The sequence below is a fragment of the Spiroplasma endosymbiont of Cleonymus obscurus genome (genome assembly GCF_964273375.1).
Taxonomy (GTDB): domain Bacteria; phylum Bacillota_I; class Bacilli_A; order Mycoplasmatales; family VBWQ01; genus Spiroplasma_E.
In genome coordinates, this window is the sequence record NZ_CAXWWA010000001.1 from 1 (window position 1) to 57,671 (window position 57,671).

General features: G+C 24.0%; 75 protein-coding genes and 5 pseudogenes (1 of these 80 running past the window's edge). 60 read left to right on the plus strand and 20 right to left on the minus strand.

Annotation, left to right across the window (positions count from 1 at the left end; genetic code table 4):
* Both ACI2WJ_RS00005 and ACI2WJ_RS00010 read right to left on the minus strand, forming a co-directional pair.
* A partial coding sequence (locus tag ACI2WJ_RS00005; protein WP_400254438.1) for a TraM recognition domain-containing protein occupies positions 1–251 on the minus strand: 251 nt, incomplete at its 3' end.
* Entirely contained in the window at positions 173–400 is a 228-nt protein-coding gene (locus ACI2WJ_RS00010; RefSeq protein ID WP_400254439.1) for a hypothetical protein, read from the minus strand. The genes ACI2WJ_RS00010 and ACI2WJ_RS00005, both read right to left, overlap by 79 nt.
* A 327-nt stretch (positions 401–727) precedes the next feature.
* Between ACI2WJ_RS00010 and ACI2WJ_RS00015 the strand changes: the two are divergent.
* From ACI2WJ_RS00015 to ACI2WJ_RS00035, 5 genes and pseudogenes are all read left to right on the plus strand, one after another.
* A pseudogene (locus tag ACI2WJ_RS00015) lies at positions 728–1,852 on the plus strand (IS3 family transposase).
* A gap of 12 nt (positions 1,853–1,864) precedes the next feature.
* Positions 1,865–2,278 carry a TraM recognition domain-containing protein gene (locus ACI2WJ_RS00020; RefSeq protein ID WP_400254440.1) on the plus strand — a complete coding sequence of 138 codons (414 nt, stop codon included), beginning with the start codon at positions 1,865–1,867 and terminating at the stop codon, positions 2,276–2,278.
* 366 nt (positions 2,279–2,644) lie between these two features.
* Complete coding sequence (locus ACI2WJ_RS00025; protein WP_400254441.1) at positions 2,645–3,268, plus strand: hypothetical protein; 624 nt, start codon at positions 2,645–2,647, stop codon at positions 3,266–3,268.
* 119 nt (positions 3,269–3,387) lie between these two features.
* Positions 3,388–4,710 carry a hypothetical protein gene (locus ACI2WJ_RS00030; RefSeq protein ID WP_400254442.1) on the plus strand — a complete coding sequence of 441 codons (1,323 nt, stop codon included), beginning with the start codon at positions 3,388–3,390 and terminating at the stop codon, positions 4,708–4,710.
* 149 nt (positions 4,711–4,859) lie between these two features.
* On the plus strand, positions 4,860–5,162 hold the full coding sequence (locus tag ACI2WJ_RS00035) for a hypothetical protein (RefSeq protein WP_400254443.1): 303 nt from the start codon (positions 4,860–4,862) through the stop codon (positions 5,160–5,162).
* Between the two features lie 251 nt (positions 5,163–5,413).
* Here ACI2WJ_RS00035 and ACI2WJ_RS00040 read toward each other — a convergent pair.
* Positions 5,414–6,082, minus strand: a pseudogene (locus ACI2WJ_RS00040) (IS256 family transposase); the annotation flags it as partial.
* 52 nt (positions 6,083–6,134) lie between these two features.
* Here ACI2WJ_RS00040 and ACI2WJ_RS00045 point away from each other — a divergent pair.
* The 3 genes from ACI2WJ_RS00045 to ACI2WJ_RS00055 are packed head-to-tail and all read left to right on the plus strand — an operon-like array spanning position 6,135 to position 7,553.
* Positions 6,135–6,518 carry a lipoate protein ligase C-terminal domain-containing protein gene (locus ACI2WJ_RS00045; protein ID WP_400254445.1) on the plus strand — a complete coding sequence of 128 codons (384 nt, stop codon included), beginning with the start codon at positions 6,135–6,137 and terminating at the stop codon, positions 6,516–6,518.
* 1 nt (position 6,519) lies between these two features.
* Positions 6,520–7,380: an oxidoreductase gene (locus ACI2WJ_RS00050; RefSeq protein ID WP_400254446.1), complete on the plus strand. Its 861-nt coding sequence runs from the start codon at positions 6,520–6,522 to the stop codon at positions 7,378–7,380.
* Between the two features lie 47 nt (positions 7,381–7,427).
* Positions 7,428–7,553 carry a hypothetical protein gene (locus tag ACI2WJ_RS00055; protein ID WP_400254447.1) on the plus strand — a complete coding sequence of 42 codons (126 nt, stop codon included), beginning with the start codon at positions 7,428–7,430 and terminating at the stop codon, positions 7,551–7,553.
* On the opposite strand, the gene ACI2WJ_RS00060 is transcribed toward ACI2WJ_RS00055, so the two are convergent.
* A protein-coding gene (locus ACI2WJ_RS00060) for an IS5 family transposase (RefSeq protein WP_400254448.1) occupies positions 7,539–8,328 on the minus strand; the annotation gives its coding sequence in 2 pieces (ribosomal slippage) (positions 7,539–8,066 and positions 8,068–8,328; 789 coding nt in all). The two genes, ACI2WJ_RS00055 and ACI2WJ_RS00060, sit on opposite strands and share 15 nt — an antisense overlap.
* 80 nt (positions 8,329–8,408) lie before the next feature.
* Here ACI2WJ_RS00060 and ACI2WJ_RS00065 point away from each other — a divergent pair.
* The 6 genes and pseudogenes from ACI2WJ_RS00065 to lpdA form a co-directional block, all read left to right on the plus strand.
* Positions 8,409–8,585 (plus strand): annotated as a pseudogene (locus ACI2WJ_RS00065) (NADH-dependent flavin oxidoreductase); the annotation flags it as partial.
* 29 nt (positions 8,586–8,614) lie between these two features.
* A complete protein-coding gene (msrB, locus tag ACI2WJ_RS00070) occupies positions 8,615–9,088 on the plus strand; it encodes a peptide-methionine (R)-S-oxide reductase MsrB (RefSeq protein WP_400254450.1) in 474 nt (157 codons plus the stop codon).
* A gap of 329 nt (positions 9,089–9,417) precedes the next feature.
* Positions 9,418–10,575, plus strand: a complete 1,158-nt coding sequence (locus ACI2WJ_RS00075; RefSeq protein ID WP_400254451.1) for a thiamine pyrophosphate-dependent enzyme — start codon at positions 9,418–9,420, stop codon at positions 10,573–10,575.
* 2 nt (positions 10,576–10,577) lie between these two features.
* The gene (locus tag ACI2WJ_RS00080) at positions 10,578–11,618 is read left to right on the plus strand and encodes an alpha-ketoacid dehydrogenase subunit beta (protein WP_286642632.1); all 1,041 of its coding nucleotides are present in this window, start codon (positions 10,578–10,580) and stop codon (positions 11,616–11,618) included.
* 30 nt (positions 11,619–11,648) lie between these two features.
* Positions 11,649–12,950: a dihydrolipoamide acetyltransferase family protein gene (locus ACI2WJ_RS00085; RefSeq protein WP_400254452.1), complete on the plus strand. Its 1,302-nt coding sequence runs from the start codon at positions 11,649–11,651 to the stop codon at positions 12,948–12,950.
* Positions 12,951–12,966: 16 nt separating this feature from the next.
* Positions 12,967–14,463, plus strand: a complete 1,497-nt coding sequence (gene lpdA, locus ACI2WJ_RS00090) for a dihydrolipoyl dehydrogenase (protein WP_400254453.1) — start codon at positions 12,967–12,969, stop codon at positions 14,461–14,463.
* A gap of 66 nt (positions 14,464–14,529) precedes the next feature.
* Here the strand turns inward: lpdA and ACI2WJ_RS00095 are convergent, their stop codons facing one another.
* Together ACI2WJ_RS00095 and ACI2WJ_RS00100 are read right to left on the minus strand one after the other, a co-directional pair.
* Complete coding sequence (locus ACI2WJ_RS00095) at positions 14,530–14,874, minus strand: hypothetical protein (RefSeq protein ID WP_400254454.1); 345 nt, start codon at positions 14,872–14,874, stop codon at positions 14,530–14,532.
* 181 nt (positions 14,875–15,055) lie between these two features.
* On the minus strand, positions 15,056–16,033 hold the full coding sequence (locus ACI2WJ_RS00100) for a hypothetical protein (protein WP_252320580.1): 978 nt from the start codon (positions 16,031–16,033) through the stop codon (positions 15,056–15,058).
* A 1,102-nt stretch (positions 16,034–17,135) separates the two neighbouring features.
* Here ACI2WJ_RS00100 and ACI2WJ_RS00105 point away from each other — a divergent pair.
* The 29 genes from ACI2WJ_RS00105 to ACI2WJ_RS00245 all read left to right on the plus strand — a co-directional run bounded on the left by ACI2WJ_RS00105 (position 17,136) and on the right by ACI2WJ_RS00245 (position 30,229).
* On the plus strand, positions 17,136–17,408 hold the full coding sequence (locus ACI2WJ_RS00105) for a hypothetical protein (protein WP_400254455.1): 273 nt from the start codon (positions 17,136–17,138) through the stop codon (positions 17,406–17,408).
* 32 nt (positions 17,409–17,440) lie between these two features.
* Positions 17,441–18,230 (plus strand): IS5 family transposase gene (locus ACI2WJ_RS00110; protein WP_400254448.1). Its coding sequence is split into 2 segments (ribosomal slippage): positions 17,441–17,701 and positions 17,703–18,230, totalling 789 coding nucleotides; the frame shifts between segments, so codons are not numbered across the junction.
* Between the two features lie 267 nt (positions 18,231–18,497).
* A complete protein-coding gene (locus tag ACI2WJ_RS00115; protein ID WP_400254456.1) occupies positions 18,498–18,797 on the plus strand; it encodes a hypothetical protein in 300 nt (99 codons plus the stop codon).
* 337 nt (positions 18,798–19,134) lie between these two features.
* Positions 19,135–19,509 carry a 30S ribosomal protein S16 gene (rpsP, locus tag ACI2WJ_RS00120; protein ID WP_308699597.1) on the plus strand — a complete coding sequence of 125 codons (375 nt, stop codon included), beginning with the start codon at positions 19,135–19,137 and terminating at the stop codon, positions 19,507–19,509.
* Between the two features lie 31 nt (positions 19,510–19,540).
* Positions 19,541–19,780, plus strand: coding sequence for a hypothetical protein (locus ACI2WJ_RS00125; RefSeq protein ID WP_400254457.1), 240 nt, complete (start codon positions 19,541–19,543; stop codon positions 19,778–19,780).
* A 1-nt stretch (position 19,781) separates the two neighbouring features.
* Positions 19,782–20,297 (plus strand): ribosome maturation factor RimM, encoded by a 516-nt coding sequence (gene rimM, locus ACI2WJ_RS00130; RefSeq protein ID WP_400254458.1) that lies wholly within the window; start codon positions 19,782–19,784, stop codon positions 20,295–20,297.
* Positions 20,290–21,051 carry a tRNA (guanosine(37)-N1)-methyltransferase TrmD gene (trmD, locus tag ACI2WJ_RS00135; RefSeq protein WP_342266252.1) on the plus strand — a complete coding sequence of 254 codons (762 nt, stop codon included), beginning with the start codon at positions 20,290–20,292 and terminating at the stop codon, positions 21,049–21,051. The genes rimM and trmD overlap by 8 nt, the downstream gene beginning before the upstream one ends.
* A gap of 3 nt (positions 21,052–21,054) precedes the next feature.
* A complete protein-coding gene (gene rplS / locus ACI2WJ_RS00140; RefSeq protein ID WP_400254459.1) occupies positions 21,055–21,420 on the plus strand; it encodes a 50S ribosomal protein L19 in 366 nt (121 codons plus the stop codon).
* 85 nt (positions 21,421–21,505) lie between these two features.
* Positions 21,506–22,408 carry a ribosome biogenesis GTPase YlqF gene (gene ylqF / locus ACI2WJ_RS00145; RefSeq protein ID WP_252319417.1) on the plus strand — a complete coding sequence of 301 codons (903 nt, stop codon included), beginning with the start codon at positions 21,506–21,508 and terminating at the stop codon, positions 22,406–22,408.
* Entirely contained in the window at positions 22,398–22,808 is a 411-nt protein-coding gene (locus ACI2WJ_RS00150; RefSeq protein ID WP_400254460.1) for a hypothetical protein, read from the plus strand. The genes ylqF and ACI2WJ_RS00150 overlap by 11 nt, the downstream gene beginning before the upstream one ends.
* Positions 22,809–22,851: 43 nt before the next feature.
* Positions 22,852–23,040, plus strand: a complete 189-nt coding sequence (locus ACI2WJ_RS00155; protein WP_338960158.1) for a hypothetical protein — start codon at positions 22,852–22,854, stop codon at positions 23,038–23,040.
* Position 23,041: 1 nt separating this feature from the next.
* Positions 23,042–23,242 carry a hypothetical protein gene (locus ACI2WJ_RS00160; RefSeq protein WP_338956925.1) on the plus strand — a complete coding sequence of 67 codons (201 nt, stop codon included), beginning with the start codon at positions 23,042–23,044 and terminating at the stop codon, positions 23,240–23,242.
* Between the two features lie 34 nt (positions 23,243–23,276).
* Positions 23,277–23,537, plus strand: a complete 261-nt coding sequence (locus tag ACI2WJ_RS00165; RefSeq protein ID WP_338956747.1) for a hypothetical protein — start codon at positions 23,277–23,279, stop codon at positions 23,535–23,537.
* 12 nt (positions 23,538–23,549) lie between these two features.
* Entirely contained in the window at positions 23,550–23,918 is a 369-nt protein-coding gene (locus ACI2WJ_RS00170; protein ID WP_338956929.1) for a hypothetical protein, read from the plus strand.
* A gap of 209 nt (positions 23,919–24,127) precedes the next feature.
* Entirely contained in the window at positions 24,128–24,319 is a 192-nt protein-coding gene (locus tag ACI2WJ_RS00175) for a hypothetical protein (RefSeq protein WP_338956933.1), read from the plus strand.
* Between the two features lie 2 nt (positions 24,320–24,321).
* A complete protein-coding gene (locus tag ACI2WJ_RS00180) occupies positions 24,322–24,618 on the plus strand; it encodes a hypothetical protein (protein ID WP_400254461.1) in 297 nt (98 codons plus the stop codon).
* A 2-nt stretch (positions 24,619–24,620) separates the two neighbouring features.
* Positions 24,621–25,376: a hypothetical protein gene (locus tag ACI2WJ_RS00185; RefSeq protein WP_400254462.1), complete on the plus strand. Its 756-nt coding sequence runs from the start codon at positions 24,621–24,623 to the stop codon at positions 25,374–25,376.
* 9 nt (positions 25,377–25,385) lie between these two features.
* Positions 25,386–25,595, plus strand: a complete 210-nt coding sequence (locus ACI2WJ_RS00190) for a hypothetical protein (RefSeq protein WP_400254463.1) — start codon at positions 25,386–25,388, stop codon at positions 25,593–25,595.
* Positions 25,596–26,010: 415 nt separating this feature from the next.
* Positions 26,011–26,439: a hypothetical protein gene (locus tag ACI2WJ_RS00195; protein WP_400254464.1), complete on the plus strand. Its 429-nt coding sequence runs from the start codon at positions 26,011–26,013 to the stop codon at positions 26,437–26,439.
* A gap of 133 nt (positions 26,440–26,572) precedes the next feature.
* A complete protein-coding gene (locus tag ACI2WJ_RS00200; protein WP_400254465.1) occupies positions 26,573–26,695 on the plus strand; it encodes a hypothetical protein in 123 nt (40 codons plus the stop codon).
* Positions 26,682–26,867 (plus strand): hypothetical protein, encoded by a 186-nt coding sequence (locus ACI2WJ_RS00205; RefSeq protein WP_400254466.1) that lies wholly within the window; start codon positions 26,682–26,684, stop codon positions 26,865–26,867. Before ACI2WJ_RS00200 ends, ACI2WJ_RS00205 begins: the two co-directional genes overlap by 14 nt.
* A 5-nt stretch (positions 26,868–26,872) precedes the next feature.
* Complete coding sequence (locus tag ACI2WJ_RS00210) at positions 26,873–27,079, plus strand: hypothetical protein (protein ID WP_400254467.1); 207 nt, start codon at positions 26,873–26,875, stop codon at positions 27,077–27,079.
* Between the two features lie 15 nt (positions 27,080–27,094).
* A complete protein-coding gene (locus tag ACI2WJ_RS00215; RefSeq protein WP_400254468.1) occupies positions 27,095–27,277 on the plus strand; it encodes a hypothetical protein in 183 nt (60 codons plus the stop codon).
* Positions 27,270–27,632, plus strand: a complete 363-nt coding sequence (locus ACI2WJ_RS00220) for an ERF family protein (RefSeq protein WP_400254469.1) — start codon at positions 27,270–27,272, stop codon at positions 27,630–27,632. Before ACI2WJ_RS00215 ends, ACI2WJ_RS00220 begins: the two co-directional genes overlap by 8 nt.
* A complete protein-coding gene (locus ACI2WJ_RS00225) occupies positions 27,632–27,991 on the plus strand; it encodes a hypothetical protein (protein ID WP_400254470.1) in 360 nt (119 codons plus the stop codon). Before ACI2WJ_RS00220 ends, ACI2WJ_RS00225 begins: the two co-directional genes overlap by 1 nt.
* Before the next feature lie 102 nt (positions 27,992–28,093).
* Positions 28,094–28,225 (plus strand): hypothetical protein, encoded by a 132-nt coding sequence (locus ACI2WJ_RS00230; RefSeq protein ID WP_400254471.1) that lies wholly within the window; start codon positions 28,094–28,096, stop codon positions 28,223–28,225.
* Positions 28,225–28,554: a hypothetical protein gene (locus ACI2WJ_RS00235; RefSeq protein ID WP_400254472.1), complete on the plus strand. Its 330-nt coding sequence runs from the start codon at positions 28,225–28,227 to the stop codon at positions 28,552–28,554. The genes ACI2WJ_RS00230 and ACI2WJ_RS00235 overlap by 1 nt, the downstream gene beginning before the upstream one ends.
* Positions 28,547–28,792, plus strand: coding sequence for a hypothetical protein (locus ACI2WJ_RS00240; protein ID WP_400254473.1), 246 nt, complete (start codon positions 28,547–28,549; stop codon positions 28,790–28,792). Before ACI2WJ_RS00235 ends, ACI2WJ_RS00240 begins: the two co-directional genes overlap by 8 nt.
* 198 nt (positions 28,793–28,990) lie before the next feature.
* Positions 28,991–30,229 (plus strand): IS256 family transposase, encoded by a 1,239-nt coding sequence (locus ACI2WJ_RS00245; protein WP_400254505.1) that lies wholly within the window; start codon positions 28,991–28,993, stop codon positions 30,227–30,229.
* Between the two features lie 180 nt (positions 30,230–30,409).
* Here the strand turns inward: ACI2WJ_RS00245 and ACI2WJ_RS00250 are convergent, their stop codons facing one another.
* On the minus strand, positions 30,410–31,573 hold the full coding sequence (locus ACI2WJ_RS00250) for an Mbov_0401 family ICE element transposase-like protein (RefSeq protein ID WP_400254474.1): 1,164 nt from the start codon (positions 31,571–31,573) through the stop codon (positions 30,410–30,412).
* 123 nt (positions 31,574–31,696) lie between these two features.
* On the opposite strand from ACI2WJ_RS00250, the gene ACI2WJ_RS00255 reads away from it, so the two are divergent.
* The 17 genes and pseudogenes from ACI2WJ_RS00255 to ACI2WJ_RS00335 all read left to right on the plus strand — a co-directional run bounded on the left by ACI2WJ_RS00255 (position 31,697) and on the right by ACI2WJ_RS00335 (position 46,379).
* Positions 31,697–32,062 carry a hypothetical protein gene (locus ACI2WJ_RS00255; RefSeq protein ID WP_400254475.1) on the plus strand — a complete coding sequence of 122 codons (366 nt, stop codon included), beginning with the start codon at positions 31,697–31,699 and terminating at the stop codon, positions 32,060–32,062.
* Positions 32,063–32,164: 102 nt separating this feature from the next.
* Positions 32,165–32,680 (plus strand): hypothetical protein, encoded by a 516-nt coding sequence (locus ACI2WJ_RS00260; RefSeq protein ID WP_400254476.1) that lies wholly within the window; start codon positions 32,165–32,167, stop codon positions 32,678–32,680.
* A gap of 28 nt (positions 32,681–32,708) precedes the next feature.
* On the plus strand, positions 32,709–34,043 hold the full coding sequence (locus tag ACI2WJ_RS00265) for a hypothetical protein (protein ID WP_400254477.1): 1,335 nt from the start codon (positions 32,709–32,711) through the stop codon (positions 34,041–34,043).
* Between the two features lie 2 nt (positions 34,044–34,045).
* Complete coding sequence (locus ACI2WJ_RS00270; RefSeq protein ID WP_400254478.1) at positions 34,046–34,255, plus strand: hypothetical protein; 210 nt, start codon at positions 34,046–34,048, stop codon at positions 34,253–34,255.
* A gap of 122 nt (positions 34,256–34,377) precedes the next feature.
* A complete protein-coding gene (locus ACI2WJ_RS00275) occupies positions 34,378–35,043 on the plus strand; it encodes a hypothetical protein (protein ID WP_400254479.1) in 666 nt (221 codons plus the stop codon).
* A complete protein-coding gene (locus ACI2WJ_RS00280) occupies positions 35,043–35,954 on the plus strand; it encodes a hypothetical protein (protein WP_400254480.1) in 912 nt (303 codons plus the stop codon). Before ACI2WJ_RS00275 ends, ACI2WJ_RS00280 begins: the two co-directional genes overlap by 1 nt.
* Positions 35,955–36,473, plus strand: coding sequence for a hypothetical protein (locus ACI2WJ_RS00285; protein ID WP_400254481.1), 519 nt, complete (start codon positions 35,955–35,957; stop codon positions 36,471–36,473).
* A 3-nt stretch (positions 36,474–36,476) separates the two neighbouring features.
* Positions 36,477–36,818 (plus strand): hypothetical protein, encoded by a 342-nt coding sequence (locus tag ACI2WJ_RS00290; RefSeq protein ID WP_174480417.1) that lies wholly within the window; start codon positions 36,477–36,479, stop codon positions 36,816–36,818.
* 43 nt (positions 36,819–36,861) lie between these two features.
* The gene (locus tag ACI2WJ_RS00295; protein ID WP_400254482.1) at positions 36,862–38,952 is read left to right on the plus strand and encodes a hypothetical protein; all 2,091 of its coding nucleotides are present in this window, start codon (positions 36,862–36,864) and stop codon (positions 38,950–38,952) included.
* A gap of 4 nt (positions 38,953–38,956) precedes the next feature.
* Entirely contained in the window at positions 38,957–39,310 is a 354-nt protein-coding gene (locus ACI2WJ_RS00300) for a hypothetical protein (protein ID WP_400254483.1), read from the plus strand.
* A gap of 210 nt (positions 39,311–39,520) precedes the next feature.
* On the plus strand, positions 39,521–40,483 hold the full coding sequence (locus tag ACI2WJ_RS00305) for a hypothetical protein (protein WP_400254484.1): 963 nt from the start codon (positions 39,521–39,523) through the stop codon (positions 40,481–40,483).
* A gap of 1 nt (position 40,484) precedes the next feature.
* The gene (locus ACI2WJ_RS00310; RefSeq protein WP_400254485.1) at positions 40,485–41,870 is read left to right on the plus strand and encodes a hypothetical protein; all 1,386 of its coding nucleotides are present in this window, start codon (positions 40,485–40,487) and stop codon (positions 41,868–41,870) included.
* On the plus strand, positions 41,782–42,528 hold the full coding sequence (locus ACI2WJ_RS00315) for a hypothetical protein (protein ID WP_400254486.1): 747 nt from the start codon (positions 41,782–41,784) through the stop codon (positions 42,526–42,528). Before ACI2WJ_RS00310 ends, ACI2WJ_RS00315 begins: the two co-directional genes overlap by 89 nt.
* A gap of 17 nt (positions 42,529–42,545) precedes the next feature.
* On the plus strand, positions 42,546–43,382 hold the full coding sequence (locus ACI2WJ_RS00320) for a hypothetical protein (protein WP_400254487.1): 837 nt from the start codon (positions 42,546–42,548) through the stop codon (positions 43,380–43,382).
* Positions 43,334–44,773: a hypothetical protein gene (locus ACI2WJ_RS00325; protein WP_400254488.1), complete on the plus strand. Its 1,440-nt coding sequence runs from the start codon at positions 43,334–43,336 to the stop codon at positions 44,771–44,773. The genes ACI2WJ_RS00320 and ACI2WJ_RS00325 overlap by 49 nt, the downstream gene beginning before the upstream one ends.
* 39 nt (positions 44,774–44,812) lie before the next feature.
* Entirely contained in the window at positions 44,813–45,040 is a 228-nt protein-coding gene (locus tag ACI2WJ_RS00330) for a hypothetical protein (RefSeq protein WP_400254489.1), read from the plus strand.
* Positions 45,041–45,140: 100 nt separating this feature from the next.
* A pseudogene (locus tag ACI2WJ_RS00335) lies at positions 45,141–46,379 on the plus strand (IS256 family transposase).
* 306 nt (positions 46,380–46,685) lie between these two features.
* Here ACI2WJ_RS00335 and ACI2WJ_RS00340 read toward each other — a convergent pair.
* From ACI2WJ_RS00340 to ACI2WJ_RS00400, 13 genes and pseudogenes are all read right to left on the minus strand, one after another.
* Positions 46,686–47,799 (minus strand): annotated as a pseudogene (locus ACI2WJ_RS00340) (IS3 family transposase).
* Positions 47,800–48,068: 269 nt separating this feature from the next.
* Entirely contained in the window at positions 48,069–48,791 is a 723-nt protein-coding gene (locus ACI2WJ_RS00345; protein ID WP_338957462.1) for a YebC/PmpR family DNA-binding transcriptional regulator, read from the minus strand.
* A gap of 12 nt (positions 48,792–48,803) precedes the next feature.
* Positions 48,804–49,550 (minus strand): NAD(+) synthase, encoded by a 747-nt coding sequence (gene nadE / locus ACI2WJ_RS00350; protein ID WP_338957464.1) that lies wholly within the window; start codon positions 49,548–49,550, stop codon positions 48,804–48,806.
* 2 nt (positions 49,551–49,552) lie between these two features.
* Positions 49,553–50,644 carry a DNA recombination protein RmuC gene (locus tag ACI2WJ_RS00355; RefSeq protein WP_252319141.1) on the minus strand — a complete coding sequence of 364 codons (1,092 nt, stop codon included), beginning with the start codon at positions 50,642–50,644 and terminating at the stop codon, positions 49,553–49,555.
* Between the two features lie 25 nt (positions 50,645–50,669).
* Positions 50,670–51,956, minus strand: a complete 1,287-nt coding sequence (obgE, locus tag ACI2WJ_RS00360; protein WP_400254490.1) for a GTPase ObgE — start codon at positions 51,954–51,956, stop codon at positions 50,670–50,672.
* 210 nt (positions 51,957–52,166) lie between these two features.
* A protein-coding gene (locus ACI2WJ_RS00365) for an IS3 family transposase (protein ID WP_400254491.1) occupies positions 52,167–53,287 on the minus strand; the annotation gives its coding sequence in 2 pieces (ribosomal slippage) (positions 52,167–53,044 and positions 53,044–53,287; 1,122 coding nt in all).
* Positions 53,288–53,377: 90 nt separating this feature from the next.
* The gene (locus ACI2WJ_RS00370) at positions 53,378–54,349 is read right to left on the minus strand and encodes a hypothetical protein (RefSeq protein ID WP_400254492.1); all 972 of its coding nucleotides are present in this window, start codon (positions 54,347–54,349) and stop codon (positions 53,378–53,380) included.
* A gap of 180 nt (positions 54,350–54,529) precedes the next feature.
* Positions 54,530–55,319 (minus strand): IS5 family transposase gene (locus ACI2WJ_RS00375; protein ID WP_400254448.1). Its coding sequence is split into 2 segments (ribosomal slippage): positions 54,530–55,057 and positions 55,059–55,319, totalling 789 coding nucleotides; the frame shifts between segments, so codons are not numbered across the junction.
* Between the two features lie 32 nt (positions 55,320–55,351).
* On the minus strand, positions 55,352–55,966 hold the full coding sequence (locus tag ACI2WJ_RS00380) for a hypothetical protein (RefSeq protein WP_400254493.1): 615 nt from the start codon (positions 55,964–55,966) through the stop codon (positions 55,352–55,354).
* A gap of 14 nt (positions 55,967–55,980) precedes the next feature.
* Complete coding sequence (locus ACI2WJ_RS00385; protein ID WP_400254494.1) at positions 55,981–56,289, minus strand: hypothetical protein; 309 nt, start codon at positions 56,287–56,289, stop codon at positions 55,981–55,983.
* A complete protein-coding gene (locus ACI2WJ_RS00390) occupies positions 56,249–57,166 on the minus strand; it encodes a hypothetical protein (protein WP_400254495.1) in 918 nt (305 codons plus the stop codon). The genes ACI2WJ_RS00385 and ACI2WJ_RS00390 overlap by 41 nt, the downstream gene beginning before the upstream one ends.
* A gap of 86 nt (positions 57,167–57,252) precedes the next feature.
* Complete coding sequence (locus ACI2WJ_RS00395) at positions 57,253–57,558, minus strand: hypothetical protein (RefSeq protein ID WP_400254496.1); 306 nt, start codon at positions 57,556–57,558, stop codon at positions 57,253–57,255.
* A 17-nt stretch (positions 57,559–57,575) separates the two neighbouring features.
* A protein-coding gene (locus ACI2WJ_RS00400; protein WP_338959402.1) for a hypothetical protein crosses the window boundary here: on the minus strand, positions 57,576–57,671 show its 3' portion. Its footprint extends 90 nt past the window's final position; only the last 96 of its 186 coding nucleotides appear in the window; the start codon falls outside the window, past its right edge — the gene reads right to left on this strand; it ends in the stop codon at positions 57,576–57,578.

A 57,671-nucleotide genomic window follows, 5' to 3' on the forward strand; every position in this document is an offset into this window, starting at 1 on the left:
AAACGTTTTAAATCGTTTGGATGAACAATATATTCTTCAACTTCGCGAATAGAACCCTTTGAACTTTTTTTATTTTTGGTATCATATTGCTTAGTAATTTTTTCAACTGTTCTTGTTCCAAAAACTTTTGCTATATATTCAGGACTTTCAACATCACTTACTTTATGAGCAATTATATTACCAACATTTCCAAAATAGTATTTAAAAGTTTTTTCTTGTCTGTCGATAAATCATCAGTTACTTGAAAACATAAAAAACATTGATAATTAAAACTTCTCGTTTTATTAATTAAATTGATAATGTTATTACTTGCAAAAACATTAAATTCATCAAGAATAATATTAATTTGTTGATTTTTTGGTTTTATAGAAGCAAACTCTTTTAAATCTTGGATAAGCAATTTACCTATATTACTTGCAAGTTCGGGGTATGATAATGAATTTAAAGAAAACAAAATAACTTTATGATTTTTAACAATTTCTGTTAAGTCATTTTCTATACCAATGCTTTTTTTTAATTGTTCATTATAAATACTTAATCGATAGTAAAGGCCTTTAATATCATTTAATTTAAAACTTGAAAATAACTCTAAATCTTCTTGATTATTGATATCAATAATCGTTCCAAGTTTTGATAATGAAAAATAATAATTGGATGGGTTACACTTTATTGGACACTAATTACGTAGACAAGTGAACAAATTAGTTAAAAGAAAGGAAATATAATTATGGCCAATATTAACTCATATAATGATGAATTTAAAAAACAAATAGTATCTTTATATCAAAATGGCAAATCAGTATCTTGCCTTGCTAAAGAATACAACGTTACAAGAGCAGCTACTTATAAATGAATTAAGCAATTTACAAATTCAGGCAGTTTTAAAACTAAAGATAATCTTTCGGATTTAGAAAAACAATTAATTCAAGCAAATAAAGAATTAAAACAATTAAGAATGGAGAATGATATTTTAAAGCAAGCAGCACTAATAATAGGCAGAAAGTAGAGATTATTACAAATAATAAATCTAAATATAAAATTCGTCCAATTTGTCGTTTTTTAAAACTTTCTAAATCAACATATTATTTTAATTTAAAGAAAAAAGAAGATAAAATCAAAAATAATATGTATGATGAAGCTGTTATTAGTGCTTTTAAACAAAATAAAGAAGTTTATGGAACAAGAAGATTAAAAGTCAGTCTAGAAAATAAAGAAATTTATTTATCACGCAAAAAAATTAAAGAAATTATGAATCAGCATAATTTAATATCAAAATACACTAAATTATCATTTAAAAATCATCATAACAAAGTCAATGATAGCCAAATAAGCAATCTTGTGAATAGAAACTTTAATAATAGGCTTAAAAATGAAGTTATTGTTAGTGATTTAACTTATGTTCAAGTTAATGGTAAGTAAAACTATATTTGCTTATTAATCGACCTATTTAACCGCGAAATTATTGGACATAGTGTTTGTAGGTACTAAAAAAGATGCATCATTAGTATATCAAGCATTTATGCAATCAAATCGCTGTTTAAAAGATATTCAAATATTTCATAGTGATCGCGGTAATGAATTCAATAATAAAACTATTGATAAACTTTTATTAGCATTCAATATTACCCGTTCTTTAAGCAAAAAAGGTTGTCCTTATGATAATGCTGTTGCTGAAGCAACTTTCAAAACTTTCAAAACTGAATTTATTAATGATAAAAATTTTACATCATTAATCCAATTAAAATTAGAATTATTTGATTATATCAATTGATACAACAACATACGAATCCACAGCACTTTAAACTACCTAACTCCAGTTAAATATCATGAAAAAATGTCTACCAAAAAATAGTCCTAAAAAGGGTTGCCATTCCAATATTTAGCGTATGTACCCTGCGTTAAAGCTGTTAACTTAGATTTTAAATTATCTAACTTTAAAATATTTGCTGATGATTTATCGACAGACAAGAAAAAACTTTTAAATACTATTTTTGGAAATGTTGGTAATATAATTGCTCATAAAGTAAGTGATGTTGAAAGTCCTGAATATATAGCAAAAGTTTTTGGAACAAGAACAGTTGAAAAAATTACTAAGCAATATGATACCAAAAATAAAAAAAGTTCAAAGGGTTCTATTCGCGAAGTTGAAGAATATATTGTTCATCCAAACGATTTAAAACGTTTAAAAACTGGTCAAGCATATTGCAAAATATTACTAACAAATGCAAATCAATTTATCAAGAAAATTGATATTAAAAATTATGAAAGAGAAAAATAAAATCAAAAATATTTTTAATTTTTAACTTATTTATATTAACTAAAAATAAGCCAAAAGTAGGCCAAAACTAAGCCAACTAGTTGGCTTATGAAATTATTGATTTTCTCCCACCCTTTAAAGGATTTATCAACCTTTAAAACATCTGACCACTCTCTCCCACCCTTTAAAGGATTTATCAACCTTTAAAACATCTGACCACTCTCTCCCAACGTAACCTTATGAAAGAGAGTGGTCAGATGTTACGGGTGGGAGAGAGAAAAAAAGACTTTTTCTTTTTAAAAAGAAAAAGTCCGCGTTTGAAAAACGCTCCCAAAAAGAAAACTTTTACAAAAAGTTATCACATTAGCCACTAGGAGGTGACATAATATGGAACAAATAAAAATCCTTAATATTATAAATCGTTGAGGATATTTAAACAAAGAAGAACTTTCGCTACTTCTGAATAAAGAAGCGGAAGCAATTAATAGTTTATTAAAATATTTAGTTTCTAAAAAATTAATTCGAATTGATAAGTTAACAAGAAAGAATTATTATATGCTTTCAAGTTTAGGAAATCAAAAACTAGGACAAGGAAATAAAATAATTAAAATTAATTACAACGAACTAACTCATCAAAATTTACTTATAAAATGACTTTGTCAAGAAACTGATATCATTTCATATCAAACTGAAAAAGAACTAAAAGCAGAGGGTCATTTGATAAAAGATGTTTGAGGAAATACTAAAAGTAAACAAGGATATCCCGACTTACTAGTTCATTATGAAAACAAAGATATGATTATTGAACTTGAAAGAACACGCAAATCAAAAGACAAATTCAAATTGAAATTAAATAACTTACGCAGTTATTTACTACAAAACATTCACATACTTTGATTAGTTCCAAATGAAAACATGAGAAAATTCGTTGATGAACAAATCAAAGCATATAACTGAAAACTAGAACAACATCACATTGAAATATTTAATAATTTTTGGTTAAAACTTTAACTAATTGTAAAATACACAAAATTTGATAACATATAGTTATTATCCAATATATAAGTTTTAACCCATTACTTTATTTTAAAAGTAACTGGGTTTTAATGTTTTAAACAGGAGATATTAAAATGGCAACAATAGATAAGACTAAATCACAAACATATAATTTTCTATCAAAAAATAAATCCATAGAAGAAATTAAAAAACAAACAAACATTGAAGTTATAGAAAAAAGTAGACATGGTGGTTCAGCATATAAAATAATTGAAAAAGATGATGCTAATAATCAGCTAGTTAATAATGACCTATCAGAAATAAATCAAGAAAATTTAGAACCAATTGCAACTAGTTTAACAAATAACGAAAAAGAGCAAGAAACAAATAATGATATATGAACAAAATTAACTAATTACTTAAATTTACCAAAACCAAATGCAGAAGAACTAATACAAGTTCAAAGAAAAATTCAAGAACTAAAAAAGGAAATTCAACAACTTAAAAAAGAAAATGAAGAATTAAAACTAAAGCAAGGCAATGTAAATTTGGCTAAATTTAAATATAATGCCATAACAATTTATGATGAAAAGCAAAGAAAAGATACAGGGATTGAAAAAATTCACGAAGAAATTTTACCTATTAATAATGAACTATATTTTATTACAACTTTTGTTAATGCAAATAAATCTATAACTGAAGAAATATTAACTTTTCATAATATTAATGATGATAGTTTAAAAATAATAAAACAAACCAAATACTACAAAAATATAAATGAATATAAAAGTAATATTTTTTTAATTGATGAACAAAATCAAAATTTAAAAAAAATAACAGCAAAAGATTTTTTAAAACAACAACAAGATTTTAAACTAAAACCAAGTAAAAAAGAATGAAAAACATGAGGTATTATTATTGGAATTACTTTATTTCTTGTAGTTGTAGTTCCTATTTGTACTTTTGTTATTCCTGCGCTTATACCTGCAACAGCAACAGCATTACTACTTGAAATAAAAGTTATAATTGCCGTTTCTGTTGCTGTTGCAGGTCTCATTTTCAAAGAAGTTTCATCGATATTTGAAAATGCAACACAAAAAGTTAAATCATGATTTAGAAATAAATATTTTAAAAGTACAAACCAAAAAGTTAAAGAAAAAAATGAGCGTGAAGCAATAATTAAAAATCTTACTAGTGATAAAAAAGAAATAAAATTAGAAACACAATATAAGATTTTAAAACAAGAACTAGATAACAGAAAAGAAAAAAATACCAACGAACTAAGTAACAACATAATAAATCATAATTTAAACAATATTTCTGAAAATCTAGATATTAAATCAGAAAATAATCAAAATTTTGATTCATCTATACGAAATACAGTAAACCAACAAGAACAACTACTAGCAACAACTTCAAATCATAACTGAAATAAAGTAAAATGCTTATTAACATAATTAATAAAGTTTTAATCACTATTTTTTCAAAATAGTGATTTTTTTATTATTTTTTACACATTTTTAGTTTTAAAAATATATAATTTTTTGTGAGTATTTTAAGGATAGAAAAAAATATTCAAAAATAATAAAGAGAGGAAAAATAAATTATGCCATGAGAACCATATGACAAATGAAGTCAAGCGGAAAAAGATTCATGAAAAAAAAGAGCTGAAGAAACAAACAAAGCATGAGGAGAAAGTAAGGAAAAAGAAAGAAGAGAAAGAGTTGCCAATGCTCTTGGATTTGAAAAAGAAGACACTATAAAAAAAGAACAAGAACAGTTGAAAGAAGTATGAACAGAAAAACAAAAAGTTGGTAATTCTTTGGGATTCAAAGAAATTAAAAAAATAAATAATAAAGCTTCAACAAGTAAAGGTCAAAGTTCCAGTAGTAAATCACAAAAAATGTAAATCTTAAATACTTTAAAACTGCACAATTGTGCAGTTTATTTAGCAATTTTATTTGTATAATTTTAATGAAAATATTTAACTTAAATAAGTGTTAAATATAAAATAAAAGTGTTATAATTAAATTGTTCTTATTTTTTATAGAACAAAATAATTATAAAAAATGAATATAAAATTTAAACATAAACACCAAGTTCAAATAACCTTTAAAACGAGGCTTTTATGTAATCTGTGTATCTTTGTTTTACAAAGTACTAGTTTAGATTAATTCTATCTTCAAATTTTATCATAAAATGAGCAATTGCTGTATTTCAATTTTGAATGGGCATTGTTCATTTTTTTGTTATATTTTCAATTGCTAAATAAAATATTTTAAAAACTGCCATATCATTAGGAAAAACTTTTTTATTTCTGATAATTTTTCGTAATTGACTATTTACAGATTCAATAGCATTTGTTGTATAAATCACTCTTTTAATTTCTGCAGGATAACTAATAAAAACCATTAAATTATCTCAATTTTTATATCAAGATTTAGCAATTTGAGGATAGTGTTTATTTCACTTATTTTCAAAGGATTCTAAAGCCTGCATTGCTTGTTCTTCACTACATGCAGTATAAATTGGTTTTAAATCTGCAACTAGAGATTTTCTATGCTTATATGAGACATATTTCAAACTATTTCTAATTTGATGAACTATGCATAATTGATGTTCTGTTTTAAGATAAACTGATTGTATTGCTTCTGACATGCCTGTTAAATTATCACTGCAGGCAATAAGAATATCATTTAAGCCACGATTTTTCATTTCTGTTAAATTTGCTAATCAAAATTTAGCACCTTCATTTTCACTAATTCATAAACCTAAAACATCTTTTTTACCTTCTAAATCAACTCCTAAAGCTATATAAACTGATTTGTTATTCAAAAAATTAACTATTTTTGAGTTTAAAGATGAAATTATTAAACGATTGATGAATGTAGAAAAAATAGCAGATGTTGAACGATACGTTTTATCAAATGAGCAATGACTAGAAATTGACAAGTTAGTTGATCAAAAGTATAAGAATTGAGAATGGGTTTATGGTTTAAGTCCTCGCTATCAATATAATCGTGAAGCACGTTTAGAAATTGGAACAATGAATATTTCATTAATAATTGATAATGGTAAAATTAAAAGTTGCAAAATTAGTGGTGATTTTTTTGCTACAAAAGATTTAACTATTTTTGAGAAAGGTCTTGAAGGTACTAAAATGATTAAACAAGATTTAAAAATAAAATTACAAGAATTGGATATTTCTTCATATTTTTTAAAGAAAATAGATAATGACCAATTTTTAGAATTAATTTTGAGTTAACATGAATAAAAAATATTCTAAGTTATTTTCACCAATCAAAATTAAAAATTTTGTTTTTGATAATCGGTTTGTGCTTTCACCAATTACCTTAAATGTTTCTAGTTATGATGGTTTTGCTAGTAAAGAAGATATTGATTATGCTCTTAAAAGAGCTCATAGTGCATACTTAGCGATATCTAGTGCTGCTTATATTAATTTAGAGGGACAAATTTTTGAATTTGGTTTTTCTGCTGCTAATGATGAACATATTGATTCATTAAAACAAGTTGCTAATGCTATGAAATCAAAAGGTGCAAAAGCTATTTTACAGTTAGCACATTCAGGTCGTTTTTCTATAATTAGTTTAAATCGTTTAGGTTATGTAGTTGGACCTTCTAAGCAATCTTTTATGTATCCTTTTCCACATGAAGTTCAAGAACTGAGTATTAAGCAAATCAAAGAATTAATTAAAGATTATCAAAAAGATACCTTAAGGGCTATTGAAGCTGGTTTTGATGGTGTCGAAATTTCTTCAGCACAAAAACTTTTAATTCAAGCTTTTTTTTCAGTAATTAGTAATCAAAGAAATGACATTTATGGTAATCAAAATTTAGAAAATCGTTCACGTTTGGGATTAGAAATTTTACAAGCAGTAAGAGAAACAATTGATAAGCATGCTAGTGAAAATTTTATTTTAGGATATCGAGCTACAGCTGAAGAAACTAGAGGTCAAGAAATAGGTTATCCAATTGAAGATTTTTTACAATTCATGGATCAAGTATTAATAAACATTAAAATTGATTATTTAGCACTAGCTAGTTGGGGAAGAAATATATATATAAATATAAAGTTCAATCTCAGGGGGAATATTTTAATCAATTAGTGAATAAAGTTGTTTATCAACACATTAATCAACGTATTTCTGTTATTGTGAGTGGTGGTATAAATAGTCCTGATAAATGTTTAGAAGCCTTAGAATATGGAGATATGATAGGATTATCTTCTGTTTTTGTAGCCGAACCTGATTTTGTTAGAACCTGTTTAGAATCTTTTTAATAAAACTGAAATAAATGAAAGAACAACCATTTGTAAACTAGTATTTAGTTTTCTTTCACAATTTTTTCATAATCTTCTGTATTTTTCTAATCAAGCAAAGCTTCGTTCTACAATTCATCTTTTTGGTAATACTACAAAAGTATGTAATTCATTGCGTTTTATCACTTCAACATTTGCATTTATGATTGTTTTGATTTCAGAAGCAAATTTTTCACCAGTATAACCAGCATCTACTATTATTTTTTGAACTGCAGAAAGATTTTCTTTTTCATTTTCAATCATTATTATAGCGCTATTACGATCTGTTTTTTCTGCCGTGGTTATGTAAATTGCATGTGGTAAACCTTGAGAATCAACAACAATATGACGTTTTATGCCTGAAATCTTTTTACCAGCATCATAACCTTTATTTTCAGTAGTATCTGTATTTTTAACACTTTGCGAATCAATTATACAAAAACTAGTTTGTTCTTTGCGATTATTGTTGATACGAACTTTTTTAACTAATTTTTTTTAAAATTAATTGCAATACACTAGGTTCTTTACCATTATTTTTACTTCAAATTTGAAAATAATAATATACAGTTTGTCATTTTGGAAAATTTTTTGGTAACATTCTTCATTGACAACCACTTTTTAATACATATAAAATTGCACAAAATATTTCATATAAATCTAAACTTCTTGGTTTTGTTTTCTTTTTACTATTTTCTAAAATTGATTTTATGTTTTCAAATTGTTCTTTGGTGACATGACTTGGATAATTTTTATGCATATATACCTCTTATTTTAAAATATATAATCATTTTACATTATTTTCGAAAAGATTCTAAACAGGTTCTTAGAAAAATAAAAACTATGCAAATTGATAAAATTAATTTACATATTACTGAAAAAGATATTGAAAAATTAGCTATTCCTAAAGCTGCTTTTAAGGAAATGGTTAAACTTATGGATTATGGTGAAAGTTTACCTAAGGATACTAGGGATGAGTTAAGAAAGTTAGAAAATAATTATTCAATTAAAAATTAATATTTTGTTTAGAAAAAGGTAATAAAAATATGAAACAAAAATGAAAAATTAAAACTATTAATGAGTTAACTACTTTACAATATGAGGTCATTATAAATTCAGTAACGGAACTTCCTTTTAAAAATAAATATTGAGATAATAAGGAAAAGGGAATTTATGTCGATATTTTATCAGGTGAACCATTATTTGCATCATCAGATAAATGTAATTTTGGTCATGGCTGACCAAGTTTTACAAGACCAATTAGTGAAATAGTTATCCTTAAAAAGGAAGATAATACTAACCTAATGTTGCAGCGTACTGAAGTACGTTCTAAAAAAACTGATATTCATTTAGGACATGTTTTTAAGGATGGTCCACAAAAAGAAGGCGGTTTACGCTATTGTATTAATTCAGCAGCTTTACGTTTATTCCGTTATCAGAAATGATTACAGAAGGATATGAAGAATATTTATCTTACATTAAATAAAAATATTTTTATTGTATATTTATTATCTTGATAATGTTTTATGATTATAAATTTTATTATAAAGTCCTAATTTTATTAGGACTTTATGTTGTAAAAAATAAATAAACAATGATATTATGATTTAAATTATTTTTTCTGTTTTGTTTATTGTTAGAATATATTTTTCATTTTTACATGATAATAGGAAATAAAAAAAATAGTATATTAATAAAACCGGAGATAAATTAATATTTTAGTACAAATTATCTTGAACCAACAATTATTAGTAGTATAATGAAAAGGTATGTTCATTCATTATTTTAAAAATTAGTATAATTAAAAGTGTAACTGCAATTAACTAAAATATTTAGGAGGAAAATTTAAATGTGAGTTGAGAAATTTGATAATCCCCAAAAAGAAATTTTTCAAATATTAAATGAAAAAGGAGTAATTAATCCTAATTTTGTTGATTATTTAAAAAAATTTGATAGTAAGGTTTTATTAAAAGCATATGAAAACATGTGTTTTTCACGAATACAAGAACAAATGCAAATGGAATTAAACTATGAAAAAGATGAAAAAGGACAAGTTAAATTAGTAAATGGAATTCCAAAAGTAATCGGAAAAGTTATTAACTTTTTATCTTCAAAAGGTCAAGAAGGTGTTGAAGTTGCTTATGCTAGTTGCTTACGACCAGGTATTGATTGATTAATACCGGCTTATCGTAATAATGCAGCATGAATTACTACTGGATATCCAGTTGAAAAAGTAATTCAATATTGATTAGGAAATGAAATGGGAAGTCAAATGCCAAAAGGTGTTAATATTTTACCAGTTAATATTCCAATTGCTACTCAATATTCACATGCAACAGGTATTGCTTTTGCTGAAAAATATAAAAAAGATAAAGGAATTGTTATTACTACGATTGGTGATGGTGGTACTTCTGAAGGTGAGTTTTCTGAAGCAATTAATTTTGCTGCTATCCATAAATTAGCTGTTGTTTTCTTTGTTGAAAATAATCAGTGATCATTAGATACACCAACTGCTAAAGCAACAATGAGTCCAACTTTTGCACAAAAAGGAACAGCATTTGGTGTACCTAATATTCGTGTTGATGGTAATGATTTTTTTGCTGTTTATTATGCTACACAAGAAGCAATTGAAAGAGCAAAAAAAGGTAATGGTCCTTCATTAATTGAAGCTGTTACTTATCGTCAAAATGCGCATTCTGCTTTTGATATTAAAAAAGATTATTTTTCTGCTGAAGATTATAAAATTGAACAAGAATGATTAAAAAAAGATCCAATCGATCGTATTAGAGAATATTTAAAATCAATTAAACTTTGAGATGACAACAAACAAGCAGAATTAGATAAACAAATTACTAAAAAGGTTAATGATGCAATTACTTGAGCATTAAAAAATGAAAGTGTTTCAATTGATGAAATATTTGATTATACATATGAAAAATTAACACCACAATTAATAGAACAAAAAGCAGAAGCAAAAGCTTTCTTCAATGAGGGAGAGAAAAAATAATTATGAAAAGAAATAATGTGCAAGCTATTACTTTAGCCTTAGAATTAGCAATGAAAAAAAATCCTAATGTTGTTGTTTATGGTGAAGATGCCGGTAATGTTGGTGGTGTTTTTCGAGCAACTAAAGGTTTACAAGCAAAATTTGGTGTTAATCGTTGTTTTGATGCACCAATTGCTGAAGCAGTTATTGCTGGTAGTGCCGTTGGAATGGCAATTAATGGTTTAAATCCAATTATTGAAATGCAATTTTCAGGATTTGCTTTCCCTGCTTTTCAACAATTGTTATGTCATGCTGCACGAATGAGAAATCGTTCTCGTGGTAGATTCACTTGTCCAATGGTAGTACGTATGCCTTCATATGATTGAAATAATGGTAATAATGGTGCTTTGGAGCATCATTCAGAAGCAATTGAAGCTTTATTTTGTCATATTCCAGGTTTAAAAGTAGTTATGACTTCAAAACCTAATGATACTAAAAAATTATTATTGGCAGCAATTGAAAGTCCAGATCCTGTTATTGTTTTAGAATGTTTAGGAACTTATTTCAATAGTTATACTAGCAATAATTATACATATGATGTTAGAGAAGAAGTTAGTGATGCTTATGAAGTGGCTGTTCTTGGTAAAGCTAAAGTTCTTAAAGAATATAAGGCTGAAGAAAAACCTGATTTAACGATTGTAACTTATGGTTCAAAAGTTTATGATTGTGAAGCTGCTGTTAAAATTTTAGAAGAAAAAGAAAATTTTAAAATTGAATTAATTGATTTACAAACATTACAACCATGAGATGAAGAAACAGTTGTTAATTCTGTTAAAAAAACAGGAAGATTATTAGTTGTTTCAGAAGCGGTTCGTTCATTTTCAGTTGCCTCAGAAATTATTACCGTTGTTAATGAAAAGTGTTTTGAATATTTAGAATGTCCTCCAACAAGATTAACGGGTTATGATATTACTGTTCCACTGTCTAAAGGTGAAAAATGATTTATAATTAGTCCAGATAAAATTATGGAAAAAGTTAAACTAATGATGAATTATCCAGTTTAGTTAGTTGTTTAAAGAAAGGAAAGTGAAAAGATGGAATTGAAGTTTAAAGATATGGATGGAATAGATGAAGTTACTGTAACTCAAATTCATGTTAAAGTTGGAGATAATGTAAAAAAAGGTGATAATGTTGTTGATATCGAAGCAGATAAAGCTTCAGATAGTATTAAAGCCGAAGCAGATGGTAAAGTTTCTAAGATTCTTGTTAAAGAAGGAGATAGTATTAAGTCAGGTGCTGTTATTGTTGAGTTTGGTGGAACGATTAGTGATAATAAAAGTCCTTCATCAACAAATTCTTCACCAAAATGTGAATCAGTTGCTAGTACATCTACAGTATCACCAGTTGAATTACCAAAACAAAATGTGCAACCTATTCAACAAACGGGTAAAGTATTAGCAACACCATTAGCACGTAGAATGGCTCGTGACTTAGGTGTTGATATGGGAACAATTAAAGGAACTGGTCCTCGTGGTAGAATTTTAAAAGATGATTTATTAAATGCCAAGAATGGTGGTACAACAACTAGTGCTACTGCATCAACAACACCTATTAATTCAATATCTTCAGTTTCTGCTACAACTATTAGTTCACAAGGTATTAATGTTACTAAAATCGAAAGTTTTGGTAATGTTGAACATTTACCATTATCAGGAATTCGTAAGGCTGTTGCTAATCAAATGTCATTATCAGTTTATACAGCACCACATGTTAGTTTAATGATTAATGTTGATGCTGAAAACTTAGTACAATTACGTGCAACTTTAAAAGAACCAGCGGAAAAAGATCCAGATGGTAGTGCTAAATTAACATTTATGCCATTCTTTGTAAAGGCTGTTGCTAAAGCGTTAAAAGAAGAACGATTTAAATTACTTAATTCAACTTTGAACATGGCTAATAATGAAATTCTTGTTAAAAAATATTATAACATTGGTATGGCAGCTGATACTGAAAAGGGTTTAGTAGTTCCTGTTATTAAAAATGCTGATCAACTTTCATTATTTGAAATAGCAAGACAAGTTAATTCATTGGGTGATAAAGCTCGTAAGGGGCTATTAAAAGGTGATGAAATGCAAGGTGGATCATTTACTATTACAAATTTTGGTTCAGCAGGAATTGAAATGGGAACACCAGTTATTAATTATCCAGAAGTAGCAATTTTGGGTCTAGGAATGATGCAAAAAAAACTAATTATTGCTGATGGTAAAATTGTTGAACATAAGTTCTTTCCATTATCACTTTCAATTGATCATCGTGTTATTGATGGTGCACCTGCTGGTTATTTCCTTTCTCGACTTAAAGAGTTATTAGAAAATCCAACATTAATTTTAGCTTAAGGAGAAAATGTAAAAGATGTCTAACTATGATTTTGATTTAATAATTATCGGGGCAGGTCCTGGTGGTTATGTAACAGCGGCTCGAGCAGCAAAGATGGGTTTAAAAACTGCAATTGTTGAAAAAGATAACTGAGGTGGAGTCTGTTTAAATGTTGGATGTATTCCTACTAAGACGTTACTAAAGGGCGCAAAAGTTTTTCATTATATTGAAAATGCTGATAAATATGGTGTTGCTATTAAAGATAAAAAAAATATTGAAATTAATTGAAAAGTAATGCAAGATCGTAAAGCTGGTGTTGTTAAAGGTTTAACTGGTGGTGTTGGCTTTTTAATGAATTCTAATAAAGTTGAACAATTATTAGGGACTGGAAGTGCTATTGATAAAAATACGATTTTAATGAAAGATAAAGACGGTAAAGAAAAGAAATATACTACTAAATATATGATAATTGCTACTGGTTCAAAAGTAAAAATGTTTGATAATCCTAATGGTCCACAAGGTTTAAGTGAAAAAGATTTAAAAACAAACCAAACATTATTAACTTCGACTGAAATTCTTTCTTTAAAAGAAGTTCCAAAAACACTAACTATTATTGGTGGTGGTGTTATTGGAATTGAGTTTGCTTGTTTATTTAGTACACTTGGTACTAAAGTTACTATTATTGAATATTTAGATCGTATTTTAGCATTACTAGATGAAGATATTAGTACAACTTTAACTAAAATTCTTGAAAAAAATGGTGTTAATATTATTACTGGTCATAGTGTTAATGAATTAAAGGATAAAACTTTAACTTATTATGCTGCAACCGATAAAGAACATAAAAAACCATTAACAGTAACTAGCGACTATTGTTTATTAAGTACTGGAAGAACGCCAATTACTGAAGGTTTTACTAATTTGGGAATTCAAATTAAACCCAATCAAGCATTTGCCGTAAATAATAAATTGGAAGCTTTAGATGCTAACAATAATGTTATTGATAATATATATGTAATTGGAGATGCTAATGGTCAAAGAATGCTTGCTCACGTTGCGTCAACACAAGGATTAGCAGCACTTAATAATATTTTAGTTAAAGAAGGTAGAACGGATGCTGATAATCAGCCATTGAAAGAGCAAGAAGTAGATTATAATAAAATGCCTAGTTGTATTTATTCATTCCCTGAAGTGGCAAGTGTTGGTTTAACTGAAACTGAATGTAAATCTTTAGGTAAAGAATATTTGATGAAGAAAATACCATTTACTATTAATGGTAAGGCATTGGCTGATGGTGAGACTGATGGTTTTGTTAAAATAATTATTGATAAAAAATATGGAGAAATCCTAGGTGCTCATATTTTATGTTCAACGGCTACTGATATAATTGCTGAAATTGTTAATATTATGCAAACGGAAGGTACTATTGTTGAATTAGCCTCTTCTTGTCATCCACATCCAACAATGTCAGAAGTAGTTATGGATGTTGCACAAGATTTAGAATTAGAATGATACAAAGTTAATAAAAAATAGAAAATAATAAAAATGTACCTTTAAATTTTTAGGTACATTTTTATTGTAAAATTAATATAATATTGATTAAAAAGTATTGCTTCTTCTTTTTTTATCAAAAAAATAATTAGTGGTATTACTGTTAATTTCTTTTTGTAAATATTTATTTCATGTAGTTATTTGTTCAAATTGTATATTTTCTAAATTTTCATTACATAAATTATTATTTTCTGACGTTCTTTTTTTAAATAGTGTTTGAAATGTTTTTACTTCATTTTGTTGCATTTCTGTTTTATCTTTATCTTCTAATAATTTGCATATAATAGTATTTTTTTCTGTTTGGCATTTAATAAAAATATTTTCTTTACATTTCACTGCTTGTTCTCAATTTTTATCTTTTTCAATATCAAAATCATATTTATTTGTTGACATTTTATTATTGTTCCTTTCGAGATAAAAATGTTAATTATGTCACTTTGGATAAAAAACCAATAGTAGTGACAAGTTAATTTTATAATGATATTTAAAAATATTTATATATGATCTATAAATAAAAAAAGTGTAAAAAAATTACTTTAATTTTCTAAGTAAAAAATTAAAGTAATCATTATTTTTAAATAACCTTATTGATTTGATTTTTTGTTTTATATTCAATAAATATTTTTTGAAAAAGAGGATCTGTTAAAACATTATTTAATACTAGTTGTTCATATGTTTCATAGTTGTGATTTCTTTGCACATAATATGTTTCATAAGCAAATAAGTGCATAATCATATTACCAATGGTAGGATTACTTTCTTTATTATTTTTTCAAAGTATTTCTTGTAGTTTAATACCGTGTTTTTTAAATAACATATTCATTGAATGTTTTATTTTATGTGGTCTAGTTAATATTAATTTTTCAATAGCACTACTAATATTAAGACCATTAGCAAATATATCATCTAAACTATGAATAAAGTTTCTCAATTGAATTAATTCGAGATCTTCAAATAATTGTTCATTATCTTGCAAAATTTTTTTCATTAATAACATTTTAACATGACTATCATTTTGTTCAATATAAATAGGAATTTTAATCATATTAGTGAAACTTCTAATGATTGGAATTAATTCTTGTTTAAATTGATAGCCTAAATGGTAGTGAATTATAAAAAATAATAATAAAAGATTTTCATATATTTTATTTAAATTCAAAAAGGTAAGTGATTTTTTATGTTCATCTATTGTTTTAATAAATGACTGATGGAATTGAGTGATAATATTAATAATATCTTGTGAAGTATTTTCCAAACATACGTTTTTAAAATTGGTAAGTATAGTTTTTTTATATATAAGATTTGCATTATTAAATTCTTTTAAAGCATTTTTATAATAATCTGTTGTGAATGTTTCTGAAAGTTCTTTTTGTAAACTATTAATTTTTTCTTCATCACAAAGAATAACTGCATCTTGATAGTTTAAAAATAAAACAATTCAATTTATACACATTTTTTTTTGATCAACAGTTAAATTTGTATCAACGAAACATTGGAATAAAGCACCGCCAGTTTCAATGATACACTCATCAGCTGTTTTGTTAATTAACATTATTTGGCACCTAACTTTCTTTTTTGTAGTTTTAATAATTTAATTAAAAAGTGTTTTAAGGTCAACTATCTTCTTTAATATTCTATCATTATAAATGACTTTTTTAAATTTTAGTAAAAATTACCAATTTTAATAATTTTTTTAAACAAGTTAAAAAATGACTATTAACTTTAGATTTTTAAATCACTTGAAAAAATATTTAAAAATTTTTTAAATCATTAGATAATCAGATGTATTTTTTTGTTCAATAGTTAAGTTTGCATCAATGAAACATTGAAATAAAAAACCTCTATTTTAATGATGTAATTATTAGTTGTTATATTAATTAACATTATTTGGCACCTAACTTTCTTTTATAATTTGATAACTTTTAATTAAAATATATTTTAAAAGTCAGTTATCTCTTTTAATCTCCTATCATTATAAATGACTTTTTTAAATTTTAGTAAAAATTACCAATTTTAATAATTTTTTAAACAAGTTAAAAAATATTATTAACTTTAAATTCTAAAATGTTATTTTTAAAATTATTTAATGATTTTAAAGTAGGTTACTATTATTATATTTATATAACATCAACATATACTTTAAAATTGAAGTAATGCTCATATTTTATCTCAAATTCTTTATACAAGGGAGTCTAATAATTTTTAAATAAGTATAATTTGTTATGCAAGTTTTTTATAAACTTTTATATTTTTTCTAATTTTTTAAATATTAATTTTATAATCAAAAACTTAGTTAAACACTTATGGGACAAGATGTGATAGTGTGAATCTTGTATTCTTATTCTAACACATAATATTTGAAACTTCTTCTTTTTGGAAATTATTATTAATTGTAATAAAAAACTTTAGTATTAGCGATAATTATTAATTAAAAGCATTTTTTACTATAAATTAATTATAAAATAGATTATTAAAATTATAGTATTTTGACTTTAATAAGAGTAAAAAAAACTAATTTTATGAAAAATAAATAAATTTTGTAAAACAAAAAATAATATGTACAATATAATTATTAAGTTTAATATAAGTTTTTAACCCATTGCTTTTTTTAAGTAAATGGGTTTATTAATAAAAAAAATAAGAGGTAAAGAAGAATGGTAAATGATTTAGTTAATATAAATAAGTTTATAAAAAGTTTAAATACAAATAATATTAATAGTATAGATTTGATGCAACAATATTATTATCATGAAATAAGAGAAAATATAGAAATATATAATGAATTAATTGAAAAATTAGACAATATTTTTTCATTATTTAATATAACTATAGAACAAGAACAAAAATATAACAATTTTTTTATTTTTTTAAAAGAAGAAATAATAAAAACTAAGAACCTGTTTAGAATCTTTTCGAAAATAATGTAAAATGATTATATATTTTAAAATAAGAGGTATATATGCATAAAAATTATCCAAGTCATGTCACCAAAGAACAATTTGAAAACATAAAATCAATTTTAGAAAATAGTAAAAAGAAAACAAAACCAAGAAGTTTAGATTTATATGAAATATTTTGTGCAATTTTATATGTATTAAAAAGTGGTTGTCAATGAAGAATGTTACCAAAAAATTTTCCAAAATGACAAACTGTATATTATTATTTTCAAATTTGAAGTAAAAATAATGGTAAAGAACCTAGTGTATTGCAATTAATTTTAAAAAAAATTAGTTAAAAAAGTTCGTATCAACAATAATCGCAAAGAACAAACTAGTTTTTGTATAATTGATTCGCAAAGTGTTAAAAATACAGATACTACTGAAAATAAAGGTTATGATGCTGGTAAAAAGATTTCAGGCATAAAACGTCATATTGTTGTTGATTCTCAAGGTTTACCACATGCAATTTACATAACCACGGCAGAAAAAACAGATCGTAATAGCGCTATAATAATGATTGAAAATGAAAAAGAAAATCTTTCTGCAGTTCAAAAAATAATAGTAGATGCTGGTTATACTGGTGAAAAATTTGCTTCTGAAATCAAAACAATCATAAATGCAAATGTTGAAGTGATAAAACGCAATGAATTACATACTTTTGTAGTATTACCAAAAAGATGAATTGTAGAACGAAGCTTTGCTTGATTAGAAAAATACAGAAGATTATGAAAAAATTGTGAAAGAAAACTAAATACTAGTTTACAAATGGTTGTTCTTTCATTTATTTCAGTTTTATTAAAAAGATTCTAAACAGGTTCTAAGAAAAAATATCAGGAAAATTATAAATATGAAATAGAACAAATTGCCAAAATTTTAGATCAAAATCAACAGACTATTGATAATTATTTAGTAGTCAATAATAAATATAGTATTATTATTGCAAGTTTAAATAATAAAAAAATTACTAAATGAAAAAATAATTTTTAAAAAATTATTACTTTTGGTTTTTGAGATTGAAATAAAAAAATAACAGTTCAACAAGAAGAATTAGAAAATTATAAAATTAATAATGAAGAATTGATAAAAGGGAAAGAATTAGAAAATGAAAAACTAAAACAAGAAAAAACTACTATTTTGATTGAAAAACTAAAGAAAAATATGTTTGAAATAACTAGTGTTCTTGCAGAAGTTGACATTTTAGAAGAAGAATTTAAAAAAATGCTCAGTGAAAAAACTAATAATGAACCTGAATGTGAAATTGCAGAGGAAGCAATTGAAGTACTAAGTAAAAAAAGAAGTTCATTTTGTTCACAAGATAGTGGTTTTGATCAAATGCAAGTAGCGATAGTGAAGAATCTTCTTATCCAAAAAAATTAAATCCATTTATTAATGATGATGACGTAAGTTCTCAATCAACCAGTATTTTTAGTAAACCAATTTTGCCAAAAATGTAAATAGATAAATATAGTTATTAAAATAATTGTTAATTTTAATAATTAAATATTAATAAATAAATTATTTAAATACTTACATCAGTAAGTGTTTTTAATAGAAAAACTTATTTATTTAGAAAAAATATGTAACTTAGTAAAAATAAAGAAATTATTATTTTAAAATCTTTTTATCTGTTAAGTATTTTAACTTGACATCATTATGTGAATAAGATATTATTAAAAAGGTTTATTTGCCACAAATTAATAGAAGGAGGTAATTTATGGTTAAATTACGCTTAATACCAACAGGAAAAAGTAAATCAGTGCAACCTAGTTACAGAATTGTTGCGATTGATGCAAGAACAAAACTAAATGGTAGATATATTGATAAATTAGGTACTTATAATCCAACAAGCAAAGAAAAACAAGTAACTATCGATGAAGTAAAAGCATTAAAATTTTTATCAAATGGTGCTCAACCAACAGAAACTGTTCGTAGTTTATTATCAGCAGAAGGAATTATGACTAAATTTCATAATTTAAGACAAGAGAGAAAAAGTAGCAAACCTAAAAAAATAACAAAAAAAGTTACTGTAAAAAATAAAAAAACTGCTACTACTGATTCTATTAAAAAAGAAGAAGCACCCGCTACTTAATATTAAAATATGCTACAAGTGATTAATTAATATGTATGTAACATTGTTAGAAGGTTTAATTGAACCAATTTTACTTGATAAAATTTGTGAAGTTGAGATTCGCGAATTAGTAGAAAAAAATCACTATGATTTAATATTAATGGTACCAAAATCATTAATATCAGTATTGATTGGTAAAAAAGGAAATACTATTCGCGCATTATCAACAATTATTGAAAGCAAAGCATATTTAGAAAACAATACTATTAAATTAGTAATTAATGAGTTTTAAGATGAAATATTTAGAATTAGGTACTATTGTTAATACTCATGGTCTTATTGGTGAAGTTAAGGTTTTATGTAATTATTATGGTAATAAATTTTCATGAAAAGAAAAAACAACAGTTTATTTAGAAGAAACTAAACAACTAACACCTTTAATTATTTCAAAAGTAAGAAATCATAAGCAGTTTTTATTATTAACATTTGAAAATTATAATACTATTGAGTTAGTAGAAGGTATGAAAAATAAAAATTTAGTTATTAATACTGAAGAAATAATTAATGACAACTTACCTTGATTTTATGAAGATATTCTAAATTATGAAGCATTTGATGCTAATAATAATGCTTTTTTAGGAAAAGTTATTGCTTTCTTAGATAATAATCATCAAGGTTTATGAGAAATAAAAATGACTAATAAAAAAACCTTTTTTATTCCTAATAATAAAGTATTTATTAATAAAATTAATAAAGAAGAACAAAAAGTTTATTTTAATATTATTGAAGGATTAATTAATAATGACTAAAAACCAATTCACAATTATAACTTTATTTCCCAATGCTTTTAATGATTTTATGCAAACATCAATCATCAAACGAGCTATTACTAAAAAACAAATTAGCATTGATATTATTGATATTAGAAGTTTTGCTAATAATAAACACCAACAAGTTGATGATGCTCCTTATGGTGGTGGCAATGGTATGGTTTTACAAGCAATGCCAGTAATTAATGCTATTAATAGCGTAAAACTTAAATATCCTGAGGCTAAAACAATTTTACTTAGTCCACAAGGTCAACAATGAAATCAACAATTAGCTTATAAATATAGTCAAAAAAATATTAATTATATTTTAGTTTGTGGTCATTACGAAGGTATTGATGAACGCATTATGTCTTATATTGATGAAGAGATTTCAATTGGTGATTATGTATTAACTGGTGGTGAATTACCAGCAATGGTTATTATTGATTGTATTACTAGGTTAATTCCTAATGTTATTCAACATCAATCTCATCTTAATGATTCTTTTAATAACTCATTATTGGATTATCCAACATATACAAGACCAGAAGAAGTACTAGGTATGAAAGTTCCAGAAGTTTTAATTGGTGGTCACCATGAAAAGATAGCAGAATATCGTCATCAACAAGCATTAATTAATACTTATAAAAAAAGAATTGATTTATTTAAAAAATATCAATTATCTGCAAAAGATAAAATAATAATTGAAGAATATAAATCTTCACTTAAAAAAAATAAACGAAAGGAGAAATAAAACATGCAAAATGCAATTATTAAATTAGTTAGCGAAAGTCAACTAAATCATAATCTTCCTAATTTTAAATCTGGAGATACAATCCAAGTTTTTTCTAAAATTAAAGAAGAAAAAAAAGAACGTATTCAAATGTTTGAAGGAGTAGTTATTGCTCGCAAAGGTTCAGGAATTACGCAAAATGTTATTGTTCGTAAAACTGTTGGTGGTAAAGGTGTCGAAAAAACATTTGCTTTACATTCACCATTAATTGATAAAATTAATGTTATTCGTAAGGGTAAAGTAAGAAGAGCACGTATTTTCTACTTATGTAAATTAAGCGGTAAAGCTGCTAGAATTAAAGAAATTAAAACAGTAAAACCCGTTAAATAATAATTAAACCACCGTTATTAAAATCAATGGTGGTTTTCTAAATTGATATAAAATAATAATAAAATGTATTAAAGGAGTTAAAAAAATGCCTAATGAAAGTACCCATAATCAAATTCATTGATTCCCTGGTCATATGATGAAAGCCATTAAAGCAATTGAAACTAAGTTACCAATTATTGATGTTGCAATTGAAGTTTTAGATGCACGAGCACCATTAGCAACAAAAAGTACTTTATTAGATCGTTTATTAGAGAAAAAAATAAGAATTATTGTTCTTAACAAAGTTGATTTAGCAGATGATAATTTTACTAAAGAATGAGTTACTTTTTTTGAAAGTCAAGGTTTTTCTGTTTTATTGGCAAAATCATTAACTACAAAAATGAAACCACAGTTGTTAAATTTAATTACTAAATTAATGGAACCGCAAATGGAAAAAGAATTGGCAAAAGGTATTGTTAATCCAAAAATTAAGGTATTAATTATGGGATTACCAAATACGGGTAAATCAACATTTATCAATAATTTATTGCAACGTAAAGTAACACAAACTGCTAATATACCTGGTGTTACTAGAGGTCAACAATGAATTAAATTAAATCCAACGATTGATTTGTTAGATAGTCCTGGTATTTTACCACCAAAAATGAATGATCAAAAAGTAGTAATGATTTTAGCTTTAATTAAAGCAATTCCTGTTAAACATTTATTTTTAGAAGAAATGGCTAATTTTGCTTTAACCTTTTTACTTGAGAATTATTATGAAAGATTAGTAAAATATTATAATATTAATTTTGAAATTAAAAATATTAATGATGAAACATTATTTCTTTATTTTAAGAAATTAGCACAAAAATATCATTTAAAATTGGCTAATGATGAAGATAATACTCATCGTGCCATGAATTTATTTATTAATGATTTACAAGTAGGGAAACTAGGATTAATTTCATTTGAAATACCACCTAAGATTTTAAAACATGAAAAGTAGTTTACGATACGAAATTGATAATTATTCATCAGGAACATTAATTGCTGGTTTTGATGAAGTGGGAAGGGGAGCTATTGCAGGACCAATTGTTGTTGCAAGCGTTATTCTTAAACCAAACTTTAATCATCCTTTAATTAAAGATTCAAAACAATTATCAGCAAAACAACGAATAGCAATGTATCAAATTATAATTGATAATGCACTAACAGTTGTTGTTAGTATTAAAAGTCATCAATTTGTTAATATTCATAATCCTAAGCAGACTAGTATTTTAGCAATGATAGAAGCATTTAATTTTATAAGGAGTGAATTAATTTTATGAAAAAAGATAAATGAAAAAATATGCCAAGACAAAAGTTGCATAAGAAAAAGGCAAAAAGAAATTTTGACCAAAGATTAAGTGAAAATATGAGTTTTGATAGTTTTTTAGGAGGTAGAAAATAATGGTTAAATGAATAGTTGTGATAATTGCTGTTCTTGGTACTTCTTGGGCTTTTAAAGGTACTATTAAAAAGTTAGTTTGAAAATTTAAACATAGAAAACATAATGTAGTTGACCCAGATTGTTGATATTGTAAAGAACAAAAGCGTAAAGAAAGAGCAAGAAAAGAGTTAGAGGAGGGAGGTGATTAGTATGCCAAAAGGATTAAGTGCTTTAATAGAAATGATTGGAGGTATTGGCCAAAAATTATTAGAATCTTTTAGTTATGTTTTTAACTGAGTATTTGCGGGTGATTCTATAATGACAAATTGACCGGTATTAATTCCAATATTTATGATGGTCTTAGTATTTATTAAAGAATTTATTGGACATATTATTCGTGGATTTAGATAGAAAAAATTAAAGTTGTTTTTAGGAGGTAATAGTTATGATTAAATTATTTTTTGCAATAATTTTTGTTTTTCCTTTATTAGGTAAACTTTTACCTTCTTTAAATAATATTGTGCAAAATATTTTGCAAAGTTATATTACTGATTTTTCTGGTTTACATAATTTGTCTTTGGTTATTAAAAGTTTTATTTTTGGTGATAGTTCACAACAAATAGTTTCAATGCCAGCACCATTGTTAGCAATTATTTTAGTACTTTTTACTTTTTCATTAATTTTAAAATTATTAAAAATAATATAGGAGTAGTTTATTATGGGTGTTGCTTTTATTTCAAAAGTTTTAGAACTATTTGGACAAATTTTTATGAAATTTTGAAATTTGCCAATGGCAGATTTAGGTTTTAATTTGGGAACTTTTGTTGTTTTTATTCTTTTAATAAAGTTTGCTATGTCAGTTTTTTTAAATATTGACATTCAGCCAGTTTCTACATCGGGGACTGTAAAGCAAAGTTATAGAAATATTAAAGGTAGTTCAAAATTTGTTGGTAAAAAAATTGCTAAGGTTCATAGTAAACGTATTGATAAATTAAAAGAAAAAAATAAAAAACAAGGTAAGTTTAAAGGTGGTGCTGGTGGTAATAAATTTACTGGAACATCTAGTGGTTGAGGAGTTGGTAATTAATTATGAGTGATTTTGTGAATAGTATATTGCATTTAATTTTTATATTTTCTAGTAATGATATTGGTATATTTTTAAATCAAACTAATATTACTGATGAAGTTTATATTTTGTTTAATTTGACTTTTTGGTTGGTATTAGCTGTATTTTTTAATTTTATTTATCGTAGTATTAAATTTATTTTTAGGTCATTGTTTGGGTAGGTGTTAAGTATGAGTGTTTGAGATATTTACAATAAAATACATCAATGTATAGTTGATTATTGAACTATGTTTATAGGAAGTCCAGTTGACCAATTTACTACTATTTTATGAAATTTAGTAGTTTATGGAACGCAGTTTTTTATTGGATTTATTATATTTTATGGTTTATGATGAGTTTTAAGATGTTTGTTTGGTAAATAATTATGTGATTTAAATTTGCTAAATTGTTTTTTGTTGTAAATACTTCTGTTCAAGCACCAACTAGTTTAATTGCTTCAAATGACCCTAATGTTGTTAATTATGATATTACAAAAGAAATGGTTAAACACGTTAAGTATAATGATTTTAATGATTGAGCAACAATTCCATGAAATTCTGCTTATTTTGACATTGACCAACCGGATTTAAAATTAGTTAGTGGTGAATATATTGGTAATCAGGGTACTTATATATGTTCTTATTATAGAGTGATACAGTTGGTGTTCCAAAACAACAGATAAATATGGGGTCTGGCGTTTATACTTTTAATAGGAAACAATTGGATGAATTTTCACGTATTATGTTTAATCATAATTATGTTTCAGAAAAGAATACTAATCATTTGAATTTTGTTAATAACGATAGGAGAGTTATAAATTTTCAAACACAGTTAAATTTTGAAATTGATAAACCTTTGAGTTTTTATATTCAAGGATTTATGTTTTATTTTGAATATGAACGTTTTAAAACTTTTACTGCTAATTTTACTTTTAGTTTTTTAGATTATGTTGGTAATACAAAGTATGTTTTTAAAGGTAAGGTTGATAATGATATTTATCAGCAACATTTATATAATTTTGTTACTTTGCCTATTCGTGTACCAAATTTAAAACATTTAACAGTATTTTTTGACGTTCACGGTGATTCATATTCTTATATGTCACCACAGTTAAATCTTGGTCAAGTTAATATTTTTTCAAGTGAAAATATAACGCCAGTGCCACCAAATAGTCCTTTTAATCCCGAATATGAAAGACCAAGTTGATATGATGTTTTTGGTCATTTGCGTAATGCTTTTAGATGATTACTTTATGGCGTTGTTGGTAAAGTTTTACCAGTTGAACCATTAAGACAATTTCTTTTTACAACAGATAGTTTATTACGACATATTTTTTCAGATACTATTAGTACTGCTTTAAATGTTGATATTGTTAGTGGAATAGAAAATATTATACCTTTATGATTATTTGTTAGAGCAATTAGTTTAATTATAGGTTAGGAGTTTATTATGCCTTGATATGGTTATGTGTTATTAGTTATAGGTTTGATTATAATTATTTATCCAATTCTTATAACTATTCGTAATGTTAAAATTTTAAAACGAGTTGGTAGTTATATTATTTCAGCACCTCCAAGAACTGGCAAATCTGCCCTTGCTTGTTGTTTAGCACAAACTCATAAGAAACGAGTAGTTAGAGTCCTTTCCCTATTAAGTTAAAGACTGGTTATTCTTATTTGGTTAATTATAACGATGTTTTTACTTTTAATCAGTAATGGGCGTATCAACTTAATGGTTAGATTTAATAAAAACATAAATGAGAGATAAACTCTCATTTTTAATTGTTAAACAATTATAATTAATTATTTTATTAAACCAGCACTTTATTAAAGTAATTAATTATTACATAACTAAATAAAAAATTATTTAGGCTATTGTGCTGGAATTAACCAATAGTAATTTTTGTGTTACTCTTTGAAAATTTCAGAAATTTTGGTTCCCTTCCCCTAGAACCCCTACCCTCCAAGGCTTTGCTACTGTAAGTAGCAAAGCCTTACGTATAGTAGATAAGTAGTTAGTAATAATTAATGTTAATTTAGATATTAAAAATAAAGTAAGAGAAACAACTAAAGGTATGTTATTAGAAATTGGTGAATATGAAACATGATTTCCTATTAAAGATACTACTATTAATAATAAAAAAATAACATTAAAAATAATTGAAGATTTTAATTATAAATTAGGTAAAAAATCAATTACAAAAGATATTGAAAGTATTAAAGGTAGTGATATTTTAAAATATATAAAAAATATTTCAGATATTACTACAAATGAAAATGAATTAATATCATGTGAATTTTATGAACAATATAATGGTTATTATATTTTTACAAATGATAAAAATCAAGAATGTTTTAAATATAACATTACATGAGAACAAGATATGAAAAGTTTTAAAATAAATAACCCATATAATGATAATGATTTAGCAATAAATTATATTGTTACACCAATGAAAGATATAAATACTCATAATGAAAAAATATTTTATTTAAAGTATTAAAGGAAATTAATATGTTATTAAATGTTGAAAAAATAGAATTAATAAAAAATTTATGTAATGAAAAATTACTTAAAAATAAAAAAAATATTGAAATACAAGAAATATTAAAAATTATAGAAAGGGATTAATAAATATGGAATGTAGAGAATATAGAATTAAAGGTTCATGTGATATTTGTCATAAAAATTCATCATTTGCAAATAGAACTTGTAATAAATGCTTTTATAAATTAATGAGTGATAATGATGAAATGTAATATACATAATGAAAAATATATTTGAATTAGTGAAATAGATAATACATATTATTGTAATAAATGTATAAATGAAATGATTGAAGAAGATATGTATTTAACATCAAATAATTGAGATTACTTATATGAATATTATATTAATGAATTACAATTAGAAAATTTTAAAGGAGTGTAAAAATAATGAATAGATTAGAATTACAAAATGCAAGAAAATTAATAGAAAAATTTGAAGAATTACAAGAAGAATTTAATGACAAATATGAAGATTTAGAACTTAACATTGATGCTGATTGTGAATTAAACATTAGGAATGATTATTTTGACTTTGAAAATGTAAATAAATTACAACAAGCAATTATTGATTATAAAAAAATTATTAAAGGTTAAAGGAGATGAATAAAAATGGTAGCAGCTCCTAAAAAGAAACCAGAAGATTTAATAACTAAACAAATTATTATTAGACTTACTAAAAGTGACCATTATGAATTAAAAAAACTTTGTGTAAAAAAAGAAATTACTATTAATAATTTTGTAAGGGATTTAATTAAAAATGCAATAAATTGAAAGAGTGATTATAATGAATAATTTATATAAAAAAATACTTAAATTACAATTAGAAATTGGTAGTACACCTAAAAATGGTTTTAATAAATTTGGAAATTATAAATATTGATTATTAAGTGATATTTTTAATAAATTTAAATTATTATGTAAAGAATTAAAAATTGTTATTACACATGAAGATATATTAACAACTGATAGAAAAATTAATTATTTAGATACTAAAGAAGTAGAAATAACTTATTTTAAAAGATATACAATTATTGATTTAGATAATGATAAAGAAAGTAAATATTTTGATATACTTGCTTGTGCTAAAAATACAGATATAGCAAAAGCAAAAGGTAGTGCAGAAACTTATGCTTATAGATATTTTTAATGAATTTATTATTATTAAGTGAAGATGAACTTGACCCAGATAATGATAATGTTAATTTAATACAAAATAATTATAATAAACAACAAAATTATAGTAATAATATAAAAATAACAAATGAAAAATGAGAACCAAGTGAAAAACAATTAGATTATTTTGAAAAATATATGATTACAAATACAGTTTTATTTGATGAATGTATAAGAGAAGATATGGAAAGATTAAATCCAAGTAATAATAAAGATTTTTTAATATTAATGGGTAAAAATTATTTAGATAATTTATTTGATAAATTTAATGAAATTCGTGAAAGATTTAAAAAATTAAAAAATAATAAAAGTGAGTATCGCAATTATGAATAAATGTAAATATTGTAAAAAAAGAATTTGATTAACAAATTATTGATGTATGAATTGTTTAAAAATATTAGTTATAAATTTAAATAAAAATAAGGAGAAAAAATAATGTTTACATCAGAAGAATTAAGAAAAAAAGTACTAAAAATGAATAAAAAACAATTAATAGAACTTTTAATAAATCACTATGAAATACTTTTAAAATTTAACAAATGTAATTGTAAAAAGGAGAATAAATAATGAATAGATGTACATTTACTCAAATTACTAAATTTACTAGTTTAATACTACCAGATGATGAACACTTTGAACAAATACAATGTGAAAATATGACAGAAGAGCAATTTGATGAATATAGAAGAGTATATTGTAAAGAACATAGAAATAAAGTTGATGAAATTAATAAATCAAGGCATAAAAATTGTATTAATAAAGAAAAATTAGTATCTTTTTTATCTGAATTTTATAATAACTTTAATCAAGTTGAAGACAAATGATTTCAATCAAAAGCAGATACTTATGCAAATATATTAGAAAAAATTAAAAAGGGTGATTTTAATAATGAATAAAGAAGTATGTTGTGAAGATTGTTGTGTATGTGATAAAAAACATGATTTATTTACTTGTGAAAAAAACTGCTGAGAAAATGTATGTGAACATTGTTATCAAGGTGATAAAGAACAAATACCATGTTGTTTTAGTGAAGTTAATGAAATTGGAAAACATATAACAAATTGTATTAATTGACCAACAAAATTAGATAAAGATAATGATTGTGGGCGTATTTCAAGTCTAGTTATAATTTAATTTTCTTTAAATAAAAGATAAAATAAATTATTAATTGTTATAAATATTATAACCCTATTTAGGGTTAATGTCAAGTCTTAATATAGATTTTATTAACTTATAAAGGTAATGTTTAGTAATCTGTGTAACTTACAAAAATAACTATGTTTAATTAATTCTAGTAAATATAATTAAATGACTAGAAAGAGTGAGTTACAGATGGCTAAAAAAGATAACTTTAATAATAATGATCCAATATCAAAAGCAGTAGATTTATTATTAGAAAATACTGAAGATTTAACAACAGTTTTTAAAGAAGGGGGTTTATATAAAGAATTAACAAAACGTTTAGTTGAAAAAATGTTGAATTCTGAGATGCAAAATTATTTAGGATATGAAAAAAATCAACATAGTAATAGTGACAATGCTCGTAATGGTATAAGTTCAAAAAAATTAATAACTCAACAAGGTAAAATTGAGATTGATGTACCACGAGATCGTAATAGTAATTTTACTCCTGTAATAGTGCCAAAAAGACAGAGAAGATTTGATGGTTTTGATCAACAAGTTCTTTCCTTATATGCAAAAGGTATGACATTATCAGATATTAGAATGCAGTTACAAGAGTTATATCAGGGTGCTGATATTAGTGAAAGTATTATTAGTCAAATTACTGATGATGTTATTGATGATGTCAAAGCATGACAAAATAGACCATTAGAAGGCATTTATCCTATTGTTTATTTTGATTGTATAGTAGTTAAAGTACGACAAGATAAACGCATTATTAACAAATCAGTTTATATAGCTTTAGGAGTTGATTTAGAAGGTAAAAAAGATGTTTTAGGTTTATGAATTAGTGAAAATGAAGGTGCTAAATTTTGATTAGCAAATTTAACAGAAATGAAAAATCGTGGCTTAAATGATATTCTTATTGCCTGCAGTGATAATTTAACAGGCATGTCAGAAGCAATACAATTAGTTTATCTTAAAACAGAACATCAATTATGCATAGTTCATCAAATTAGAAATAGTTTGAAATATGTCTCATATAAGCATAGAAAATCTCTAGTTGCAGATTTAAAACCAATTTATACTGCATGTAGTGAAGAACAAGCAATGCAGGCTTTAGAATCCTTTGAAAATAAGTGAAATAAACACTATCCTCAAATTGCTAAATCTTGATATAAAAATTGAGATAATTTAATGGTTTTTATTAGTTATCCTGCAGAAATTAAAAGAGTGATTTATACAACAAATGCTATTGAATCTGTAAATAGTCAATTACGAAAAATTATCAGAAATAAAAAAGTTTTTCCTAATGATATGGCAGTTTTTAAAATATTTTATTTAGCAATTGAAAATATAACAAAAAAATGAACAATGCCCATTCAAAATTGAAATACAGCAATTGCTCATTTTATGATAAAATTTGAAGATAGAATTAATCTAAACTAGTACTTTGTAAAACAAAGATACACAGATTACATAAAAGCCTCCATTTTATGATAAAATTTGAAGATAGAATTAATCTGAACTAGTACTTTGCAAAACAAAGATACACAGATTATTAAAAAGCCTCTTTATAAAATAAAAATTCCTAACTATTTAGGTTTAGATTTATTAAATTTTATAAATTTAAACAAATACTTTTAATTTATTAATTCTTGCTTGTTTTAATTTTAATAAATTAAAAAATGCTTCTTTTGAATAAATTTTTGCATTATTATTAGATATTGATTTGATTAAATGATAAACATCACTTTCAGCACTACAACCAATATTTCAAATAGCATTTTGATTTTCAATACCTTTTTTATTATTTTTAAAATATTCATATATTTTTTCATCAGCATTATTTTCTTTTAAATAATCTAATAATTTATAATAATTACCATTTAAAAATAATTTATAATAAGCATAATTTAATTTTTTATTATTTTCTTTTGTTCTTTTACCTTTTCCTACAATAAATACTTGTTTTAATTTTTGTAATGGATGTCATTTATCTACAGCATAATCAATTTTTAAATAATTAGCAGTAGATTTAAGATAAGTTGCACCATCACCCGTTAATTTTAAATTTTCATTAGTATAACCAATAAAAATATTATCTACATTAGTTATTATAGATTTACCAAATTCTTTTTTATTAATTCTTTGACCTTTTCTAGTTGATATAACAAAAATATATTTATTTTCTAAAACATGTCTATTATCAGTAGATTTATTTAAATCAAAACCAGTACTTATACTTACTGTTCTATGTCTAAATTTTCTTTTCTTTTTATTATCAATTAAATTATTATATGATTCATCTGATTGAATATAAATAAAATCAGTTGGTAATATTTGTCTTTTTTCTTGTGGTAAATCTTGTACAAATATATTTGTTGTTTTTACTCTTCTACAAATTGTTGATAAAGATATATCTATTTTTAAATTATGTTTAATTATAGGATATGTAATATTATTAAAATCAGCTTCATAAATTATTGATTTTGTTACTTGATTAGTAAATTTTTTATTTTTATCAATATTAATATATGTATCTAATGGATATAAATATTCACCAGTAATTTTATGTTGATATACTTTTCTATAAAAATCTTTTACTATTCCATACATTGATGTAAAAGTTCTTTTAGCAGTTTTAACATATTTATATTTATTTTTATCATAGTAATTTTCATACCAATATTTATCATATTTAATTAAATCATTTTTATAATCTAATAACATTTGTTTTTCATGACTAATTTTAAACTGATTATGAGGAAATTGTTCAGATAGTAAAATCATAATGCTTTTGCCTTTCTAAATACATGACTTTGAGTATAACAATAATTAACTGGTGAGTGTTGTAATATACTTTAGTTAAAATGTTATAATTAGTATATAAATATTGAATATAGGTGATATAATATGCCAGCAAAAAGAAAAGAATTAGGAAATTATGATGTTACAATTAGTAATTATTTAAGAACTAAAAATAAAACATTAACACCACAAGGATTAAATAATGCACTTGGAATTGATAGAAAATTTATATTTGATTGCCGACGCAGAAGCAATCCATGACAACGTAATTTTTTAAAAAGTTATGATAAAGCACGTAGTATTATTTCAACTCATATGTTAGAAAAAGCATTAGTAAAACCAGAATTAATTTATACACATTGATTAAAATCTCATCCAAATGAATTTGATATTAATGAAGATGATAATACTATTCAAAGTAATATAATTATTAATATTTCTGAACCTAGAAAAATAGAAAATAATGATTAAAAACCTATAATAAATATAGGTTTTTTTCTTTATTTTAAAGGGAAAAAATGATATAATTTACATAAGGAAACAGTAGCCATTCTGTGAGAATAGGAGTTAAATATGGAAAACTTTAACTGAGATAAAAATAAAAATTATAATAGTGAAGAATTAGAAAGTTTATTAGAACAACACCGAAATTTTGTTTATAAAACTACTAAGACTGAATTAGAACCTAAATTAAGTGAATATGAAACAAAAATAAAAGAATATGAAAATAAAGTTAATGAATATCAAGAAAAAGAATTATTTAATGGTTTTAATGATAAACAATTAAAAATAGTTAAATCATTAATTAATACTGAATATAAAGAACTTGATAAACATTCTGCTTTAAATAAAATAAAAGAAGATTATGCAGAAATATTTAATAATAATTTACATAATAAAGAAATAAAAAAACAAGAAATTATTAAAAATGAAGAATCTAAACAAGAGTTTTTTAATCCAAAAACACTTTTTGAATTAGATAATAATATTACATCTAAAAATGAAGAATTATTAAAAAATACAGAAGTTGTAGGAGCAAAAACTAAACAAGAAATGATTAAATTTTTAGAATTTTTATTTAGTAAATAATTAAATATTTCTCAAAAGGAGAGATATTATGGCTATTCCACAAGTTCCAACTGGTTTAATTACTGGTGGTAATAATGGAAATAAAGCAATGTTAACTGCTATGGAAGCTCAAGTAAAAGGTATACTTTATAATGATGAAAGTATGATGTTTTTAAAAGCAAGTGCAGTTGCAGAACAAATAAGTGAAATACCTGGAGCAGTAGAAGCATATTATCGTATTGCTGAACGTTTACGTTGAGGTTCAAAATATGATGTTATGACTGGTACAAATAAACAATGAACAACATTAAGAACAACTAGTGTTATTTTAGACCAAATATTAGTTATTGATTGAAGAACTGAAGATTTTGATATGAATAGATTTATGTCAAGTCCAATTCCATTAAAAGCAAATATGTTATCAATATGAGCAGAAAGTGCATTAAGAAATTATTTATTTATACAAGAATGTATTTTTTTACAAGGTATTAAAGATTATTGTATTGCTAAATCACAAGTAATTCCTATTAATATGTTAGAAATGACAGAAGATACAGCAAAATCAGCATTTTATCAAATTGGTGATAAAATGAATGAATTATTAGGAAATATAACTGAAACTGAAATTGGTACAAATGTAAGTGATTTTATTGGTGCATTAGGATTTACTCCAATGTTACAATTAACAAAAGCATATTTAAGATTAAATTATGGTCAAATTGCAGCAGATACTGTAGCAAGTGGTCAATTATATAAACAATCAGTATTTGGTATGTTTTTATATAAACATATGTTTTTAAATAAAGATATGGTTAAAGATACTAAAACTGGTTTACATTTAGAAAAAACATTTGATTTAAAAAAAGTATTAGGAGTTTTTGTACATAGAAATGCATTTGCACAACCTAATAGTTTTCAAAAAATTGTTAATTTAATTGATAATAATACATTAAATCAAAAAACATTAGGTAAAGCACTTTATGGTATAACAACAGCAATTCGTGGTTGATTATCATTTATTATTATGGAAAAAATGCCAACAGCTGATGAAATTAAAGAAGCACAAAAACGTTGTTGAACTAATTGAATTAAATTAACTCCAGCAGAAAGAGAAAAATCACCAGTAACATTTAAAATTGCTGATTTTGATGATTTTAGAATTAGTTTAAATGATTTAATTTATTTTAAAAATTTAGGAAAAATTAAAATGGCTGGTGATACACCAACTAATGATGAATTAGAAACTGCAATAATAAATGCTGGTAATAATGGTTATGAAAAAGGTAAAGCAACATTTAGTAATATTACATCAAAAAGTGCTACTATGACTGGTAATGATAAAGATTATATTGAAGAAATAGAATTAAAATTTTCTAAAAAATAATTATGGAATATATTTATAAATATTTTGATGAAAAAGCACATATTACTATTTATTCACCAAAGCCAGAAGATTTAACTACAAGTAATGATATTAGAGCAATTTTATTAGATGAATATCCTAAATTAAGAAATGATTATTTTATAGTAAGTGTGATGTACATGATAGTTATGCAATATGTGTTGGAGATAATATACATTGTGAAGGTAAAGTAATAATTAAAATAGAAAAACAAACTAATGTAGAAGGAGTAAATGAAAATGCCAAATGACACCATTATACAATCAAATAATTATACTTTATTAAAGATAATTCGTTCTTCAATAAGTGTCCTTTAATGGCAATGATTGGTACAAGTGCTTATTATGGTCAAGTAATAGGTAATCCAGTACTAGGTTCAATTAATAGTTTATTATTTGGTAAAAAATTAGGTTTAGATATTTGAAATTTAAATCAAAGACCAAATACTAAAACTAAATTAATTAATAGTTCTAAAAAAATATTATTAGGATTAGGAACAATTGGATTATCAAATTATGCTAAATTTACTACTAATTCAATTAATCCAAATCCTAATCCATTTCCAGATGATTTATTATTAATGAAAAATAATAATAATTTAATGGATTGAGATACATTTATTAGTTTAAATTCATATGGTATATCAAATCTTATTAGTGGATTAACTGAGTTAATACCTAATAAATTTGAAACAATAAGAAAGATTTGTAATATGGCAACTGGTGGATGTTTGATTAGTAGTGGTGTTGCTATGGGTATAAATAATGATTTTAATAATGCTTATGCAATACCTACCATAATTGCTGGTGCAAGTGAAATTATCCATAATTTACTACCTATGGAAACTACAAATCATATTGAAGAAATGCAAGAAACACTATTTAATAATGAAACTGCAAATCTTATTAATGATAGTGTAAGTGAATATGGTACTAATAGTGAATCAAATTTAAGATGAGATTATAGTCATATGAGTTTATAATGTTACCTTTAATTATTGAATGAATATATTATGCATTAGCAAGTAATGATATTAAATTAGCATTAATAAATGCTTTAAAAAATTATTATAAAAATCAATCATTAAAAGCAGTATTTGATAGTGAAAATATTAGTGAAAAAGAAATACATCAACCATATAGTGTTTTTAATCCAAATATACTTAAAAAATTAACAAGTATATTAAAACCAAGTGAATTATCTATATTACAAAATGAAATTAATAAATTTAAAAATCCAATAAATAGTTTTAAAAATTCTATTATGCCAACAGAAATTAGAATAGTTAAAAATTATGTAAATAAATTTGATAATTTATTTAAAGAAAATGAAAAAGAAATACCAGAAAATGCATGAGAAGTATTATCAAGTTCATGATTTAAAAAAGGAAGATTTATTGTTAATAATAAAAATTTAAAAATTGGAACTTTAACAACATTATTTCAAAGTGATAATGATAAAAGACAAATATGATATGGTCCATATACTTATCCAACATTTCCACAAGAAATATGAATATTAATGACACAAGCTAAAGGTAAAAATGGTTCTGGTGCTGGAACAATATTTTGAAAATTTTGAAATAGAAAATGATTACCAAGTCAACTAAGAAAATATGTTAAAAGTGAATTAGCAAAAAAAGGTAAATATTATGGTTCACAAGATACTAGTGTAATTTATCCTAATAATATTAATGTACAAAAAACTATGCATTTTATTAATAGATTAGAAAAAGGTTTTTTTAAATTAAAAGAATATAAAACTTTATCTAAAAATGAAATTGGAAGTACACAATGAAGATATGAAAGAAAACAATTATTAAAAAATTCTTTACATACAAATAAATATATAAAAATTAAAAGAAATTCTAATTTTTATAAAACATGAAAGTAGGTGGTAATTATTATTGAATTAGATAAACCAATTAAACCAATTGGTATATGAAATACTATTAATCCATTAAGTAAAGATAATAAAGAATATAAAAAATTAAATAAGATTTGATTTAATAAAAATAGTACTCATATAGATAAAATAAAAATTTTAATATCAAATATTTTAAAAATAACTAGTCATATTATTGGTATGTTAATAACATTATTTTTTACAATAACACCTTGATTAATACCTAAAATACCAATAGAAATGGGAATAGGTAATTATACTAATCAATATAATTTTACTTGACCTGACCATTTAATATTAACTTTATTTCCTATGTTTGGTCATATTGGATTAAATTTAGTAACTAAATTAGGTAATTATGGAAAATTAATTAAATATGCATTGATAACAATACCAATTATTATTACAAGTCCTTATTTAATATATCAATATAAAGAAATTAGAAAACATAAAAAAGAATGTCATTTATGTAAACAACATTCAAATAAAATACAATTGGAGGAATAAAAAATGAATTTATCTACAACAGTAATATCAGCAGTATTAAGTGGAGCAGTTGCTAGTGGAGTAATTGTTACTATTGTTTTATTATTTTTATCAAAATTTATTAAAAAATCAAAACAATCAAATTTAGCAAAAGAATTAAAAAATAATAAAGAATTAGAATTTATTAAAGCAAATATTAAACAAATAAATTCTCAATTACAATTAGAAACTACATCAACTGCTAAATTACTTGATAGTTTTAATGTAGAACAAGAACAAATAGATAATTTTGTAATAGCACAAAAATCTAAAAAGAAAGAATTATCTGAAAAAGATAAGAAAAAAGTAACTAAATTTAAAATTTAAAGGGTTTAAATACCCTTTATTTTACATTAAGGAGTAAATTATTATGGCTATTAAAGACCCATTAATGTTTATTACAATTGAAGAATTTAAAAATTGAAAAGGTTTTAATAAATCATTATTTGATGAAGTTACAACACCAGATAGTGAAATTAGATATGCAATAGAAATTGCAAGTAGTAATATTGATTATTTAAGTGGTTTTACTATTTCAAAAAAATGACCAGAAATAAATCCAACAAAATTTACAGATAATATTCAAACTGCAACTACTCATTATGTTAATTTTTTATTAGGTAAAGGTGTTGAATATGCACGTGGTCAAGCAAGTATTGGTCAAGGTGGTATTACTTATTCACAAAATAATCCAGAAGACCCTTATTATATTGTTCCACAAGTATTTAATTATTTAAAAGAAATAAATGAATATCCAATTATGCAAGGTTTTAATCTTAATGTTTCACCTAAACAAAATTGATTTAAAAAATTTATGGGTACTGGTGGTGAACAAAATCCATGAGAAATTTATTTACAATCTAATAATATTAAAAGTAGTGATAATAGAACTAAAATTACTATTAGTCATCCAAAAAATATTATAGGTTCAGTAGTTTATATTGATACAAATGGTATAAAATCATTTGATAATTTAACAACAATTGAATTATTTACTAAATATTTTAGTAATGATACTATGAAATTAGTTGATGGTAAAGAAGGTCAAGAAAAGAAAGTTATTAGTGCTACTGGTGGTAGTGGTGAATCATTATGAGAAGTTGATAAAGATAATCCTAATTTTATTAAACCAAAAGATGATAAAGGTATTGATGTTAATGGTAAAAGAATTATTGATGTTGGAACACCTACTTTTTTAAGTGATGCTACAACTAAAGAATATGTTGATAATTTATTAGATAAAAAACAATCACAATTAACAGAAAATAATGCTGGAGATAATATTACTATTACTGGAACTGGTTCAGATATTAAAATTAATTCTAATGGTGGAAGTTCAGTTGATGAAAATAGAATATTTAATAATAAAGATGATAAAGATAGCACTACAAGATTAGTTAATGAAGTTATTAAAACTAATGTTGGTGGTAAAACTTTAATTTATAGAGATAAACCTAATATAACTGATGATTTAGATATTCCAAATAAAAAATATATAGATGATAAAATACCTAATTTAGATAATTATTATACAAAAAAAGAAATAGATGAATTAAAAAGTGATATTGATACTATAATAAGTTTTAAACAAGAGCAAACAGATAATAAATTAGAAACTACTAATAAAACTGTTGTTGGTGGTATAAATGAAATAAATAAAAAATTAGAAGATTTTAAAATTATTAAATGAAAAGTAATAGGTAATAGAATTAATGATAAGAAATGACATATACCAACTGCACCTTTTAATCAATATATTTATAGAGTATTTGTTACATGAGAAGTTACAGAAGAAAATCCTTTAAATAAAGGTTATCAACAAGTTATATTTTTTAAATCACCTAAATTAATAGGTACTGGTAATTGAAGAATTGCTTCGGGAAAAATTGGTAATAGTGATAGTACATTAAATATTAATTTTGATAATACAGATTGAAGTTTAACTTTAAATGGTGGTAATGGTGGAGCAATTATTAGTTTAGAAGTATTAGAACAAGCAGATGATAATGTTTATCAAATTAATAGTAAAACATTAAATATTATTTCACCTGAAAAAATTGATATAGAAAAACCTATTAAAATTAATTCATATAGTTTAGAAACTAATGAAATTAGAGAAAATGAATGAGATATTGAATTAAAAAATAATCCAACACCAAATATTCCACAATGAAAAGAAGTAGGAACAAAGAAAAATAACAAAACAATTGAATATAATTTTATTAAAAATAAAAGATATCGTATTTACTATAATTATTCTCCTACTGATGATGAAATAGAAGAATCTTGAATAATTAAAGAATTTATATATATTAATAAAACACAATATTTAAATAGTTTAATAACACAAGATAGTAATTATGTTTGATTAAAACTAAATCAAAATAGTATATTTCTAATTACAGCACCTTATCCTTTCAGTTTAGGGAAACTTTTAAAATTAGAAGAATTACAGGAATAATATTATGAATAAAGAATTTACTTATTTACATGAAATTAGTTATTGATTATTAAATAAAAGTGATTTTACTCATAGTGAATATAATTTAAGTGGAAGTCGTTATTCAAGTAAAACATATAGTATTGCAGAAGAATTAGCAATATTAATTGCTATTTCAATTAAAGTTAATAAATCAATTGCTATATATTGTTTTAGAAAATTAAATAAAGATATTAATGATTTAGTTAAAGAAATTTATAATGCTTTAATAACAATTGGTTTTAATGATTATAAAGATTTTACTTTAAAATATCCAAATAAACAAGCAGATTTTAGATTTAAAGGTTCAAAATCATTTATTAGAGTTATGGGTGTATAATATAGTAATTCAAATGATAGAATACCTTTAAAAGGTCTTTCTCGTAGTGAAATAAAAGGATTTGATTTAGCAATTGAATGATGTGAAGAAGCAAATGAATTTACTCAAGCAGAATTTCAAGCAATTACATTTGCATTAGGTAATGCTAAAAAAAGAATAAAAATAAAAAGTTGTAATCCAGATAATATTTATCAATATTTTATTGAATATATGAATAATATAGTACCTTTTAATTTAGAAATTATGAAATCTAAAAATGAACAAATTAAATCAGTATTTGATAATAATATATTTAAATTATTTCATTATTCAAATTGAAAAGTAAATGCTCATAATTTGACATTAGATATGATTAATGATTTAGAAGAATTAAAAGTATTAGACCCTATTAAAGCACAAAGTTGATATTATGGTGTACCTAGTGTTTTACAAGGTGCTATATTTGCAAGATATCTTGATAAAGTAAATACTGAATTAGATTTTCAAGTTTCTAAAATAACTGGTGGTTTAGATATAGGTATGGCAACAAGTAGTAGTGGTCATCCAACTGCTGCTTCATTATGATTTATTGGTGAAAATCATAATGGAAGAAGAGCGCATAAAGTAAGTGAATTTTATCATAGTAATGCTAATATTAATGGTCAACCAGCAATGCATTTTAAAAATACTTATGAATTAGCAAATAGTATTATTGATTATTATTTAATTGAAGCACAAAAATATTTTGCTATGTTTAAAGGTTTTACTTGTTATGTTGATTATGGTAATGGTGGTCAAGCATTTATTGATGTTTTAAATGTAGAAAAAAATAAAAGAAATATGAATTGATTAAATTTTGAACCAGTAGATAAATCAGTAATGTATTTAAAAGATAGAATTGATTTTACTACTACTGGATTAATTAAAAATATATTAAGTTATGATTGAAATAATTGCCCAGAAACTAAAAGACAATATAGTTTAATTCAATGATTATCTAAATCTAAAATAGAAAATTCAAATAATGAACCTAAAATGTTAGATTTATATGATGATACTTGAGATAGTGATTGTTATGCATTAATGAATGATATGAAATGATTAATTGAACAAATAAATAATGAATTATTAATTAATAAAACTAAATTTGAATTTGGTAAACAATATAGTTTTATTAATAATAAGGAGTGATAATATGAATTATAGTCCAACAGAATATTTTAGTATACATGAAGATACTTGAGAATTAGATATACCTAGAATTATTGCAAATAAAAGTACAATGTTATGATTAGGTAAAGGTTTATTATTTAAAAGTGAAAATAAAGAATTATTAAATTTTTTAAATAAATTAAAAGATAAAGATAAATGAAATGAAAAATTATATCAATTTGGTATTCAAAATTCATTATTAGGTAAATGTTTTTTAATATGAATGTTAACTAAAAATGGTGAATTAAGTTTAACTTTACCAAGTCCAAGTTTTATGTCACGTGTTGCTAAATTTAATGAACAAGAACAATCAGCAGAATTATTTTTTATGAATGAACAAAGTGATAATGGTAGTTTAACATGAGTAACAATAGAAAATTCAAAAGTAAAAGTTGAAATATTTAATGGTAATAGAGAAATTTTATTAGGTAGTACAAAATCAAAAATTAAACCAGAAAGTCAATTAAAAGAAAAATATGAATTAAAAAATCCATTTGGTTATTTACCAATTGTTGAAATTACAAATTTACCACAAATTCATTTTTATGGTAATAGTACACAAATGAATGCATATCCAGATTGTGCACCAGTATGAAATTTAATATGAGATTTACAACATATTATTAAACAAAAAAGAAAAGAAAGAATATTAAATTTAACTAGATTTTATGGAATTATTGATAATGAAAAATTTAAAGCTTTAAATTTAAGTGATGATTTTCAATCAATTATTAAAGATGCATTTTTAAATATTACTACTGCAAATTATGTAAAAGGTGGTAATGGTGGAGTTGATATTGTACAAGATAATCCAAAATTTGGTGAATATTGACTTGATTATAATGGTACAGCAAAACAAATATTTAATGGTGCTGGTTATGATTATGATGAATTTAATGGTATTAATTATGAAAATAAAACTAAAACATTAATGAATAATAAATTTGATATGCAAACAACAGAAGTTAAAATAACACATTATACAACTTATTTATATAGAATGTTTGATATGTTAGTAACTTTTTCTAAAGATGAAAATGGAAAAGTATATTGAAATGGTAAAGGTGAAAGACCTTATAGTTTTGAATTTATACCAATTGCTATGGTTGACCAATTAGTACAAGATGAATTAATTAATAGTAGATTAAATAATGGAACAATGTCAATAGTTGAAGCAATTAGTTTATATGAAAATATTGATACATTAATGGCAAAACAAAAATTAGAACATATTATTAATGAAAATAAATTTTTAAATAAAAATTTAGGAGATAATACAAATGATAATGAACAACGCAGTAAGAATTCAATTAATGAAACAAGCACATATAGCATTAAAGCAAACTCAACAATTAATAAAGAGATGTAGTTATTGAAAAATATTTCCATTTGTTATTAATAATGGAGCAATTCCTTTAACTGAAACTGGTTATAAACCAATTAATAGTAAAATTAGTGATTTTGGTCAATATGAATTAATATTAACTGGTACTACTCCAGTTGTATGTATTTGAAAAAATAGTACAAAAATATATCAAAAAAATAAAGGTAAAATTAATGAAGAAATACATAAAGTTAATGGTCAAGATGAATTTTATACAAAACAATATAAAATTGGTGATTATTGAAATGCTTATTTAATTGATGATACAAGTGGTGTTGATTTTAGTAATTTACCAAATAATCAAATATTTAAAACAGTACAAACAAAAAGACAATATACTTTAGTAATGTTTGAAGAACATATTACAATTGATGATTATTTACAATTTTTTTGTGTATTTAATGATGAAAATGAAAATATTGGTGGTAATAGTGGTAAAAATCAAGATAGACAATTATTATATATTTCAAATGTAACAAATTATTATAGTCCTTATAATGGTGCATTTAGTATGCAAGTATTAACTTTTAGTAGTTTAAATGATAGAGTAGTTTCTACTGGTCAAAATACACTTGATTTTGTACAGTATGCTTCACCAGGAAGTGGTTATGCTTTCCCTATACTATTCAACAAGGAAAAGTAACTTTAAATCGTACTTTAATGCGTGATATAGGAGTAAGATATAGTCATAGACAAAGTTATGGATTAGAATTATTAACAAGTTGTTATTATTATGGAAGACCAATAATTCAAGGTCAAGAACCAATACAACAAAATAATGAAGAAATATTTGAAAGTAAAGTATTTTCTTCAAGAAGATTATTTATTGCTGGTAATAATGAAAAATCTACAACTGAAGTTAAAAATAATGGTGGTTTACTTGCTGGAATAAATGATAAAATAACTACAAGTTGTCATCCAGAAACAACATTTTATAATATTATGGACGCTAAACCTACTGGATTTACTAATTTTAAAAATTTTACAGAATGATTAAAAACTTCATTAAATTTTCAAGATAATTTATTTGTAACAAAAGATTTTAAAGGTATGTTATCTTTTGATAAAGATAAAGCAAGATTAAGTAATGGTACATCAGTAGGAGAAGCAAAATTCTTTTGAGATAGTGAATGAAATATAAATAATTTAACTGGTAATTATAATGTTGATATGAGTAGTAATTTTAAATATAAAGACCCAGAAAGTGGATTAATTATAGGAAGTCCAACTGTAGATTATAGTAAAATAAGTCAAAAATATATGTCTGCTATATTAAATTTTAATAGTGTAGTATTTAGTCCATTAATACAAATGCCTTATGATAGTCAACAATGATTACCATTTGCATTAAGTGATATTCCTTTAATTGGTAAATTATTAAATGCTTTAACATTAGGTATATGAAGTAGTTGAGTTATTACTCAAAATTCTCAACAATATAAAAAAATATGTTATATTTTAATGGTTTTATGAGTGCATTTTTTACAAGTAATTTAGAAAGTATTATTGGTAATGGTGGTTTAATTCCTTTAAATGCATTTACAAATGATAATGATTTTACTATTGGTAAATTATTAGGTGCAAATGTTTCAACAACTGCTATGACAATGAAATTAAGTGATAGAATAAGTGTTTATCCATGAGATGCTAAAACTGGTAAAAAGTTAGAAGTAAAAGAACAAATAAGTACAGTTGACTTATCACAAAAGAAAACAAAAGAAATTTTTAATCATATAATAGATGATAAAGTATATATAATGGCAGAAGATACTGAATTTTTAGATATTTCTTCACCATTAACTCATGAAGATAAAGATTGTCAATGAAATCCGACAAGTAATGGAGATATTGATGGTTCAAATTATGCTTATATTATTGATACAAGTGTTACTCAAAGTTTACATCAAGGTGAAGAAAGACATACATTTTATAGTGATAATCCTTTTACTTATCAAGGTGATTATAATGAAATATCAATTGCACAATTTCGTTATAATAATATGGGTTATTTAACTGGTAATGCTTTTAATTGAACAACTTTATATAAATTAAATCATGATGAATACTCAGAAAGTGAAGAAACTACATTTAGTTATCCAGCAAAAATATTACCACCAAGTCCACAAAATATAGCAAAACAAATTGTAATAATTCCTAAAAATCCAAGTATAGAGGTTAATATACCACAAACATCCGTATTTAATAATACAAAAGATAAATTAATATGAGATTATAATTCATGAATAGAAAATGTAGTACCTAAAATTAAACCATTAGAAATAAATATTAATTTTAAAGATTATTTAGACCCAACATTATTAATTAAAACTTTTAATGATTTAAAGAGATATTATAAAAGCATAGATATATATTTAAGTTATGAATATGAAACAAATGAGTTTATTAATCATCAAACAGACGGTTGTACTACAACAGAAATTTTTAAACCATCCAAAACTCAAACTTTTATTTTTTCAAGAGATTTAAAAGAATTATCAATATATAATCAACCATTAAAACTAAAATACTATGAAAAGAATAATATTACATATCATGGATTATATGCTGGATATTATGGTAATGGTAAAATAGGGTTAGAAATTGATAGAAATGAATATAAGTTATATAGTATTCAAAGTACTTATATGGAATCTAAAATTGAAGATAATATCACTACACAAAGCATCCAAAATCAAAAAGATACAATCTTAGGATTTTGTGATTTATCTGATAAAGAATTTAAGTGAAAAATACAATTATTACCTAATATTATGCAATTAGAACTTGGTATTTTTAGTGAAAAAGCGGTCTTGGGTTTAATACAATATATAAGATATTATAAATATTATAAATTAAATATATCAAAAATTATTTTTAATCCAAGATAATTGTGTTAAAATAAAAATAAAAAAGTAAGGAATAATTTTATGTTATTATTAGCAAGTATCAGTTCAATATTAGCAATTAAATTAGCAATAATGGGAGCACTTTGTTTAGTCTTTACCTTAATACCTGGTGTGTTATTATTTTGTCATTCTTTCCATGAAAATAAAAAAATAAATTTTAAAGAAAAAAAAACAATTATTGGTAGTATATTTTTAATATTATCATTTTTATCTTTTATAGAAGTAATTGTTTTTACAACCATTACTTAGTACATTGGTAATGTTTAGTAATCTGTGTAACTTACAAAAATAACTATGTTTAATTAATTCTAGTAAATATAATTAAATGACTAGAAAGAGTGAGTTACAGATGGCTAAAAAAGATAACTTTAATAATAATGATCCAATATCAAAAGCAGTAGATTTATTATTAGAAAATACTGAAGATTTAACAACAGTTTTTAAAGAAGGGGGTTTATATAAAGAATTAACAAAACGTTTAGTTGAAAAAATGTTGAATTCTGAGATGCAAAATTATTTAGGATATGAAAAAAATCAACATAGTAATAGTGACAATGCTCGTAATGGTATAAGTTCAAAAAAATTAATAACTCAACAAGGTAAAATTGAGATTGATGTACCACGAGATCGTAATAGTAATTTTACTCCTGTAATAGTGCCAAAAAGACAGAGAAGATTTGATGGTTTTGATCAACAAGTTCTTTCCTTATATGCAAAAGGTATGACATTATCAGATATTAGAATGCAGTTACAAGAGTTATATCAGGGTGCTGATATTAGTGAAAGTATTATTAGTCAAATTACTGATGATGTGATTGATGATGTCAAAGCATGACAAAATAGACCATTAGAAGGTATTTATCCTATTGTTTATTTTGATTGTATAGTAGTTAAAGTACGATAAGATAAACGCATTATTAACAAATCAGTTTATATAGCTTTAGGAGTTGATTTAGAAGGTAAAAAAGATGTTTTAGGTTTATGAATTAGTGAAAATGAAGGTGCTAAATTTTGATTAGCAAATTTAACAGAAATGAAAAATCGTGGCTTAAATGATATTCTTATTGCCTGCAGTGATAATTTAACAGGCATGTCAGAAGCAATACAATCAGTTTATCTTAAAACAGAACATCAATTATGCATAGTTCATCAAATTAGAAATAGTTTGAAATATGTCTCATATAAGCATAGAAAATCTCTAGTTGCAGATTTAAAACCAATTTATACTGCATGTAGTGAAGAACAAGCAATGCAGGCTTTAGAATCCTTTGAAAATAAGTGAAATAAACACTATCCTCAAATTGCTAAATCTTGATATAAAAATTGAGATAATTTAATGGTTTTTATTAGTTATCCTGCAGAAATTAAAAGAGTGATTTATACAACAAATGCTATTGAATCTGTAAATAGTCAATTACGAAAAATTATCAGAAATAAAAAAGTTTTTCCTAATGATATGGCAGTTTTTAAAATATTTTATTTAGCAATTGAAAATATAACAAAAAAATGAACAATGCCCATTCAAAATTGAAATACAGCAATTGCTCATTTTATGATAAAATTTGAAGATAGAATTAATCTAAACTAGTACTTTGTAAAACAAAGTTACACAGATTACATAAAAGCCTCAGTACATTTCCCCACAATCTTAAATATTAATGTATAATTTATTTGTAATACTTATCAAGGGTTATAGAGAAAGATAAGTATATAATTTCACTGTTATATTATTAGGTTGGCACCTAATTAAAAAGTTACCTTAATTGGTAACTTTTTTTATATTTATCTAAATAAAAAAAGAAGACATGAAATTCATCATATATCACCAGTGTACAGATTAATTATAATCCTATGGCTATCTTCTTTTATTATGGAATGGCAACACTTTTTAGGACTATTTTTTGGTAGACATTTGTGCTTGATATTTAACTGGAGTTAAGTATTTTAGAGTGCTGTGAATTCTTATGTTGTTGTATCAATTGATGTAATCAAATAATTCTAGTTTTAATTGGATTAATGATGTAAAATTTTTATCATTAATAAATTCTGTTTTGAAACTTTTAAAAGTTGCTTCAGCAACAGCATTGTCATAAGGGCATCCTTTTTTGTTTAAAGATCGAGTTATGTTGAATGCTAATAAAAGTTTATCAATAGTTTTATTATTAAATTCATTACCGCGATCACTATGAAATATTTGGATATCTTTTAAACAGCGATTTGATTGCATAAATGCTTGATGTACTAATGGTGCATCTTTTTTAACTCCAACACTATGTCCGATAATTTCGCGGTTGTACAGATCAATTAATAAGCAAATATAGTTTCATTTACCATTAACTTGAACGTAAGTTAAATCACTAACAATAACTTCATTTTTAACTCTATTATTAAAGTTTCTATTAACAAGATTGGTAATTTTACTATCATTCACTCTATCATGATGATTTTTGAATGATAATTTAGTGTATTTTGATATTAAATTATGTTTATTCATAATTTCTTTAATTTTTCTGCGTGATAAGTAAATTTCTTGTTTTGCTAGTATGACTTTTAATCTTCTAGTACCATAAACTTCTTTATTTTCTTTAAAAGCACTAATAACAGCTTCATCATAAATATTTGATTTTTTTCTTTTTTCTTTAAATTAAAATAATATGTTGATTTAGAAAGTTTTAAAAAACGACACATTGTGCGCATTTTATATTTAACTTTATTTTTAGCAATAATTTCTATTTTCTGCCTATTATTAGTGCTGCTTGCTTTAAAATATCATTTTCCATTCGTAACTGTTTTAATTCTTTTCTTAATTTAATTAATTCATTTTCTTCAACAGAACGGTTATCTTTAGATTTAAAACTACCTGAATTAGTAAATTGCTTAATTCAATTATAAGTAGCTGCTCTTGTAACATTGTACTCTTTAGCAAGACAAGATACTGATTTGCCACTTTGATATAAAGCTACTATTTGTTTTTTAAATTCATCTGAATATGAGTTAATATTGGCCATAATTATTGTTCCTTTCTTTTCACTAATTTGTTCACTTGTCTACGTAATTAGTGTCCAATAAAGTGTAACCCATCCATAAATTTTCACTTTAATATTTAATGGTAATGTTTGTAAATTAACACCTTCAATAATATATCCATGATCATTACATTCAAAAATAATTTTATTTTCATAAAATTCTTTAATAATACCTAAAAATATTCATCCATGACTTATTCCTCCTTTTCTATTCTTACTATTAATTAGATGAAAAAGAAAAATAAACCTTTTTATTTTTTAAAATTATGTTCAATTGAAAGCACATCATCATCATTTTCAATTGTTTCTAACAATATATCAATTAATTTAATTTGTTGTTGATCAGTAATGGTAATCAATTCATGGGGAATATTAACAATTTCATTAGTAATAAAATCATTAATATTATTTTTTTCTAATAAATTAGTTACAGCATTTAACTGTTTAGGATTAACTTCAATATCAATGATATCTTCATTTTTTTCAATATTAAAAATTTCAAAATCAATTATTAACTCCAAAATTTCTTCAACTGATAATAAACTTGAAAATTGAATTACCCCCGTTGTTTGAAATAAATATTGAACAGAATTAGTAGCAGCTAAATGACCACCCAATTTATTAAAATAACTTCGAATATTACTTGCAGTTCGATTTTTATTATCAGTTAAACAATGAATAATTATGGCAATATTACTTGGTCCATATCCTTCATAAGTGACTGCTTCATAATTAGTTGTTTCATTTTTATTACTAGCTTTATTAATAGCACGATTAATATTATCCTTTGGCATATTTATACGTCGTGCTTTTTCTAACATTAATTTCAATCGCGGATTATTTTCAACATTTGCACCACCTAATTTAACAGCAACATAAATTTCTCTTGATAATTTTTGAAAAATTTTACCACGTTTGTTATCTTGGGCATCTTTACGATGTTTAATATTTGCATATTGTGAATGTCCAGCCATATTCTCATTCCTTTATTTTTTTCTTGTTCATTTCGGAGCTTGCGGTACAGGTATTCTTTTGTGTGCACTATTCTGATGCATAAATTCAATTTTATTAATTACTGATGATGGTATTAATGATTTATTTCCTAGTAAATATTGATCTAATTGTTCATACTTAAATTGCATTTCCATTTCATCAGTTTGTCCATCTCATAAACCAGCAGTTGGCTTACGAATAATGATCTCTTCACTAACTTTTAATATCTTTGCTGCAGCAAAAACATCTTTTTTTAACAAATGAATAATTGGTAATAAATCAACACCACCATCACCATATTTAGTAAAATAACCAATGTGTCATTCATCACTATTATCTGTTCCTACAACTAAATAATTATGATTTTGTGCATATGCATAAAGAGTATTCATTCTTAATCTAGCTTTTAAATTGCCTAAAATTAATTTTGATTTTTCTATATTAATTTCAGTTTCTAATGTTTTTTTAAAACTTAAAAAAACATTATTTAAATTAACTACTTTGGCATTTAATTTATGAATATTAACTAAATTATTTGCATATTCTAAATCAATATCTGGTGAAAAACAAGGCATAATTAATGCTAAATGATCATTAGGAAAAGCTTTTTTAATCAATAATGCTACTACTGCTGAGTCAACACCACCACTTAAACCAACAATTAAACCTTTGGCATTTGCTTTTTTTACTTCACTTTGTAAAAATTTAATAATTTCATCTAAATATTGTTCTAAATTCATAATTATTCACTCTCTTTTATTTCTTCAGACATTTCAAAAATATTGTTATAATGTCCAGCAATTTTATTATGGGTTTTATCTAAAGTTTCAATGGCTTTATTAGTTGTATCAAAACCAGCCTTAACTTTTTCTCATCTATCAACCCAACGATCAAAATCATCTTTGAATAAACGTAATTTTTTTGCCATTTTTTCTAAATTTTTATTAAAATCAATGTCTTTACGATTTTTATCAACTGTAAATAAAACAGCAGATAAAGTAGTAGGAGAGGTAATTCAAACACGTTTCTTAAAAGCATATTCAACAATATCATCAGCAAATTGTGCGTAAATAAAAGCAAATATTTCTTCAGAAGGAATAAACATTACTGCGCTAGAAATCTTATTTTTAATATTAATATATTTTCCAACTTCATCAATTCGTTTACGAATATCATTACGAAAATCTTTTAAATAATTTTCTTTAACTTTAATATCTTCACTTACTAAATACCTTTGATAGTTATCAATTGAAAACTTTGAATCAATAGCAATTCCTTCTTTTTCAGAATCTGTTTTTACATAGGCATCAACAACTTTGCCATCAATTGTTTTATATTGTCGTTCTCATAATTTTTGATTTGAACCCAACATATTAGTCAAAATTTTTTCTAAAACAAATTCACCAACATTACCACGTTTTTTAGTATTAATAAAAACTTCTTGTAAACTTTGAATATTATCATTAATTTTTCCTAAAACAGTTGATGATTCTTGTAACTTTGCTAAATCTTTAATAACATCTACTACTTGTCTTTGAATGACATCAGCATTGCGTTTATAATCATCTTCTTTTTTATCTAAATTTTTTTGAAAATTATCAATATTACTCATTAAATTAATTAATTTTTCGGTTTTATCACGATCCGAACCATTTCATGATGTTTTAAAATCATTTAATTGTTCTTTTAAAGTTTCTACTTGCATTTTTAAAAAGTCTTGTGCAATTGGGTCACTAGTAACATTCTGACTTTTTTTAATTTGCATATAAATTATTAAGCCACCAATACTACTAATAATTAAAATAACTACCAATAAACTAATTACTATTTCCATTTCCTATTTTCCTTTGCCCTTTTTTTTATTCTTCTTCTCAAATCATATCATAATTAAAAATCTTAACATGATCACCTTTTTTTATTCCTTGCTTTCTTAATTCATCATAAATTCCTAAATCTTGTAATTTAATTTTAAATAATAAAATATTATGATAATTATTTAAAGGATTTTTTTGATATATTACTTCAACGGTTTTACCAGAAATAGTTCATTGATTATTTGCAAATTTAGTAATAATAACTTGTGGAACTTCTTCTTTATTAGTATATTCATAAAGAATATGTTCTTCATTATTTTCATTATTATTAACTTGATGCAGTTGTTCTTTTTCAACAGCTTTAGCAATATCTTTAATTAATATATCCAAACTAATATGTTTCATAGCAGAAATTGCAATTATTGGTAATTTAATTTGTTCTTTTAATTTCTCTAAATTAGTTTGTGCATCTGGTAAATCAATTTTATTTGCAACAATTAAATGCGGTTTTTTTGTCAAATCTTTATTATAACTTTCTAATTCACTCATAATTAATTGATAATTTAAAAAATGATCTTGAGTCTTATCACTAATATCAATCATATGTACTAAAACTTGACAACGTTCAATATGACGCAAAAACTGTAAACCTAGTCCTTTTCCTAAACTAGCTCCTGCTATTAATCCAGGCAAATCCGCCATAACAAAATTATTATTTTTATCAACTCTAACAACACCTAAATGTGGATTAAGAGTAGTAAAAGGATAATCAGCAACTGTTGGAGTTGAAGCAGAAATAGCTCCTAATAATGTTGATTTACCGGCGTTAGGCAACCCAACTAATCCGGCATTGGCCAATAATTTCAACTCACAAATTATTTCAAAATGTTGTCCAGGCATTCCTTTTTCACATATTTTAGGTACTCGATTTATTGCCGAAGCAAAACGAGCATTTCCTCGTCCACCAAGACCACCGGCAGCAATTATTATTTCTTGTTTATCTTTAATAATATCACCAAGAATATTTTGAGTTTTGTTATCTCTAATAATAGTACCTATTGGAACTTTTACATAAGTATTGGTTCCTTTACGTCCATGCATATTTTTGGGTGCACCATTTTTACCATCTTCAGCAGTTATCTCTTTATTTTTACGTAAGTCTAATAGAGTATTCATACCTGAATCACCAATAAAGATAATATTACCGCCTCTTCCTCCATCTCCACCAGATGGACCACCTTTGGCTACATAAAGTTCACGACGAAAAGCAACAACACCATCACCGCCTTTGCCGGCAGTAACTTTTAATTTTGTTACATCTATAAAACGCATTTCTTACTCCTTTTTTATATTAAAAAAAACTCTTATTATATAGTGTTAACATTTTTGTGTAAAATACTATTTTATTTTTCATATAATTTTAGTATACAGATATTATTGTTAAAAAAATAATAATTTACTATATCTAGTTAATATTTTTTGTAAACTATTTTTGCTTTATGAAAATTAAAAAAATGTTTGGAATGGCAACCCTTTTTAGGACTATTTTTTGGTAGACATTTTTTCATGATATTTAACTGGAGTTAGGTAGTTTAAAGTGCTGTGGATTCGTATGTTGTTGTATCAATTGATATAATCAAATAATTCTAATTTTAATTGGATTAATGATGTAAAATTTTTATCATTAATAAATTCAGTTTTGAAAGTTTTGAAAGTTGCTTCAGCAACAGCATTATCATAAGGACAACCTTTTTTGCTTAAAGAACGGGTAATATTGAATGCTAATAAAAGTTTATCAATAGTTTTATTATTGAATTCATTACCGCGATCACTATGAAATATTTGAATATCTTTTAAACAGCGATTTGATTGCATAAATGCTTGATATACTAATGATGCATCTTTTTTAGTACCTACACTATGTCCAATAATTTCGCGGTTAAATAGGTCGATTAATAAGCAAATATAGTTTCACTTACCATTAACTTGAACATAAGTTAAATCACTAACAATAACTTCATTTTTAAGCCTATTATTAAAGTTTCTATTCACAAGATTGCTTATTTGGCTATCATTGACTTTGTTATGATGATTTTTAAATGATAATTTAGTGTATTTTGATATTAAATTATGCTGATTCATAATTTCTTTAATTTTTTTGCGTGATAAATAAATTTCTTTATTTTCTAGACTGACTTTTAATCTTCTTGTTCCATAAACTTCTTTATTTTGTTTAAAAGCACTAATAACAGCTTCATCATACATATTATTTTTGATTTTATCTTCTTTTTTCTTTAAATTAAAATAATATGTTGATTTAGAAAGTTTTAAAAAACGACAAATTGGACGAATTTTATATTTAGATTTATTATTTGTAATAATCTCTACTTTCTGCCTATTATTAGTGCTGCTTGCTTTAAAATATCATTCTCCATTCTTAATTGTTTTAATTCTTTATTTGCTTGAATTAATTGTTTTTCTAAATCCGAAAGATTATCTTTAGTTTTAAAACTGCCTGAATTTGTAAATTGCTTAATTCATTTATAAGTAGCTGCTCTTGTAACGTTGTATTCTTTAGCAAGGCAAGATACTGATTTGCCATTTTGATATAAAGATACTATTTGTTTTTTAAATTCATCATTATATGAGTTAATATTGGCCATAATTATATTTCCTTTCTTTTAACTAATTTGTTCACTTGTCTACGTAATTAGTGTCCAATAAAGTGTAACCCATCCATTTTTAATCATATTTTATCATTCCTTAAAAAATGCTTGTTTATAATGATGAGTATGTTTTTTTGTTTTTCTATGTGTTATATGTTCAATTTCTTTTTGTATTTTATTTTTGCTTTTTCTTAATTTTTTCTTACTTTTTGCTATAACTTGACTATATGCAAATTTTTCTAAATGATGTAATAATCCCGTACCAAATAAAGTATTAACTGAAAATTTTAAATCAACATTTTTAAATGATTTATTAATATTTTTCATAGGATTATCGATAACATTAACAACTTTATAATAAGTTCTCGTAGTTCTTAATATTATTCTATATGTCTTAAAACTATCTCTAATTATTTGTTGAATAATTGGTGGAGCAAATGCTATTGATTTTAATCATTTATTTTGATTAACTCCATAACCAATGTATCAACCACTATATCAACGATATCAATGAAATGGATGTATTTGTGTAACAAAAGTTTCTGCTTTAATAATACTATCGACAACTACAATAGGCTTATATTTAGAATTACGATGATAAATAGTAATTGCACATTTATTTAATGACAAAGGTTGAATTTTACAACCCATAAATACTGGTGAATTTAATGGAATTAATTGCGCATGCTGAATTGCTCTTTTTTCTGCACTAGTAAATAAATCAGTTGCTTTTTGTTTTAATTTATTAATCTTTTCAAATGCTTTTTTTTCTAACTTTTCAAATTTTTCTTGTAATTTATATATACTTTCTCGTATTTTTTCAAAATATGTTGTATCTTTTCAAAACTTTTTTAAACCTTTTTTAAAATAAAATCTAATATCAAAATATTTAAAAATTTTATTCAGTCTTATAATATTTTTATTAATTAAGTCATTTTGAATTCAATAAAATTTATGAGCATTAGCACGAATTTTTTGTAAATCTAAAATTAAAGTTTTTCCATATCTATTTTCTGTTTGTATTGTATGAACTAAATTTAATCAATCATGTTGATTCATTTCTAATGCTTTTTTTAAATCAGTATTATATTTTTTTAAAAAGTTATTTGTTTTTTCGATATCTTTAATTTTAAATTTTGGAGTTAAATGGGGACTTAATTTTATTAATGTATTTTGTAATAATAAGTGTTCTTTTAACTTTTGTGTTTCTAATTTTTGAAAATTATTCTTAGAACCTGTTTAGAATCTTTTTAATAAAACTGAAATAAATGAAAGAACAACCATTTGTAAACTAGTATTTAGTTTTCTTTCACAATTTTTTCATAATCTTCTGTATTTTTCTAATCAAGCAAAGCTTCGTTCTACAATTCATCTTTTTGGTAATACTACAAAAGTATGTAATTCATTGCGTTTTATCACTTCAACATTTGCATTTATGATTGTTTTGATTTCAGAAGCAAATTTTTCACCAGTATAACCAGCATCTACTATTATTTTTTGAACTGCAGAAAGATTTTCTTTTTCATTTTCAATCATTATTATAGCGCTATTACGATCTGTTTTTTCTGCCGTGGTTATGTAAATTGCATGTGGTAAACCTTGAGAATCAACAACAATATGACGTTTTATGCCTGAAATCTTTTTACCAGCATCATAACCTTTATTTTCAGTAGTATCTGTATTTTTAACACTTTGCGAATCAATTATACAAAAACTAGTTTGTTCTTTGCGATTATTGTTGATACGAACTTTTTTAACTAATTTTTTTTAAAATTAATTGCAATACACTAGGTTCTTTACCATTATTTTTACTTCAAATTTGAAAATAATAATATACAGTTTGTCATTTTGGAAAATTTTTTGGTAACATTCTTCATTGACAACCACTTTTTAATACATATAAAATTGCACAAAATATTTCATATAAATCTAAACTTCTTGGTTTTGTTTTCTTTTTACTATTTTCTAAAATTGATTTTATGTTTTCAAATTGTTCTTTGGTGACATGACTTGGATAATTTTTATGCATATATACCTCTTATTTTAAAATATATAATCATTTTACATTATTTTCGAAAAGATTCTAAACAGGTTCTTATATTGTCTTTCAGCAACATAACCTAAATCTCGTAATATTGTTTCACGATTAGGACTAAAACTATAATTCATTAAATAACGTTTATTACCAATAATTTTATCTGTTAAAATTTCTTTTCCACTTACTTGACTAATAATTTCTTGTAAGTTTTTTACTTCTTTAATTCCAACTTGTTCTAATGTTTTAGTTTTTTGTGCTAATTTAATAAATTTAGTTGTACGATAACCACGACTAATTTTATTAAGTCCAGCAAATGCAGGAAGTATATTAAAGAAAGTATTTAATTTTGTTACATTTCCTTTTAAATAATCATAAACTTGATTAATAGTAAAATCAGTTAAAAACTCTACACCAACAGCACTAATACTAGCAACTAAATCACTTGCACCTAATCCAAGTGCAAAACTTTCACTTAATCCACCAGTAAAAGGAGCAAGTGCTACTGCTATTACTTGTACACCAATCATTTCTAAAATTTCTCATCAAAAACTTTTATTTTCTTGTTGTTTACTTATTCTAGTATGTTTGGGTTTATTTATGTTTAAAAGTATTGCTGTATTAGTTGTACCGATTGGCATGGTATTAATTTCCTTTATTTAAGAGTTATTTTAATTTGATTTGTTGTTCCTTTATAATTTAAGTCATTAACATTTGCAGTAATAGTTATATATAAGTCACCGGCTTTTTGTTTTTGATTACTTACATTAGTTTTTCCTTGTGCATCACTAAAATATTTAATAGTTGGATTTGTTAAATTTGGATTTAATGATTTAAGTTCATTAGTACTTTTTATTTGTGTATTTAATTCACTATTATTGTTATTAACATTTGCAGTAATATCAATTGTTAAACTTGTAATTTTAGTTATTAAATCAGTTTTTTTCTGTTTTAATAACTCCACATAACATTCATATTGATGTTGTTTCATTATTAGAAATATATGGTATTGCTTCTCCAACAACTTCACCAGCAACTTTATATGCTCTTCCTGCTTTATCATCTTTAATAAAATCTACATAAATAACTGTATTTTCTATCATGTATCTTTTCATTGCTCTTGGTGTTGCTAAAATAAAGGTCATTAATTGTTGTTCATTTTTATCATTAGTAAAAACCATATAGTCATCAAGAACGATTTCACATAATACACCTTTTACATATAAATTATTTCCATTTAAACGTAATTGTTGTGCCAACTGATTATCAGTAATTAAACCTTTATTATCTGCTAAATAAACTAAACTATCATAAAGACCATTAGTAATAAAAAATTTACTATTTGCAATATTTCTAAATTGAAACAAAGTATTTCAAGCAGATAACATTGATTTTAAATAGCCTACTGGTGTTGTATCTTCAATATCGATTTTAGTAGCAAATTTTGCAATTGCTTGTGTATCATCAATTGCCAATTTATCTGCTAAATCATTTGCAACTTCATATTGCATACTATCTAATAAATTTTGTCCATTATTTGCTTTTAAATCTACATCTGCAATAATTTCTCCTGCAAGATATTTTTTAGTTATTTTTTTACTAATTTTATCTGTATCAACATATGGTAATTCATATCTTTTACTTTTATCATCTCAAGCAATAATTTTAACTTCTGGTTTTTTTGGTTTTTTAACAATAAACTCAATATTTACTGAGTCAACAATTTCAGTAGGGAAAAAGTTTACCCATGGACTATTTGAAATTTTAAAAAACTCTATAAATTCTGGTGCTTCTACTAATCTCTCTGTATTGTCTAAATTTTGATTAAATGGTACTGACATTTTATTTCTTCCTTTCGTTTATAAATAATTTTTCTTTTTATAATTAATTAAAAAATTTTCTTTATCATTTGGTTTATTATTAATAATTATTTGTTTATTGCCACCTGTATTAATTGTTTCTTTAAATACTGGTTGTTCTTTAATCATTTTTTAATAGTTTCTTCAATTTTTGAATTTTCTAAATTATTAGTTTTAAATTTTAAATAATCATAAAATTCAGTTTTAACTTGATATTTTTTAAATATATTAATCATTTCTTTTTCTTTAATTTCTTGATTAAGTTTATTTAACTTATTTTCTGCTTCATTAACTTTATTTTCTATTTCTTGTTGAGCATTATTTTCAGTTAAAGGTTCAGTTGTTTGTTGAACATTATCTTCATTTTCTAACATTTAACATTCTCCTAATCTTATTCCAGTAATCAATCTTTAACTAATTGTGGCATTTCACTTATTAGTTTTTTATAATCATTAACAGCATTTTCTAATGTATTGATATCAGAAAA